A 56,437-nucleotide genomic window follows, 5' to 3' on the forward strand; every position below is an offset into this window, starting at 1 on the left:
TCGAGCGCAAAATCCGTGAGGCGTTTCTGGCGCTATGGCTTGAGGTCAATCTCAGCAAGCGTGAAATCCTCAAGACCTACCTTGATCGCGCTTATATGGGCGGCGGCGCGTTTGGCGTTGAAGCGGCGTCAAACTTTTATTTTGGCAAGTCGGTCCGCGATATCTCCCTGGCGGAGGCGGCCATGCTGGCGGGCCTGTTCAAGGCGCCGAGCCGCTACGCGCCGCACATCAACCTGCCGGCAGCGCGCGGGCGGGCCAATCAGGTGCTGACCAATCTCGTCGAGGCCGGCTACCTCACCGAGGGGCAGGTGTGGGGGGCACGCCGCAATCCGGCGACGCCAGTGGCGCGGCGCAATGACGAGAGCCCGAACTATTTCCTCGATTGGGCTTTTGATGAGGTCAAGCGGCTGGTGCCGCGCGGAGAGCGGACGCTCACGGTCAAGACGACGATCGACGTCAATCTGCAGCGCCGGGCTGATCAGGCGATTGAGGATGCGCTGCGCAAATCCGGCGATGCCTATGACGTCGATCAGGGCGCGCTGGTCAGCCTTGATATCGACGGATCGATACGAGCCATGGTTGGCGGGCGCGATTATGGCTCGTCGCAATTCAACCGGGCGGTCACCGGCCAGCGCCAGACCGGCTCCTCATTCAAGCCTTATGTCTACCTGACCGCATTCATGAATGGTTACTCGCCGAAGACGGCCATCGTCGATGCGCCGATCACGATTGGCAATTGGAGCCCCAAGAATTATTCCGGCGGCTATTCCGGCGCCATGAACCTGACAGAAGCTCTGGTGCGCTCGATCAACACCGTTCCCGTGCGACTGACGGCCGCCATTGGACGAGCGAAAATCATTGAAACGGTGCGGAAGGCCGGTATCGAATCGGAGCTGCCGAACACGCCGTCTCTGCCTCTGGGCGTCGCTGATCTGACAGTAATCGAGATGGCACAGGGCTACGCGCATTTTGCCAGCGGGGGCAAATCGGTGAAAGCGCACGGGATCGTGGAAATTCGCAACCCCAAGGGCGACATCCTTTATCGTACCGACCGCGACGGACCGCCGCAGACCCAGGTTTTTCCGCCCAAGGCGGTTGCTGATCTGGTTGGTGTCATGGTCGAGATCGTCGAGCGCGGCACCGCTACGCGTGCCCAGCTCGATGGCATTCGGGCGGCAGGAAAAACAGGCACGACGAACGCCTACCGTGACGCCTGGTTTGTGGGTTACACGGGTAATTTCACGACAGCAGTATGGTTCGGCAATGATGATTCGACACCCATGAACCGCATGACCGGCGGCACCCTGCCGGCGATGACGTGGCAGGAATTCATGAGCCACGCGCATCGTGGCGTCGAGAGGCGGGCGCTATTTGGCGTAGCCGATGAGCCGCTCACACGGCTGTCGCGCGCCACACTGGCGGGAGGGGTGGACGTCTCCGCGCCGGCAAGCGTCGCGCCATTGCGCTCGCTCGCCTTGTCGAAGCAATCGGCCGAAGTGCTGAAGCGGATCGAGCGGCAATTGCGTTCAGCGCCGCCCCTCACGGTGCCATCGGCTGATCGTCCCGATGCGCGCCTGTCGGCGCTGCCGCAGCAAAATTGAGGACATCAATTTGCGCCGGCCGTTGACCATCATGGTCTCGATGTTCTGCGGCGTCTTGCTCGGCCTGTTGTTGACGCAAGCAGCCCTTGATCGGGAACTGGGTTTCAACAAGCTGCGCTTTGGACCGTGGATCGGCAATCCCCGCCTCGGGGGCATATTTGCCGACCCCTACAGCAAGGCGATGCTGGCACGCTCCGGTGAACTGCCTTTGGGTGGTGGCGAGGGGCTGACACTCGTTGCGGAACGCGACAGCGCAGGAAACGCTCTTTCAGCTCATTGCACCTATACGATCGCCGGTGACGTGCCTCCGGCCCGCTATTGGACGCTTGCCGTGTCGTACCGCGATGGCCGGTTGATCGATAATCCGTCTCAGCGCTTCGGCTTTACGTCGAGCGAGATCGTTCGCGGCGCCGATGGCAAGATCAATCTGGTTGCCTCGTCGCTGCCGCGCGCGGGCAATTGGATCCCACTGGCAGGAGCCGAACCGTTACGGCTGACGCTGCGATTATATGACACGCCGCTTGCCAATGAATCAGGTGGTGTACAGCCCATCTGGCCGGTCATTACGCGTCTGCAATGTCCATGACCGCGCTTTACCGCTCAGGCGTCTTGATTATCATAGCGTTTCTGCTCGCAGCGCTCACTCATGTCAGCGCGATCTTGCTGGTGCCGTCTCTCACCCCGATCGATAGCTGGACGAAACTTGCCAAGCTCGGCGATGTTGGAACATTCGCGCTCGTGACGACAACCGATGGTGTTTCGGATCTGGTGCCGCGCAATGACCCGATGACGATCATCGCCATCTGCCGCTATGATCTCGACGAAAGCGGGCCGGTGCGGATCAGCGGCAGGCTCAGCCTCCCCTATTGGGGATTTTTCGCTCATGACCGGCGCGGCATGGTCTATTACGCGATCAACAATCGCGCATTCGGGGAACGACCGCTTTCGCTGCGCGTGATGACTGGCGATGATGTGGTGCGCTTTCGCGCTGATCTGCCGGAGGATGCCGAACAGGAATTGCTGGTCGCATCGCCTGATGCGCGCGGCTTTGTCCTCATTCGCGCCCTGGTGCCATTTCCCGGCTCACGGCTGCGCGTGGAGGCTGAGCTGAAACAGCTCGAATGCCGGTCAGGACAATAGTCCGCGCCTATTTGGTGATCAGCGGCGGCAGACGTTTGCGCTCGCGGCGCTCGCCAGGGGCGGAGCGCTCATCCGAGGTTGCGCCAATGGCAGGAAGGCAGGCCGTAATTTCCCATGAGAGAGCATCAATCGCCGCTTCCGCCTCAACTGCCCGCGTCGACGGTGTTTCAACGATCAGGCGACCCAGCACGTAGCGATAGGCTTGATCGCGCAGGCCAAGTGCCTGGCAGACACTGCGGATGACACCGGTATTCTCGTCGACGCGCCGCTCGGCCGCCGCGCTCAATTCAGCGTCCGCATTCAGCGATCGGGCCGCCGCGATCCGCGCCCCGTCCGCCTTGCCAACCCTGGTGGCAATCAGGCGAAAGGCCGGCATGCGCTTGGCGTCGTATTGCGCCTGCTCGATGAGCCTTGCGTAGCGGGTTTCGTGCGAAGCGACGGGAAGCGTGAACAAGGCGGAATAATAGGCCTTGGGGTAATTTGCATACCAGCCATCGGGAAGGGCCCGCCACCAGGCGAACTGGTAAATGGCATTGCCGGGCACATCGCGGTCAGGCGGGCGCGCGAGATCCCAACCGACATTGCGCAGTTCGCGCTCCTCATCGGTCATTGGCAAAGGAGAAGGGGGAACTTTTCCAGCCACAACCGAAAACGGGCCGGAGACATTGGTAATGGTCGAGGCAAAGATACCGCTATCGCGCCGTCCCAGATCGCCAACCGGCGCGGCACAGCCTGCCATGGTGAGCGCGGCGGCCAGCGCCGCACCTCGGTAGGCGCGCCTGCCGATCACGACACGTTGCGGCGGCGGCGACGGGAGGGCGTCTTGCCGCGGCCAGCGAGCCTCTTTGATGCCGGCAAAGCATGGTCATCCTGATGGCGCTCATAGCGCACACCAAGGAACAGCAAAATACGCGCCGGTCCCGCCGCAACCGTTCGCGGCTGACGTCTGATTGCTCGCCATCGTTCCAGATCAATGATCTCAGCCATCGAGATATCCCCACTCTCACCCACGAATCACTGCCACTGCGGCACAGAATTGGTCCCGCGCCTTCATTAACAATTGACCTGGGTTAAGACTTCGCTAACGGCTCATGGTCAAAGTGAGAGAAATTTTTTACCACATCAGCCGCCAGAGGTTCCCATGACCGCGTTACCGCCAGCTCCCGAACGCCGTGATGACAGCCTGATTGCGAGCGAAAGAGCGCTGTCGATTGTCTTTGGGCTGGTGGACATGTTTGTCAGGGGCGAAGGCCGCCATCGCGCCAATGAGCTGGCGCAATTCGAAGCATTAATGTTGCATTTTCTTACCAAGATCGACCCGTTTTCGCGAGCCGTCGTTGCCCAGAAGCTGGCACCCTGCGCCTCTTTGCCGACAAGCATTCTCGAACTGCTTGCCTTCGACAGGGATGAAGTGGCCGAACCCATTCTGATGTCCGCGCCCCTGCTGCCACCACAAGTTATCGAGGCGATCTTGCAAACCGGGAGCGCAGCCCTGCGGGCGTGCCTCGAGAGGCGCCATACACAAACGGAAACGAAAACCACTGCGGCGCGCGCCTTGTCCGAACCATCCGTGCCGATGGCTGAAGCGTCCTCGCCTGCGATCACACAAGAGCCGGAGGCGAAACGTCCAACCCATGGTGGTCTTGCCTCGTCGTCGCAGGCCTTTTTTGATGCCTCACCGATCGACAGGCAGGCAACGCTGCAGCATCTGAGCGAAGTAAGTGAAGGCGAAGTACCCGCGCCGATCAGCCGAGATAAGCTTGAGACGCTGCTGCGGTTGCTCACGTTGCGCGATCATGACGGGGTGGCGCAGATCCTTACCGACGTTCTGTTGCTCCCGCTCCCCCTCACCCGGCGAATGATCGATGATCCGCACGGCGAAGCGCTCGTCATTGCTGGCCGTGTGATGGGTCTTGAGGAAGCGCAATTCCTGCGCCTGGTGCTGCTGGCAAATCCGCAGGTTGGCCGGGTCGTCGATCGCGTCTATCGCCTGCGCGCCCTTTACCGGCAGGTCAGCCCACAGGCAGCCGTCAAACTGGTCACGATCTGGCGGGGTTCAAAATCCGGCCAGCCACGCTTTGTCGCTTTCGACAATCGCCGCGGGACAAGCATCCGACAAGCCCAATCGACTCCGGCAGCGACCAACGAGCTCGGCGCGTTCAATCGATTGTCAGGACGTCAGTAAATCGCCGAGAAAGTGACGTCCGTCACGATCTTCCACTCCGACGATCCAGATATCACTGTCGAAACCGATTTCTCGAGTGAGGCGCTCATCCACATCGGAGGCGGGCATTGCCGCGCCGCTCCACAGCGGTGACCACCGCCGCTCACCTGAACCCTCGTCATATGCTGATTGTGGCGCCGGCACGAAAAGGAGGCTCAGCCGATCCGCGCGGTCCACCCGGATGAAGATCGAACCTGCTTCAATGGCTCCCTTGCGGGCAACGACAGCAAACCCTCCTGCTGCCGCGACACGACGCAGATAGGCATGCACCCATAGTTCGGACGTAACGCGCATCAGCTCGTATAAAGGTTCCTGTTCAGCCCGTCACAAGCGCGATCAGCGCAGAGGGCCGCCGATTTTGGACAGTTCCCGCAACAGCGGTTGATCGATATCGCCGCTCACCTTGATTGCGCGATCACGCTGGAATTTCTCAACCGCCGTCCGGGTGTCTTGCGACATCTTGCCGTTGACGCGGCCCTGGTAATAGGCCATGTCGCCAAGGCGCTTCTGGACTGCTGTAATTGTCGGCGCATCGATACGTGTATCCAAAGTCGACTGCGTTGGCACGCGTGGCTCGCGCTGCAGCCGCTGCAACAGGGCCGGGGTCGCTTTTCCGGTGACAGGCAAGCCCGCGCGCTGCTGATAATCGCGGATCGCCGCCTCGGTCCGCACGCCGATGACACCATCGATTGCCCCGCCATACATCCCGATGCGCGCAAGCTCTGACTGAACGGCGGAATAGCGGGACCGCACGTCGCTCGTCTTTTCTGCCGCCGCCGACACGGGGTGCCGCCCTGCGGGATCAAGCCCCGCGAGCGCATTGATGACATCGTCGATATCGCCTTCCCTGACCTGTGTTGCGGGGCGCGCTTTCTGGCTTTCAACGCCAGCGAAGAGAGGGCGTGGATGGGCTTTTCCCTGCGACAGAAAATTACTGCCCGCGACGATGCCGGCCCAGCCGAATGCCAGCATGAATATGCTTGCCAGCTTGTGGCTGAGAGCAAGACGGGCACCTTCCCTTGCCAGGCGCCAACAGATGGCGGCTCCGCCAGCGATGATATCCATCGCAGCGCGCCGCCTGGGCGGAGCCGGCAGGCGTGGCGATTTTCGCGGCAGGGCGATGATCGGCTGGTCGAGGACGAACTCGAAATCACGCAACTGACTGTCTCCTCGTCGATTGCTCACCATCATCCTTGGGCGAGGTTGGCTGCAAGCGTCTGATCGTTGACCCTGAGGCATCCGCATCAATCGGCAACCGCACGGTTACGCTTGTGCCAACGCCCAGTTTCGATCGGATATTGAGCGAACCGCCGTGAAGTTCGGCTAGACCTTTGACAACCGACAATCCCAGACCGGTTCCCTCATAGCGACGATCATAGCTTGATTGCGCTTGCACAAAGGGGGTTGCCAGCGTCGGCAGATCCCGCTCATGAATGCCGACGCCTGTGTCGCGCACGGTAAGGAACGCGTTTCGCGCATCGAATGCCAGCGTGACCGAAACGTCGCCGCTTTTATCCGTGAACTTGAGCGCGTTCGACAGGAGGTTGAGCAGGATCTGCTTGCAGGCACGAGGATCAGCGACGAGCTCCCTGCCTGCAAGCGGCACGTCGCAGGTCAGTTTCACGTCGGCCTTCTCGGCCATGGGTGCCATCATGGCGACCGTTCGTTTCACCAGAGCCCCGACATCGAACGGCTCAGGGGTGATGGTGAATGACCCCGCTTCAAGCTTTGACATATCAAGAATACCGTTCACGACGTCGAGCAGATGACGCCCGGATTCATTGATCAGAACCGCATATTCGACAACGCGCTCAGGTGGCAGTTTGATGGGCATTTCCATCGACAGCATCTCGGAGAAGCCGATAATGGCATTCAGCGGCGTGCGCAGCTCATGACTGATGTTGGCGAGAAAGCGTGTCTTGGCATCACTCGCCTTCTCGGTCAGCTCGTTGGCCAGACGCAAGGCTTCCTGCTGGCGGCGATGAGCCTCGATGTCGCGCGTCACGGCAACAAGCTCGACCGCGTCATCGGCGGCATTTTCGTTGAAACGCCGACAACGCATTTCAACCCAGCGCCATTGTGGCACGGCCTCGTCCATGATCGTCTTGCGGATCCGGAACTCGACAGTGGCAGTCGTTCCGAGTTCAGCGGCATCGGCAAAAACCGTCAGATAGGCCGGGCGATCGCCGACATGGACGAGGGAGAAAAGACCGTTATCAAGCAAGTCTGATGACGCGATCCCGAAGAGGTCGCGCGCTGCCGGCGAGGCGAACAGCACGTTACCCGAGCGGGTATGGCGCGTGATAAGATCGGTCGCGTTGTCGGCCAAAAGCCGGTAGCGCGCGTCTTCCTCGCTCTGCATTTTGGCCGCCTGGCGATTGGCGCTATCCAGACCCGCCGCAACCGTTACCGCGTAGACGATACAAATGATGGCGGAGTTAGCCAGCGCGATGGTCCACAAAAGCGTCGGCGAGGAAATCACCGGAGGCACGCCCCAAACTTGCCCGACAGCGACGATCGCCAAAGCCATGATGACGTGAACGGCCGCGCTCAGCAGCGAATTGCGCCGGCCGGTCGACGCGGCATACAGCAGCACGGGAATAAACCAGCAGACGACGCTCGATGCCAGACCACCGCACATCCATACGGCAACGGCCACCAGCGTGGTGAAATTGGCAACGGAAAACGCTTCGGCCCGCTCCAGCCGCCCGCCACGGGACAATCCAACCGACAGCAGCAAGGGCGTCGCGAGCCAGGCGAAGGCAACGGCTTCACTGGAAGAGGGAGCACCTACAATTGCAAGATATAAGGGAATTGCCAGAATGCCGATCAATCCACCGCTTAAATGGGCGGTCAAAAAGGCACGATGGCGGAAATACGAGACAGCATCGCTGGCGCTTTCGTGCACCAGATGATCCAGGACAGAACCGATGGGCATCAAAGCCTTCAACACTCACACGCCTCCGCCAGCTCAAGGGCCGACTGTGATTGATCGTGGGCAATCCTCGCGGAGTTCCTTTAAGAGACACCTAAAAGTTTCGCGATGGCCACCCGACGGCGTCGAGAACTCTTGGACGTGCTCAACATTTCGTAAAAAGCCGCAGAACGGGAAGAGAAATGCCCGATCGATAAAATTTTAGAAAATTGCGACACCGCAGCGAAATCTCTGCCTGCTAATCGTTGCTCAGACGAGCCAGGAAAAAGGTTCGCATATACAACTGACATGAACGTCAAAACTGTCGAAACGGGGCAAGCACCATGGGTTTTTTAATTAAAGCGGCCTTCTGGCTATCCGTTGTTGTGGTTCTTCTGCCAGCGCCTGAAGGCAGCGAGGGCGGCACCCGTATGATCGGCACCACCGAGGCCGTCAGCCTCCTATCGGCAGCGCTGAATGATGCGCGTGGCTTTTGCCAGCGCAATCCAGAGGCATGCGTCACCGGCACGCAGGCCGCCCAAACATTCGGCCAGAAGGCACAATATGCGAGCCGCCTGCTTCATGATTTCATTTCTGATCGTGTCGATACCGGCGTGACCAGCGCTTCAACACCGACGCCGTCGGCTCATTCCAAAGGTCGCGCACCCGGCGGCAGCATCGATACGCTCTCGCCCGCCGATCTCGAGCCGACCTGGCGCTCGCCTGACATTCGCCAGGCGAGCCTCAAGCGGAGCTGAGAGAGCCAGCGAAGCGGAGACCGGCAATTTCCAGCCGGAAGGCAGTCTGCTATGGTCTGTCGTCATGAACACCAGTTTTGCAGATATCAAGGAAACGCTCGCACTCATTGATGATTGGGAAGAGCGGTACCGTTTCATTATCGACCTTGGCCGTGAACTTCCCCCGCTTCCCGAGGATCGGCGGACAGATGCCTACAAGGTGCGTGGCTGCGCCAGCCAGGTGTGGCTTGTCCCAGAATGGCGCTCGAGCAGCGAGGGCCCGCGTTTTTCCTACCAGGGTGATAGCGATGCGCATATCGTGCGCGGGCTGGTGGCGATTGTGCTTGCGCTTTATGACGGTCGCACCCGCGAGGCGGTTCTCCACGTTGATGCGAAGGCGGAATTTGATGACCTGGGATTATCCCAACACCTGACCGCGCAACGTGCCAACGGTCTGTTCTCGATGGTGGAGCGCATCAAGGCTGATGCGCAGGCTGCGCTGGCAGTTTGAGATGATGTCGCCAGGTGATCATCTGCACGCATTGTGGACGGGGCTTGGCGGCGATGGCGCAGCGCTCGCAGGAATTCAACTCAGCGGAGCGGATCCGGTCTTGCCATCGTCGTTTCGTGTCGGCATGGCGGCCCAATTGTCGATTGTCGCTGCAGCCACCGCTGCGCGCGAACTGGGGCGGCGGCGGCTCGGTATTCATCAGGAACTGAGCGTTGATGCGCTTGCCGCAGCGATCGAATGCCGCAGCGAGCGATTGCTGCGTATCAACGGCAAACAGCCCAGCGAATTATGGGACGCCATTGCCGGCATCTATCCCTGCCGACACGGGCGCCATGTCCGCCTTCATACCAACTTCGCCCATCATCGCGCCGGCATCATCCGGTTGCTGGGTTGCCGGGACACCAAGTCCGCTGTTGCCGAAGCTCTTGTCGATTGGGAGGGTGAAGCCTTCGAGAGTGCCGCCACCGCCGCAGGAATGGTTGTGTCCTATGTACGCACGTTCGAGGAATGGGATCGCCACCCACAGCGTGCAGCCATTGCCGCGCAGCCCCTGGTTCATTTGACAAAGATCGGCGAAGCGCCAGGACCACGATCAGTCAGCGGGGAGCGGCCCATCGACGATCTGCGTGTTCTCGAAATGACCCGTATCATCGCCGCCCCCGTCGCCGGCCGCGTTCTGGCAGCCCATGGCGCTGATGTCTTACGGGTGATTGCGCCCGAGCTCCCGACCATCGAAGCGCTTGATATCGACAGCGGCCGCGGCAAGCGCTCGGCCTTCCTGAATATCGCGCAGCCAGCCGACACGACAACTTTTACCACACTGTTGCAGAAGGCCGACATATTCCTGCAAAGCTATCGTCCAGGCATCTTGGAGCGCCTTGGCTACGGCGCGGACCACCTCGCAAGCCTGCGACCCGGCCTGATCATCGCGCGGTTGTCAGCCTATGGCCGCCAGGGGCCATGGGCCGGAAAGCGCGGCTTCGATAGCCTCGTCCAGGCGGCAACGGGTTTCAATCTCGCTGAAGCAAATGCCGCTGGCGAACAGGCGCCGCGGCCGCTGCCCATGCAGATCCTCGATCACGCCTCAGGATATCTGCTCGCCTTCGGCGCGCTGATGGCGCGCTTGCGCCAGCTTGATGAAGGGGGCACGTGGCAGGTTGACGTGTCATTGGCGCGCACCGGCAATTGGCTGCGTGATCTCGGGCAGATTGATGACGGCTTTGCGGCGCCAGAGCCCTCTGACGCAGTGTTGGCAACATTGTGCGATCAAGCCCCGTCTGGCTACGGCATGCTGACATTTCCCCGGCATGCCGCCAGGCTCACTCACACGCCGGCGCGATGGGTGCGACCATCGGTCCCGTTTGGTAGCAATCAGCCGCACTGGGTCAGTGCGGATGAGACGCCCGATCGCGCCAGGCTTTGATACGCCCGCCGGCTGTGGTTGCTGGAACCATGCGCATGCCATAATGGTCAGCAAGGCGCGTTAAAGCCAAACCAAGAACGATGCGTCCACTGCGCGCCGGCCAACTCCTTTCGCGCTCGACTGTTTCCATCGGTTTCAGAAAACAACAGATATCGAGAAGAATGCCGGACAGCTCCGGGCCGACAGCCGCAAGGGCGCGGTTGCTGCGCTCGCGCGCGGCGATGGTGGCATCGGTGAACGCTCCCGCGTCCGCACCCCGGCGACCGCTGGCGACGGATGCATCCCAATTTGCGGTGGTCCGTGCCATCAACTGGCCGCGCGTGACATCGGCGCGCAGTTTTTCTCCCGCCGCGAACTGCATGTCATCGATCAACGGACTGCCATCCTTGTTGCGTCGCGATCGCAACCATGACAACGGGCTTTCGGCTGCATCACGCCACAAGCGATGCGTTACACGGTTTTCATCCTCGACCGCCTCACGCCGCATCTCGCCATGCTGCGCGCGAAAGCCAAGATCGCTTTGCTCGTGGCGCGCCAGCCATGCAGCGCCGACGGTCGTCAGGACATGGAGCGGCGCGACGTCGACAGCGATCAGATCGCGCTCGAGAAGATCAACCGCCAGCTCGCGTGGCAGCGACATCATCGCCTCTCCGGCGACAGATATCAGGACGGCCTTGTCACTATCTTCCAGGACAAGGCCTTTGGCCGAACCCTTGTGCAGAAGTTTGAGAATAGCGGCCTGGCGCCGCACTGCCCGGGTGACAGGGGAAATGAGCATGATCATATCCCTCCCCGCTCGCATTTCAGGCTTTCCTCAAGACGGGCCAGAAATTGATCAAAGGCTGGATCATCACGCCCATCTTCAATGACGCGCAGCGCCAGCTTCACGCTGGACCGATCACGATCCAGCACAAGCGCTATCTGGGCAGGGCTCAGACCGAGCGCGACATGAGCAAGATACATCACGATCTGGCGGACACGCACCACGCTGGGCGAGCCGCGCCGGTATTTGCTCACCGCGTCCGCATTGACTGCAAAGATAGTTGCTATTCGCCCGATAAGGCCAGACAGCCTCAGGCTTTGTGAACGCGGCCATCCAGGCGCCATCTCGTGCTCCCGCGACGCACAATTCATCTGCTCCATTCCATCCTCCCGTACTAGGAATATAACCCTATCAAGAGTAAGGCGTGTTTACGGCACGGGAAGAGCGAAGACGTTTTCTTTTTATCTTCAAAATCTGTATCGTTTCCATGCCTTTGATTTATATATATCTTTTGTGCACAATCTTTTTATGAACGGGGAGGAAAGCGAATATAAAATCAGTGTTAGGAATTGTTTCATAATGTGGATATGACCCATCCTCCCGGCACCGCCCCCTCTTATCCCCATGCCCTGCAAGAATTTCGCCACGGTCGCATGCGTGCCCTGCGAGAGGCGGATCATTCGCTCGCGCACGCCCCGATTGGCCAGCAACGACACGACATGGTGCTGGCCGGGCTCTCCCTGGTGCAATTACGTGCGATTCGGATCAGGCTCACCCGCGCCGCGCGCGCTGAGGCAAGCCGGGGCAAGATCGACCATCGAAGCTATGATCTGGCCCGTCATGCCCGGCTTATCCAGCAGGTGCGACAGGTGATGGATGAAATATCCCTGCGCGAGAAATGACACGCCGCGTCACCGCTCTCGCACGGCGCTGGACTTCGATGGCATAAAAAAGGGGCTGCCGAAACAACCCCTTGTCAATCTTCGTCTGACCAAGAAGCGGTCAGCGCGAGCGTTTACGGCGCTGCTGGCCAAGGCCCATTTTCTTCGCCAGCTGCGAGCGCGCCTGAGCATAGTTTGGCGCCACCATCGGGTAATCGCTCGGCAGCCCCCACTTCTCGCGATATTGTTCCGGCGAGAGATTATAGTGAGTGCGCAGATGGCGCTTCAACGATTTGAATTTCTTCCCGTCTTCCAGGCAGATGATGTAATCGGCGGTGATTGATTTCTTCAACGAAACCGCCGGCTTCAGCGGCTCCGTCGACACAGGCGATTCGCCGGTCGTCGTGCGCCGAAGGGCCGCATACACATCGCCGATCAGCCCGGTAAGGTCGGATGGCGACAGCGGATTCTTGCTTACATAAGCAGAAACAATATCCGCCGCGAGTTCAATCAATGTTTCATTCGAGGTTGCTTCAGTCATAATTTCCGTTCTTTTCGTTCAAAGTTACATGGTTTGATTCGAAATTTGGCCTACTCACATTCAAGCAAAAAATTACCTGACATGTCCTGCGCAGATCACCGATCGCGAACGCACTCCAAATATCTCAGTAGTGTCAGATACACCAAGAAATCATGAGGTTCAAGTACAACCACGCTAATACAGCGTTGCATTTTTCATCCTCGAACAGGTCACGAGAGCACGTTACTTTCGAAATGGCATGAAATTGCGTATTTTTGTCCATGAACTGAACTCATACTTGGCCGTTGCGAATAATCGGTGGACAGCTGATCCGCGCGCCGGCATGGCGTATTGTGCACGAAACGGTGAAGCGGCGGGGAGGTTGTCGTCTCCGGTTCCGCCGCTTACATTCCGGTGGCTCGGTCAAAAGGGGGCATAAATGATGACGACGAAAACCTTGATCAGAAAAAGCGACAGCGAATGGCGGGCGCAACTGACGCCCTCTCAATATGAAATCACGCGCATGCATGGCACGGAGCGCCCCTTCACCGGCCCCTATTGGGACGAGAAGAAGGCCGGCACCTATGCCTGCGTCTGCTGCAACGAGGCGCTTTTTGATTCGGCGACAAAGTTCGATTCGGGCACCGGCTGGCCAAGCTATTGGCAGCCGGTTGAAACCGGAGCGATCCGGGAATTTTCGGATAATTCCTGGCTGATGCGGCGCACCGAGGTGCGTTGTGCAGCGTGCGATGCCCATCTCGGCCATGTGTTCCCGGATGGTCCGAAGCCGACCGGCCTTCGCTATTGCATTAACGGTACCGCGTTGACGTTTGCGCCGCGCGAGGGGAGTAAAACGTGAGCGCAGACGGCGGCGGGAATTTGTTGCCGCCGCGCGCCGCCAAACGGCCGGTGCGTCGAACCATTCACGGCGTCGAGCTGACAGACGACTACGCATGGCTGCGCGCCGAGAATTGGCGCGACGTGATGCGTACGCCGCGCCGTTTGTCGGCCGAGATCAGCAGCCATCTCAAGGCTGAAAATGCCTATACGAAGAACCATATCAAGCCGCTCGACGGGTTGCGGCGCCGCCTCTATGGCGAAATGCGGGGACGGATCAGGGAAGATGATTCGTCCGTGCCACTGCCTGACGGTCCCTGGCTCTATTATCAGCGCTATCGCGAAGGCGGCGAGCACAAGCTGATCTGCAGGCGGGCTCATGACGAGGGCACGGAAATCATCCTGCTCGACTGCGACGCGATCGCAGCCAAGACACCCTATTTCGATCTGACCGGAACATCACGCAGCCGCGACCATCGCTTTCTGGCGTGGGGGAGTGATGACAAGGGATCGGAATTATCCACCATCCGCATTCGCGATCTGGCAAGTGGACACGACCTCGACGACGCCATTCCGGAGACATCAGGGGATGCGGTGTGGACGGCCGATGGCAGCGCTTTCTATTACGTCAAGCTCGATGCTGAATTGCGCCCCAGGCAGGTTTTTCGCCATAGGCTCGGCACGCCTGTATCAAGCGATACGCTCATTCACGAAGAACAGGATAGCGGACTTTTTGTCACCATCAACGAGACGCAATCAGGCGCCTTCGGCACCATCGATATTCATGATCAGGTGACGAGCGAAGTCTATCTGCTCGATCTCAGCGATCATCAGGCAGACAAGCGGCTGATTGCGCCGCGGCGCCGTGATGTCGCCTACAGCGTCGAGCATCATGGCGAGCGGCTGATCATCTGCACCAATCGCGACGAGGCCATCGACTTCAAACTGGTCGAGGCCCCGCTCGCCGATCCGTCACCTGACAATTGGCGGGAACTGGTTGCCCATCGCCCCGGCTGCTACATTCTGGCGCATACGGCCTATCGTGATTTCCTGGTGCGGCTGGAGCGCGAGGACGGCTTGCCGCGGATCGTGGTGCGCCATTGGGGCAGCGGCGAGGAACACAGTCTCAGCTTTGACGAGGAAGCCTATTCTCTCCTCTATCAGCCTGGATACGAGTTTGCGACGACATCGTTGCGGTTCGTCTATTCCTCATTGACGACGCCTGCTGAAACCTTCGACTATGACATGGCAAGCCGGAAGCGGATTTTCCGCAAGCGCCAGGATGTGCCCTCGGGCCATGATCCCCGGCACTATGTGACGCGCCGCCTGCAGGCGTCAGCCCATGACGGTGAAAGAGTCCCGGTCTCACTGCTCATGCGCGCCGATACCAAACTGGACGGGTCGTCGCCCGTGCTTCTCTATGGCTACGGGTCGTATGGTCATGCGCTTGGCTCAAGCTTCCGCCCCAGCATCCTGTCGCTGGTTGATCGTGGCATGATCTATGCCATCGCCCATATCCGGGGCGGCACCGAAAAAGGCCGGCGCTGGTATCTTGATGGCAAGCTGAAAAAGAAGACGAACACCTTCAAGGATTTCATATCGGCTGGCGAAGCACTGATTGCCGAAGGCTACACCTCGAAGGGCCGGATCGTCGGCCATGGCGGTTCAGCCGGCGGCATGCTGATGGGAGCCGTCGTCAATATGCGGCCCGACCTTTTCGCCGCCATCATCGCCGAAGTGCCGTTCGTCGATGTCATCAATACGATGCTCGATCCGACCCTGCCGCTGACGCCACCCGAATGGCCTGAATGGGGTAATCCCATTGATGATCCGGAGGCCCTGCGCGCCATGCTGGCGTATTCGCCCTATGACAATGTGCGCGCTCAGCCTTATCCGGCTATTCTTGCCATGGGCGGATTGACCGATCCGCGGGTCACCTATTGGGAACCGACGAAGTGGGTGGCGCGGCTGCGGGAGCATACCACCGGCACCGCCCCCATCCTGCTTGATATCAACATGACAGCAGGACACGCCGGTGCCTCGGGAAGGCTCTCCGGTCTGAAGGAGATCGCCAAGGTGTATGCTTTCGCGCTTGCCTGCGCCGGGCTTGCCAGCAAACGGATACGTCGGCCAGCGACGACAGCAGCTGCGGCATGAAAGATCAACGCTTTACGCCGCAGCGCTCGCTGCTGGTGATGATTGATATGCAGCAACGCCTGATGCCGGCTATCGAACACGGGCAGCGGCTTGTCGATCAGGCGTGCCGGCTGATGAAGGCAGCGCAATTGCTGGACATACCGGTCATCCTGGTTGAGGAAAATCCCGCAGGACTTGGCGCCACCGAAGAGCGCATCCGGCGGGCGGCGCCACAAGCGCCCGTCATCGTCAAAATGGCGTTTGGCGCGGGCGATGAAGCGGCGGTTCTTGAGGAATTCGAGAAGAGACGGGCGGCTGGACGCGACCAGCTCGTGCTGGCTGGGGCTGAAGCGCATGTCTGCGTCCTGCAAAGTGCCCTTGGACTTGCCGCGCGCGGTTATCATGTCGGTGTTGTGAGCGATTGCATCGGCTCGCGTCGGGCCCATGACCGTGAGGTGGCCATCGCGCGCATGACCGGCGCAGGGGTGAGCGTGCTTACCAGGGAAATGATCGTTTTTGAATGGCTGGCAAGTGCGGCTCACCCCCAGTTCAAGGCGATCCTCGATACGGTTCGTTGAATCGGCGAGAGGCTGCCTGAATCACTGCTTTTCCCATCATCCCGTTGCAATATATGAATTATTCATTTGAACAAAATGCCCTGCTGAACATAATAAGGGCTAGCGAAACGCCGTCCCGATAGGCTAAGGTTTAGCCATTCGCACTCAGTGCCGCACTGCCTTAGCCGATCATGAAAGGGTCCGCTCATGTCTTTCGAACTGCCCCCGCTTCCCTACGCCTATGATGCCCTGCAGCCTTATATGTCGAAGGAAACGCTCGAGTTTCATCACGACAAGCACCACATGGCCTATGTCACCAACGGCAATAACCTCGCCAAGGGGAGCGAATTTGAGGGCAAGCCGCTCGAATGGGTGGTGCAGAATTCCTTCGGCAAGAACGCCGGCCTCTTCAACAACGCCGGTCAGCATTACAACCACGTCCATTTCTGGCAGTGGATGAAGCCCAATGGCGGTGGCGACAAGCTGCCGGGCAAGCTTGAAAAGCACATCGTTAGCGACCTCGGCTCGGTTGCCAAGATGAAGGAAGATTTCATCCAGGCCGGGACCACGCAGTTCGGTTCGGGCTGGTGCTGGCTTGCGGTCAAGGATGGCAAGATCATCGTGACCAAGACCGCAAATGGCGAAAGCCCGCTGGTGCACGGCGCCCAGCCGATCCTCGGCTGCGATGTATGGGAGCATTCGTACTATATCGACTACCGCAACCGGCGCCCTGATTACCTGAAAGCCTTTGTCGAGCACATGGTGAATTGGGATTACGTTGAGATGATGTATGGCAAGGCGATTGGCTGATTTTTGCCATTTTGCCACTTTAGGTAAATAAGTGCTGGTCGGTTCAGGAATGTGGTTCTCGACCAGCACATAACAGGGCGGGGTTGGCTGGAAAGCGGCGGGAGCGATTGGCGATGCAAAATGATCGGGTCCTCAGGGATTGTATTGTCGGGGTTGAACGAGCGCTGTCCAGCACGCAGTTGATAGCGATAGCCGCCCGAGCCGTCGCGTCTGGCACGTTGCTGATGGTGGCAGCAGCCAACCCTGTTTTTGCCCAGACGGTCCCGGCGCCGACGGTCCTGGCTCCGACGGTCCTGGCTCCGGCGGTCCCGCAGGTGGCAACGCCTGCTCCACCAACGCCGCCATCGCCGCCGAAGGCGAGGGCAAAAGCGAAAACTGAACCGAATGCGCAGGCGGGCACGTCGGCGGTGCCAGGCGCGCCTCCTGCCGCTCGCAACCAGAACGCTGCAAAGGTAAATGGCAGCGCTGCAAAGGCAGGCGGTGGTGGGCTCAACCTCGATCTGAGGGCGCAGGAACCGGAGAAGAAGCCGGCACAAAAGGGCGTGGCGGACAGCCCTGGCACCTTTGCGGCCAGCGGACCTTATGCGTCACAGGCGCTGATCAATCGCGTGACGGGCAAAATCAAGCAGGGTGAATTGCCAAAAGCGCCGATCAGCTTGGGTGGTGCTGGCTCGTCAGACCAGAATGTCGGGCCGATCTGGGCGCGTTGATGCAAGAGATCAAGCGATTGCCGCCAGCCTGGTGAAGCGATCGATCCTTAGATTTTCACGCTCCAGCAACTGAACGAAATCATCGCTGGCGAGATAATCCGCTTCTCGTTGTCGCGCAGCGGTGATCGGATCGGCAACCTCGGCTGACGCGTCGCGATCACCGGGGTGACACATGACGAGAGGGCGCGCGCCGAGATGGCGGACAAAGGACGAAAAAACGTCCGGCAGCCTGCCCGCCGCCGAAAAGTCATAGATACCAGAAAAACCTGCATTGACCGGGACCCCACGCGCTGAAGCCGCAGGCGCCATGCCTTTCGTCAGCATCGCAATCGACAGCGCTTTGGCAAGAGCAGTCCGCCGCGCCACGATGCGACCCCATTTTTCGCCAGGTACACGCACCGGCAACGGATCGCCGGGCCGAAGCGCAACGGCAAGGTCTGCTGTGATGGTGCATATCCCCGGCAGAGCATGCGCGTGTTGATGGCCGTCGATGAAATCGGGAAGGCGGCCGGTTGCCTTTAGAAAAGCATCCGCCTGACGAAACGCCTCGTCACGCACTTCCTGCAAGGGCAAACGATGGCTCAGCGCCATCAAGATCAGACGATTTATGCCTGGAAACCTGCCGGCTGGCGCCAAAGCTCTTGCCGAAGCCAAGGGCTTGCCCTCGACAAAATCAAGGTGAAGGCCGACATCCACTTGAGCAGCGAGCCCGTCGATCTCAGCACCTGCCCGCGCCCAGTCCGGAAAGGTCACGAGCGCGCTGGTGGCGCTGAGACGCCCGCGCTCTGCCAGACGGCGGATGGCGGTGCTGACGCCCGGTCGATAGCCGTAATCGTCGGCACAAAGCGCAATCAGTCCGGGTGTCGCGGGCAACGGATTTATGTTGGTCATGGCTCCTCATGCTCCTTCACGACCCGTTCAGGCAAGCTTTTCTAGAACGCGCGTCATTATGCGCTACAGGTGCTGGAACCCTCGATGACCATGGACCCCCGCTCCCTCCACGATATCAGCCAGCGACCGGAACTTTCGGTCGTGGTGCCGATGCATAACGAAGCCGCCAATCTGGCGCCGCTTCTCGCGCGGCTCATTCCAGTCCTGCGATCGATCGATCAGCGCTTCGAAATTCTCTTTGTTGACGATGGCTCGCGTGATGACAGTTTCGAGCGTGTGCGGGCGGCCGCACTCACCGAGCCGCGCCTGCGTGCCATTGCGCTGTCACGCAATTTCGGCAAGGAAATTGCCATCGCCGCCGGGCTTGCCCATGCGCGCGGCAATGCCGTGATCCTGATGGATGGCGACCTCCAGCATCCGCCCGAAACCATCCGGGACTTCGTCGCAAAATGGCGGGATGGCTATCACATGGTCTACGGCGTTCGCCGTGATCGAGAAACCGACAGCGTTATGCGCCGCTGGTTCTCGGGTGGTTTCTACCGGCTGTTTGCCGCGCTCAGCCCCACGCAATTGCCGCGCGGCGCCGGCGATTTCCGCCTCATCGACCGCAAAGCGGTTGATGCTCTCAATACCATTCACGAGCGAACGCGGTTTACCAAAGGCCTCTATTCATGGATCGGGTTCAAAGCCGTCGGTGTCGAGTTTGATGTCGAGGAACGCGCCGATGGCGGCGGCTCGAAATGGAATGCGCGCCGGCTGTTTTCCTTCGCGCTTGATGGCATTACCGCGTTCTCGACCCTGCCGCTTCGGGTATGGACCTACATCGGCACGGTGGTGTCGATGCTGGCGCTGCTGCTTGCCCTTTATTTTGTCGCCGAGACGCTGATCTGGGGCGTTGCCGTTCCCGGCTTTCCATCATTGATCGTGTCGGTGATGTTTTTTGCTGGTGTACAGCTCATCACACTTGGCGTGCTTGGCGAATATATCGGCCGCATCTTTGTCGAAGTGAAGCGACGGCCCCTCTATATCGTCGCTGAAGAAATAGGTCAGGTGAGCGCCACGTCGCCGCTGTCAGATCAAGTCGAAGCGAACTCGTAATCCGGTTCAAACAGCGATATTGTCAATGAGGCGGGTTGCCCCGATCCTGGCGGCGACCAGCACGCGTGTCGGCTGTTCAATCGTGGTGGCGGGTAGCAGGGTATCAGCCTGCCGCCATTCCAGATAATCGACCGAAAACCCGGATTTTTCCAGGATTGCCACACCTTCAGCCAGCACACGGCTGGCCTCATCACCCTGTCGCAGCCGCTCGGCGCATTGCGTCAGGGTGTGATAGATGAGCGGGGCCACCGCGCGCTCGGCTTCGCTCAAGTAGACGTTGCGCGACGACATGGCCAACCCATCAACCTCGCGAATGGTTGGTGCTGCGACCACGTTGACCGGTAATTCGAGGTCGCGAACCATCTGACGGATGACGCAGAGCTGCTGGAAATCCTTTTCACCGAAAACGGCAAGATGCGGGGTGGTTTGCAAAAAAAGCTTGGCAACCACGGTGGCAACGCCCTTGAAATGAGTTGGCCGAAAGCGATCCTCAAGGCCAGTCGTCGCTGGTCCTTCAAGCGAAATCGATGTCACGAAATCAGCCGGATAAATGTCGGCGACCGGCGGGCAATAAATCGCATCGACGGCGGTTCCAAGCTTCTCGCGATCCGCCTCAAGCGTGCGCGGATAGGCGCTGAAATCCTCACTGGGTGTGAATTGGGCCGGGTTCACGAAGATCGAAACCAGCAGGCGATCGGCGCGCGCGGCAACGAGCCGAACCAGCGACAGATGTCCCTCGTGAAGCGCGCCCATGGTCGGCACCAGGGCAACGATCTGGTGCGATTCACGCCAGGCTGCCATGCGGGTGCGCAGCGCTGCGCGATCTGACAGAAGCTCAGCGCGCCGATGATGTGCCATAATCTCTGCCCGAAATTCTCTGACGTGTGGAGTTATTCAAAGTCATTGACCCTTGCGGCAATCCCCGCCAGCCTCGGCCAACTGATAGTCGAGCGCGACCTCGGTCAGAAAACGTTCGCATTGCTGGATCGAGCGGAAGCAGGCACTGCCGGACCCGTTATAGGAGCTGCTGGCAAAACTGTTGCGCCCGCCAACCACAGCATAGCGACTGACCCAGACGCCATCGCGGCCCAATTGCTTGCGCAGCTGATCGCAATCCTCTGCCCCCGACAAGACCGCAATCGCATCAGGGGGGCGTTGCGTTTGCGCGGATGCCGGTCGTAACGCGTCAAGCGCAACGGCAGCGACCACAAGAACAAGCCAGCAAGAGAGATCACGCATGAGCAAATTCCCAATAAAGCGCGCGCGCCTTGCGGAACACCGGACCTGGTTGCAGCTGGCGATCATTGATGCGGGTGATCGGCTGGACCTTGCCGGCATTTCCGGTTGAGAAGATTTCGTCTGCGGCAAGAACCTCATCGGGTGTAACGATGCGCTCTTCAACCATCATTCCAGCCTCGCGCAGGAGCGCGATGACCCGCAATCGTGTTATGCCGGCGAGGAACGTTCCGTTCGCCGCAGGGGTGACTGCCACGCCATCCTTGACCAGCCACACATTGGCGGTGGCAAGCTCGGCGACGTTGCCGTCAGGATCAAGCATGATGCCGTTGTCGAAGCCCCTCTGCCTGGCATAGGCAAGCGCGCGACCAGGATTAGGATAAAGGCAGCCCGCCTTGGCATCGACGGGCGCCATGTCCGCTCTTGGCCGGCGGAAGGGTGTGGTGGTGACTGAAAAACCGTTGGGCGCCGGCATGGGGGCAACGTAAATCGATACGGCAAAGCCGATATCGTCGGGATCGGCAAGTACGGCCGAGGGGCCGTTGCCCTCACCCCAATACATGGGCCGGATGTAAAGCTCGGCCTGTTTGTCGAACTTCTTCAACCCGTCCCTGACAATGCCGATGATGTCCTCGCCGGAATGGGTCGGGTTGAGGCCGAGCGCTTTGGCCGAAGCATTCACCCGGTTGCAGTGGCGATCAAGGTCAGGGGTGACACCTTCGAACGCGCGGGCACCGTCGAACACGGATGAGCCAAGCCAGGTCGCGTGCGAGCGCACGCCCATGATTGGCACATTTCCCTCGCGCCACTCGCCGTTTTGGAATGTCCAGGTTTGCGACCAATTGGCCATGCCATGTTCTCCTAGTCAGGGCCTGCTATCACCGCATGAATGGCAAATTCATCTGCCTCATCCGGTCCTTGAGCCATCCTCAAAATCGCGGGTCGCGATAAACGGGCAACACACACGAGCGTCCATTGTAATTGGCCGGCCCGCCCGCTCGCTCATCGGTCCAATCCTGCGCCGGCCGATCACGAACGATGCGCTCGAAGGGGCTGGTATTGTAATCGCACAGAGGCAATCGCGTGTCGACCTTGCCGGTGGCCTTCTCGCGCCGCCCGTCAACGTACAAGACGGCGGCGCGCGGCGGCAGCGGGCGCAGTTGCGGTGGAGGCGAGGATGCGATCTGGCAGGCGCCCAGCAGCACACCAACGAAATTGCAAGACATCAACCACTCTCCGTCCCGGCACTCAGCCGGCAAGCGCTGCCATGACACGCGCCCAGGAGCGGGCGCCGCGCTGGAAAGAAGCCAGCTCATATTTCTCATTGGGCGAATGAATACGGTCGTCGTCAAGCCCAAAGCCGATGAGGAGCGAATCCATGCCAAGCACCTCCTTGAAGGCACCAACGACGGGAATTGAGCCGCCACCACCGATGATGAAGGCCTCATTGCCCCATTCAGTCGACAGCGCCGCCCGCGCATTCTGGAATGCTGCGCCGCCACTGGGCAGCACAATGCCCGGGCTTGCTCCGTGATCACGAAACTCGACCTGGCAATCAGCCGGGAGATTGTCGCGCACAAATGTACGGAAACTGTCGCGGATTTTCTGCGGATTCTGCCGGCCGACAAGGCGAAACGACACCTTGGCCGACGCCTTGGCCGGCAGAACGGTCTTGAAACCATCGCCAGTGTAACCCCCGACGATGCCGTTCATTTCGCAGGTAGGCCGCGCCCACAGCATTTCGAGAACAGTGCGGCCCTTTTCTCCCGCCGGTGTCTTCAGCCCGACATCGCCGAGAAATTCCGCGACGTCGAAGGGCAGCTTGTCCCACGACGCCTTGAGATCGGCAGAAATTTCGTCCACCCCGTCATAGAACCCCGGGAGCGTCACCTTGCCTGCATCATCGTGAAGTTTCGCCAGAACCTTGGCAAGCGCCCGGATCGGATTTTGCGCCGGCCCGCCAAAGCCGCCGGAATGAAGATCGCGGTCAGCGCAGGTGATAATTACCTCTTCGCCAACCAGGCCACGCAATGAACCTGTGATCGCCGGTGTGCCAGCGTCCCACATGCCGGTGTCGCAGACCAGAACGAGATCCGCCTTCAGTTCATCCTTGGCAGCCTGAAGAAAGGCATTGAGGCTGGGTGAACCTGATTCTTCCTCGCCCTCGAGAAAAATCGTCACATCGAGCGGCAGATCGCCATGGGTCTCGATAAAGCCGCGGGCTGCCTCGATAAAGGTCATCACCTGGCCTTTGTCGTCGGCCGCGCCACGCCCCATGATCTGCTGGCCATTAGCGCCGTTCTTGAGATGCGGCTCGAAAGGCGGGGTCGCCCACAAGGACAATGGATCGACGGGCTGGACATCATAATGGCCGTAAAACAGGACCCGCCTGGCCCCTGGTTTACGGCGGTGCGCGACCACCATGGGATGGCCGGGCGTCGCACGCAGGGACGCTTCAAAGCCAAGGCTCTTCAGCTCGCTCACCAGCCATTCGGCCGCCTTCCTGCAATCAGCGGCAAAGGCTGGATCGGTCGAAATAGAGGGAATACGCAAAAGCTCGAAAAGCCGGTCCAGCGCGGCATGACGATTGGCGTCGATCTTGGCGAGAACCGGGTCGATGGCGTTCATGAAAACCTGCTTGCTTGCAACATTACCGGGCGGACCATAGCGGTGCCAAACCTTCCCGCCAAGGCGTTCGATATCGCCCCTGCCCTGCGTCTTGTGGCAATTGACTGCTTCAGGGATCTTGATTTCACAAGCTTTCCATGAGCAAAAGCGCGCATTACCGGAAAAAGGTTGATCCATGCCCGCCGCATTGCTGACCAAGATCATGTTCTCGGCGACCCTTGGTTTAGCCGGATTTCTGCTGTTTCAGGTGCAACCGGTGCTTGCGAAGTTCATCCTGCCCTGGTTTGGCGGCAGCGCGACGACCTGGACGGTATGCATGCTGTTCTTCCAGCTCGCTTTGCTGGCAGGCTATGGCTACGCCTACGCGCTCACCGCACCGATCAGGCCGCGCACCCAGGCGCTCCTGCATATCGGCCTGCTCGGGCTTGCCCTGCTTGCTCTGCCGATTACCCCGTCGGACGCCTACAAACCCGATAACGCCGACAATCCGCTCGGGCGCATCATGGCGCTGCTGACGGTGTGCGTCGGGCTGCCCTATATGGTCCTGTCCACCACCTCGCCCCTGCTGCAACGCTGGCTTGCCCAGATCGACCGCTCGCTATTGGCCTCGCGCTTTTTTGCCGTCTCCAATCTAGGCTCGTTTCTTGGCCTGCTGAGCTATCCTTTCATCTTCGAGCCGTTGCTCTCCAGCCCCGAACAGACGATCGGGTGGTCGCGCCTTTTCGTTGTGTTTGCGCTCCTCATGGCGGGTTGCGCGGCGATTGTCCTGATGCGAGCCAACCCGCCCGCCACGATGAGCGAGATGGCCGACGCCAGCGCAGCGCCCGCCGCCAGCGATCGATTTTGGTTATGGCTCGTCTACTCTGGGCTCGGCTCGGTGCTGCTGATTGCGACCACCAACCAGATGACGCAGTGGACGGCCGTCATCCCCTTCCTGTGGATTTTGCCACTGTCGCTTTATCTTGCGACCTTCATCATCGCCTTCGGCTACCAGCACCTCTATCACCGGCTGGGGTTCTTTATCGGCTTTGTGCTGCTTGCAGTCGCCAGTGTCGGGCTGGTGCCCAGCGATCCAGGCGAGGGCCTGCTGCTGCGCCTTGCGTTCAATGCCGCGACGATGACGGCAGGATGCATGATCTGCCATGCCGAAATGGTCCGCCTGCAGCCGCCCGCCACACGCCTGCCGCGCTTTTACATGGCGATTTCGCTCGGTGGCGCCCTTGGCGGCATCGCGGTGGCGCTGATTGCCCCGCTGATTTTCTCCGATTACTGGGAATATCCGCTGGCCCTGATAGCTACCACCGTGATGGGTGCTGCCCTGTCATGGCGCAGCCTCGAGCCAGGCGCACGCGGGCAACGCCTGGCGCTGATCGCCAGCTGTGCGTCAGCGATTGCTGGTGCAGGCTATGCCCTGTCGCAGACGGCGCATAGTGAGCGAGACGTCGTCGATCGCATCCGCAATTTCTACGGGGTCGTGAAAATTATTCGCGAACATCAGGACGAGCCGGAACGCTTCTCGCTCACCATGGTGCAGGCGGGCGTGCCGCAGGGTTCGCAATACCAGATCCCGGCCAGACGCAATGAACCTTATTGCGCCTTCCTGCCAGGCTCCGGCGTCGGCCACGCCCTTGCAGCGTTGCGGGCCCGGCCTGCGGCAAGCAAAATGCCACTTCGCATCGGCTCGGTCGGCCTTGGTGTCGGCGTTCTGGCAGCACTTGGTCAACCCGGTGATGACATGCGTGTCTATGAGCTCAACCCGGCTGTGACCGACCTCACCAACCGGCATTTCTCCTTCGTGCGCGACAGCAAGGCCAAGGTGCAGGTTTTCCATGGCGACGGGCGCATCCTGCTGGAGCGCGAGCTTGCCGCCGGCACGCCCGGCAAGTTCGATCTTCTCGTCGTCGATGCCTTTCGCGGCGCCTCGCCGCCGCTCCATCTGATGACAAAAGAAGCCTTCGACATCTATCTCAGGCACCTGGCGCCCGGCGGTATTCTTGCCATCAATTTCGAGATCGACGTCTTCGGGCTGGCGCCGCTCCATCGCGGGCTGTCGAAGGAATTCAGTCTCAATGTCGGCTGGTTTGAAACGCCGTCCGCCAGCGATGATTGCGATGACACGGTGAGCTGGGCGCTTTACACGCGCGATGCGGCGCTTTTTGCTGCGCCCGACATCAAATCCGGCCTGTCGCAGTGGCGTGACGATGGCAAAAGCACGCTTTTGTGGACGGACGCCAACGCCAACCTGCTCAGCATCGTCAACTGGGACAATCTGATCGGGCGGGTGGCGGAGTAATCCACCGCATTGACTTTCAGGCACAGGAAGCAGACCTTGACACCTATCCGAGGGGGGCCCTGCCGAGAGGGCTGAGATACCGACAGGCAGATTGCCGGCGCGGTGACCCTTGAACCTGATCCGGGTCATGCCGGCGGAGGGACGGATCTTGCGCAACCAGCGCTCCCTCCCCCTGCCCGTGCCCGTCACACATGTGGAGGATACGTCATGACCATTCACCAGAAGCCTGAAGCTGCCGCGCCGCAAACCGTCACCACCGGGCCCGTCACCGGCTCGGCCAAGCGCTACGGGCAGTTCCCCGGTCTTCACGGCATCGGCGTTCCCTACCGCGAGATCGCGCTTGACCCATCAGCCAGCGAGCCGCCGGTCCGGGTCTACGATGCCTCGGGCCCTTATACAGACGTTAAAGCCACAATCGATCTGGCCAACGGCCTGCCGCAAATCCGCGAAGAATGGATCGCCAGACGCCATTTCGCCGCCGCAACACCCCGCGCGGTGAAGCCCGAGGACAATGGCTTCGTGCCGCTCGATAAGCTCGTGCCCGCCTGCCCCGCCAATCGTCTGGTGCGTGTTGGTCAGGACGGGCAGATGGTGACGCAATATGAATTTGCCCGCGCCGGCATCATCACGCCGGAAATGATTTACGTGGCGCATCGCGAGAATCTGGCCCGTGAGAAAGCGCTCGACAACGCTGAGGCCATCATCGCCGATGGCGAGAGCTTCGGTGCTGCCATTCCGCCCTTCATCACGCCGGAATTCGTGCGTGAGGAAATCGCCCGTGGCCGTGCCATCATCCCCGCCAATATCAATCACACGGAACTGGAGCCGATGGCGATCGGCCGCAATTTCCTTGTCAAGGTCAATGCCAATATCGGCAATTCGGCGGTCACATCCTCGGTTGCCGAAGAGGTGGAAAAGATGGTGTGGTCGATCCGCTGGGGAGCGGACACGGTGATGGACCTCTCAACGGGTCGCAACATCCACAACATCCGCGACTGGATCTTGCGCAATGCGCCGATCCCGATTGGCACGGTGCCGATCTATCAGGCGCTGGAAAAAGTTGGCGGCGATCCGCTGAAGCTTGACTGGGAGGTGTTCAAGGATACTCTCATCGAACAGGCCGAACAGGGCGTCGATTATTTCACCATCCATGCCGGCGTGCGCCTGGCCTATGTGCCGCTCACCGCCCATCGTGTCACCGGCATTGTCAGCCGTGGCGGTTCCATCATGGCGCGCTGGTGCCTTGCCGGCCATCGCGAGAGTTTCCTCTACGAGCATTTCGGCGATATCTGCGACATCATGCGCAAATATGACGTGTCATTCTCGTTGGGCGATGGCTTGCGCCCCGGCTCGATTGCCGATGCCAATGACCGGGCGCAATTCGCCGAGCTGGAGACACTGGGCGAACTTACCAAAGTGGCGTGGGACAAGGGCTGCCAGGTGATGATCGAGGGCCCCGGCCATGTGCCGATGCACAAGATCAAGGTCAATATGTACAAGCAGTTGAAGGAATGCGGCGAAGCGCCCTTCTATACGCTGGGGCCGCTGACGACCGACATCGCGCCAGGCTATGACCACATCACGTCGGGCATAGGGGCCGCCATGATCGGCTGGTTCGGCACGGCGATGCTGTGCTACGTGACGCCGAAAGAACATCTCGGCCTGCCCAATCGCGATGATGTGAAGACCGGCGTCATCACCTACCGCATCGCCGCGCATGCAGCCGACCTTGCCAAGGGCCACCCGGCCGCCCAGCTCAGGGACGATGCGATGAGCCGGGCGCGCTTCGAATTTCGCTGGGAGGACCAGTTCAATATCGGCCTTGATCCCGATACGGCGCGCGCCTACCACGACGAAACGCTGCCCAAGGACGCGCATAAGACGGCGCATTTCTGCTCCATGTGCGGGCCGAAATTCTGCTCGATGAAAATCACCCAGGACATCCGAAAAGAGGCAGCCGAGCTTCTCGACAATGAGAAGACCGCACTCGCCGGCATGGCCGAGATGAGCGAGAAATTCATGGCAGGCGGGGGGAAGTTGTATGTGGATAAGAGAGAAAATTGACGGCGAAAGAAGTGATTTTCACTTGCGTGCTTATCCAGAATAATTTTTGTTTCCCTCTCGATGCCTGTGGAATACAGATTTAATCCTCTTGAGTAGTACAGATGGTAGCGACGTCCAGCCCTTCCGATACTCCGCCTGTCTCTCCTGCGCCTCCACCCAATGATGATTATTTTAGTGTCATAGGGTCACGTCCCGCTTACAAAATTCGCGATATATGTCTTGCACGGCATATTATCTTTCGTGATGTTATTGGTAATAAGCGCCCAATCGGAAAAATAAATACAGATCGTTCAGACGCACTCACAGATTTTATTAAATGTTTTGTCGGCGAGGCCAATAAACTACCGATTAATGGAGCCTTTTATTTTTCAGCTCCTATTTGTATCGATATTTCGAATAATACCGCGCCTACCGACACTCACGATGATAACACATATATTAAGAATATTCCCTCTTCTTTTAAATCATCAAATCAAACTCACACGATTTATTTTGGCGCTGTAATTATACAAAATCTGAAATGGGATTTTCGTCTTCGTCTTGACTGTCATCAAGAGTATACAACATTGACTTTTTTACTTGATAATTGTATGGAAGCAATTGACAAAATCAACAATAACGAATTACATTACGACGATTTATATAACAATATATGGAATATTATGGATGGCAACTTATTACAATCTTCCAGAAGTGATCCACCTGGCTGCGGGTGGAAGCATGAATTGCTGGAAAAGCTTTCCGGCAACAAAGAGGAAGCGGGCGCAAATCGGACAACCGCTCTATCAAAGCGAATTATTGAATTTAAAGGATATTCACGGCATATATATGACAATAAAACATATGTATTTAAACCTTCCATTCCACCATTTCCAGAAGTTGATTATTATATAAAAAATAGAAAAAATGACGGCGTAATTAGTAACTTATTGATTTCACACATAAAAAAACATCATGAATTATATTATGATATTATTGGAGGCCCAGCGAAAGACGTCGTTTCACCTTGGGAAGATAGAAATACCATACTTTGCGGAATGTTAGGTGGGGCGGCCATCTATGGATCGAATCTGGGCCGAAAATCCAGAGACCCGGCGGGCATCGCCGCCGATGTTCATTATTTTGTTGTCTATGATGGCCCTTCGGCCGAGCAGCTGGGCCGACTTATGCGCTTGCTCCATGTCCTGGGCGAGCTGAGGCATGCCGCCCTGTTTGATAGCAATGATTTACGCTTGGCAGGTATCGAGTTGCGCCAGATGGGGCAACTTTGGGGCGATGGAATTCGCTATGCCGATCATGAAAGCAAAGACGATTCACGAAAAACTTTTGAAGAACTCAATTTTTGCTCTACTTTTTGTGAGTCACCCTTTTATGAGACATATGGAGACGAATTTTATATTCATTACCGTGACGAGTTTAATCAATGGCGCTTTCGGGGTTTGACCGAATTGTGCCACGGAGATCTGTCTTTCAGGCTGGGACGCAGCGCATTTTATGCCGATACGTTCAGGAAGCGCGTGTATGACTTGCGTTGCGTTCGCATCGACGGCTTACAATCCTACGACGACTTCATGCGACGTAATGTCGAATATTATTTTGATCGAAGCGAATCTATCGCGCGGCGGTTTCATTCCGCGCAAGGCGCGATGCGTTATATCAACGAACGCCGTATCGCAAAAGGCGACGAACATCGACAAGAAACAGGAAAACTTCTTGGAGTTGTCGGTATAATTTTTGGGATTTTTACAGCAGGCACGTCAATTCGTGATTACTTATTTCCTATGGACTCTGTTTTAACATTATATACATCTTTTTTAAATTTATGCGATAATAATAAATATAATAACTGCACTAATATCCATAATAATTTAAATTACGATATTATTTTTTCCTTAATAATATGTATTTTATTTTTGATATTATTTATTTTGTCGTCATTTACGCTACTTTTATTATCTAAATCTATACATGACCGCTTTATTTCTACTCACATCAAAAATATTGCTCGTAAGTCAGTTAAATTCCCACCTCGCTCGACCATCGACAAAGAGAGGACCGCAAATGATAAACCGGCACAATACACCCTCTGGGAATCATTTTTGAATTGGTGGATAGGCTTTGATGGATCTAAAATCCACAAGTGCTCGACAAATCAACCAGGTAAGACCGACTGATCAATAGGTTGTTGCTCTTCGCTCTTCACCAAACCGTGAACAGCACTTGGCCCTTACCTCGGCTTCAATGCGCCACCGGCGTAAACAAGCGGCCGGGCAACCAGGGGAGCAAACATGTTGACGCGTTGGATCATGGCAGGTGCCGCCACAATGGCTTTGGGCGGAGCGGCGGGGGCTCAGGAATTATTGACCGAGAAAAACCTGTCGCTGGCGATCGCCAATGAGATTGCACAGGCGACCATGGCAAGCTGCACGGCGAGCGGCTTCAGGGTAACGGTGACTGTGCTCGACCGGGCGGGCGAAGTGAAGATGATGATCCGCGGCGATGGCACGAACCCGCACACGGTGGAGAACAGCCGGCGCAAGGCCTATACCTCACGCACGCTTGGTGTGCCCTCAGCCCAGTTCGCCGAGGAGTATTTCAAGCCGACCAATACCCGTGTCGCGCAGGGCACATTGCCGGGCTTCATCGCACTCGCCGGTGCGCTGCCGATCAAGGTTGGCAATGAAACGATCGGGGCAGTGGGCGTTTCGGGTGCGCCTGGCGGCGACAAGGACGAGGTTTGTGCCAAGGCCGGCATCGACAAGGTCGCCGACAAGCTCAAATAGGCTGTGATCGCGCCGGATGTGGGGCGGATCGCTCCGTCTCACGTCCAGTGGCGCAGCCACATTTCCATCACCAGCGCGTTGAACAGAATGTGCCGGTTCTTGCATTTTCCCGGCACCGCGGTGCCCAGCGTCACGACGTCGGCGAGCGCCTTGGGATCGAGCCATTCATGCAGGCGTATCCCTGGGCCGGTCAGGTGATCGGTGACGATGGATAACAGGCGCTGGGGATCGCGCAGCCACTCATAGATGGGAACAGGAAAGCCCATTTTGGGGCGCTCGACGATATCGTCCGGCAATTCGCCGCGCCGGGCGAGAATGCGCAAGATGTGCTTTGTCTCGTAGACGCCGGACGCATTGCGTCCGACGCGCAGATGATCGGGCAGCCGGGCAGCAGCCTCAACCAGGCGAAAATCAAGAAACGGCGTGCGCAGTTCGACCGAGGTCGACATCGACATCTTGTCCGCCTTCATCAGCAGGTCTTCGACCAGCCAATCCTGGCAATAGAGATAAAGTGCCTGCGACAGCGGCGTCGCGTCGCCGTAACGGGCAAGTGCCTGTCGGTCGCCAGCGTGAGAATCGGCGTAATCGCTGCGGCGAAACAGCAACGCTTTCTGCTCGTCGCTGAGATAGGCCGTCATCGTCGGCGGCAGTCTGGCACGGCGAAGATCGAGGAGCGCGGGATCAACCCCGGTGTCGCCCGCCCGCGCCAGCGCTGCTGCGCCATCCCATTGCTTGGCCGCCTGATCGAAGGAATAGCCGCCCAGCGTCTCGTCCGCGCCTTCACCCGACAGAACGACCTTTACATGTTCGCGAACCAGCTTGCACACATAGTGCATCGGCACGCAGACCGCGTCCGCGAGCGGCTCATCAGCGTAATGAACCAGGTCGGGCAGGAAATCCCGTACCTGCTGATGAGTGATGGCGATTTCGTTGTGATCAGAACCGATACGGCGAGCGACCTGACGCGCATAGGGTCGCTCGTCGATGTCGCAGGCGTCTTCGAAGGCAATCGAGAATGTCTTGAGCCTCGGGCCCCCCGTGGCGCGCGCCGCCAGCAGGCTTGAATCAAGACCGCCACTCAGCAGGACGCCGACCGGCACGTCCGCCAGCATGCGCAACCGCGTTGCATCGCTCAGCAAAACATCAAACTCGGCGATATGATCGGCGTCATGCCAGGCTTGCGGTGCGGGGGTGGGAATATCCCACCAGCGCTCGATCAGCGGGGCGGTGGCGCCAGTGCGCAAAGTGAGGTGATGCGCGGGAGGCAGCTTGTAAATCCCCTGCCAGATGGTTTGCGGCTGGGGAATGTAGCGGAAGGTGAAATAGTCCCAGATCGCCTGCGCATTGATGGCGGGGCGCAGCGGCAAAGCAGACAAAATGGCCTTGATCTCGGAGGCAAAGATCAACCGCTCGCCGTCCCACGCATAATAGAGGGGCTTTACCCCCATGCGGTCGCGCAACAGATAAAGGCTGCGCTGGCGGCGATCCCAGATGGCAATCGCAAACATGCCGTTCAGCAGATTGAGGCTTTCCAGCCCGTCGCGCGCAAACAGGTGCAGCACCACTTCGGTGTCGCTGCGTGTGCGGAAGGAATGGCCTTGCGCAATGAGCCGGTTGCGCAAGTCGTGATGGTTATAGATCTCGCCATTGAAGACGATGGTCAGATTGCCATCGGGCGTCGTCATCGGCTGATGTCCGCCCGCAATGTCGATGATCGACAAGCGCCGCATGCCAAGGGCGACACCCTCGTCGATAAAGGACCCCTCATCATCAGGGCCGCGATGATGGATCGTTGAGCACATGCGCAAAAGCCGCGCTTTGGCGGCGTCGCCCGCTCCCATCCGCGGATCACTCCAGCCCGCAATACCGCACATGAAACGGGCCTTCCTGCGGTTTAAGACGAAGCGCGGCAGTCGGACAGCAAAAACGAGGTATCACGGCACCCCAGAAGCGTCGTCATTGCCGTCAAAGGTAACATTGCATTTCCGGTTCTTCCCATCCGCTCAGCTTTCCCCGCCGTCTCAAAACCAGCGCTTGCGCTTGAAGAACCAGATAGGCAGCGCCGCCGAGATCGCCATCATGCACAGCGCCATCGGATAACCAAGCGGCCAATCAAGTTCGGGAATGCCCTTGAAGTTCATGCCGTAGATCGAGGCGATCAAGGTCGGCGGCATGAGGACAACGGAGACCACCGAGAAGAGCTTGATGATGGCATTTTGTTCGATATTGATGAGCCCAAGGGACGCGTTCAGCAAAAAGCTCACCTGTCCGGAAATGTAATTCGTATGATCGAGCAGTGAACCGATGTCCTTGTCGATCGCCGCCATGCGGTTCTTCATATCACGGCCATAGGGAAGGTGGAACAGGTCGACCGTTTCGTTGAAATAATGAGCAATGCGGGCAAGCGATACGAGGCTCTCGCGCGATTTGGCGGCAAAATCTCCTCTTTTACCGATGCGCCGCAAAATTTCCTGAAAATTGCGCCCGGCGGCCCGCCCAGGATCGGCATCGAAAATTTCCGTCGATAATTTGTCCATATCGACATTGACGCTTTCCAGGATATCGGCGAGCCGGTCGATGATTGCTTCGATAAGGCCAGCAAAAATCAGCGGGCCGGCGCTGTCATGGTTATTGTGACGCATCAGCTTTTGAGAAAACGTGTCGAAAGCGCGCGGCTTGGTATAACGCACGGTGATGAGACGCTCACCGGCCAGCACGAAAGTGATCGGCGAAATGATCGGATTGCCGGTATCCGCATGGCTGATGATAGCAGCCGTCATGAAGACGGCGCCGTCTTCTGTATAAAGCCGGCTCGACACCTCGATTTCCTGCATCTCCTCACGGGTTGGAACATTGATACCGAGGCAATGCTCGACCTGCCGTTCATCCAGCTCTGTTGGCTCGACGAGATCCATCCACACGACATTGGCTGGAAGAGCATCAAGCTGGTGATCGCCGGCCATGACGATGTTGTGCTGCTCGTGGAGATAGGCGCGCAGCATGTTTCAGCGTTTCAGCATCGAGCCGAGGACACCACGGATAATCGCAGAGCCGACCTGCCGGCCAACCGAAGAGGCGACCGAGCGCGCCACGCTTTTGACAACCGCCTCGCCGACCGACTGACGTTGCGACGCCCTGCCCCCTCGCGGGCCGACGGGAGGAGGCGCGGACTGGCCAAAAATGCCACCGAGAACGCCGCCGATCTGATCCATGATGCCGCCGCCTGCGGCTGAGGCTTCCTGAGGAGCCGGCATTGCCTGCGTCGGTGCGTTATGTCCTTGCGGGCCCGCGCTGGCAGCAGCTTTGCCGCTTAGTCGCTCGAAAGCTGATTCGCGATCGATCACGTCCTCGTACTTCCCGGCAAAAGGCGAAGCAGCCATCACCGCCCTGCGCTCGGCATCCGTCACCGGGCCAATACGCGCGGATGGCGGACGCATCAGGGTGCGCTCGACCATGGTCGGCGTACCGTTACCCTCCAGCACCGACACCAGCGCTTCACCCTTGCCAAGCTCCATGATGACTTTTGCCGTATTAAGCTTGGGATTGGGACGGAAGGTTTCAGCCGCAGCCTTCACCGCCTTCTGCTCACGCGGCGTGAAGGCGCGCAACGCATGCTGGGCGCGGTTGCCGAGCTGGGCGGACACCTTGTCCGGGACGTCGATTGGATTTTGCGAAACAAAGTAGATGCCAACGCCCTTAGACCGGATGAGGCGGACCACCTGTTCCACTTTCTGGAGAAGCGCGTCTGGTGCTTCGTCAAACAGCAGATGAGCCTCATCGAAGAAGAAAACGAGCTTGGGCTTTTCAGGATCACCCACCTCGGGAAGCTGCTCGAAGAGTTCCGCCATCAGCCATAACAGAAACGTCGCATAGAGGCGGGGCGAGGACATCAGCTTGTCGGCGGCAAGAATATTGATCGTGCCGCGCCCGTCGCGGGTGACACGCATCAGATCTTTCAGATCGAGCGCCGGCTCTCCGAAAAACTTGTCGCCGCCTTGCTGCTGCAACACCAGTAATTGCCGCTGGATCGTGCCGACTGTCTGGGGAGAGACATTGCCATAGGCTGCCTTCAGTTCAGCCTGCAATTCCTTGTCAGCCCCAAGCAATTGCAGAACCGCCTGCAGATCCTTCATATCAAGCAGCAGAAGCCCGTGCTCGTCAGCGTATTTGAAAATGATGTTGAGGACGCCTTCCTGCACATCGTTAAGGCTCATCAGCCGCGACAGCAGCAATGGGCCCATCTCGCTGACGGTGGCGCGGATCGGGTGGCCCATCTCGCCAAAAAGATCCCAGAAGACGACCGGGTACTTATCTGGCGCGAAATCGTCAAAGCCGATGTCCTGGCAGCGCTTGGTGATGAAATCCTTCGCCTCACCCATCGCAGCGACGCCGGAGAGATCGCCCTTGATGTCAGCGGCAAAGACCGGCACGCCGGCGTCCGAAAAGCCTTCCGCCAGCACCTGCAGCGTCACCGTCTTGCCGGTGCCGGTGGCGCCCGTCACCAGACCGTGGCGATTGGCGAGCTTGAGAGTGAGATACTGATCGACCCCGCCCCCACCGATATAGATCATTCCATCCTGAAGCTTGTTTGCCATGTCTTGATCCTGCCATCCTCAGCCGTCAACGGTTCGGGCGGCTTATAGAGTGCCTGCGGGGTGGCGGCAATCGCCGCGCGAAGGGCTCAAGATTACCCGCATTCCCACGGGCTTGCCAGAGATGGCGCCGTTATGAGAAGGATGGCGGTGAACACAAAACGGCGCGATGCCGGGAGGAACATATGGACGAAATCATCGCCAAAGTCGCGGCGGCAGCCGGCATTGATGCGAGTGTAGCGGAAAAGGCAATCGGCGCCATTCTGGGCTTTCTCAAGAAGGAAGGCCCAAGCGAGCATGTGGCAACCATGATGGAAAAGCTCCCGGGCGCTGACGACCTCATCGCCAAGGCGCCAAGCGGCGGCATGTTTGGCGCCATGGGCGGGATCATGGGCCTTGGCAGCCAATTGATGTCGTCCGGCCTCTCCATGGGCCAGGTCCAGACTGTCGGGCGGACCCTGTTTGCATCTGCCCGCGAGCAGGTAGGCGAAGAGACAATGGGCCAGATTGTCGCCTCGATCCCTGGCCTGTCGCAATTCGTCTGAGGCATGATGGGGGCGGGACCGGCGATGACAGGTAATCCTTTCAGTGCCGCGCCGCGCTTTCCCGCCATTGACGATGAACAGTGGCGGGAGGCCGCCATCGCCAGCCTCAAGGGCGGGCGGTTTGAGGAGCGTCTCGTCTCGCATACCTATGACGGCATCGACATCGCGCCGCTTTATACCGCGCGCACAGCCGCGTCCGCTGTCAGCGCTGCCGGACCGGCGGGTGCGGCGCCCTTCATTCGCGGCTGGGAAGCCACGCCGCGCCCCTGGCGGCTGGCGCAGCGGGTCGATCTCAACGATCCGACAGCGGCCAATGCGCAAGCGCTGGATGATCTTGAAGGCGGGGCCAATGCCCTCATTATCGCAACCGACATCAACGGCGTTGCCGTCAGCAATGCCGCCGACATCGAGACATTGCTTGCTGGTGTCCGGCTCGATTTGATCAGCGTGACGCTTGAGGCTGATCACCCCCAGACGGTTGATCTCTTCGTCGACCTGATGCAGCGGCGCGGACACGCGCTGTCCTCGTTGGATTTTTGTCCAGGCTTCTGCCCTCTTGCGGCGATGGCGCGCGGGCAGGACATCGGCGATGAGGCTGCTTTCGCCGCGAGGCTCGCCGCTCTGCATCAGAACTATCAGGCGATGGGCCACCTGGGCCCGCTCTTTCTCCTTGACGGGCGCGTGGTAGCCGACGCGCTGGGAAGTGAAGGGCAGGAAATCGCCAGCATCCTGGCGCAGGCTGTCGACATGTTCCGAGCCGGCGAAAAAGCCGGGCTCGATCAACAAGAAGTCGCAGCAAGGCTGGCTGCAAAGATAACGGTAGATGCTGATCAGTTCCTGTCGATTGCCAAGTTGCGGGCGCTCAGGCTGGTATGGACGCACCTTATGGACGCCATAGGGCTTGGCGCCGCGCCTCTCGACATTCGCGCTGAAACCTCATGGCGCATGCTCAGCGGGCGCGATCCGTGGGTGAATGTGCTGCGCGGAACGATTGCCTGTTTTGCCGGCGCGGTCGGCGGGGCGAGTGAAATCACGCTCCATCCCTTCACCTCAGCCCTCGGTCGCCCTGATGGGCTGGCGCGGCGCATCGCCCGCAACACGCAAGCGATCCTCGCAGAAGAAAGCAGTCTTGACCGCGTGGCCGATCCGGCAGGCGGTTCCTATTACGTCGAAAGCCTGACCCAGGCGCTGGCCGGCAAGGCGTGGACGATTTTCCAGGACATCGAGAAGGCCGGCGGGTTTGCGACGTCCCTGCGCTCAGGCTGGCTGCAGCAGCAGGTGGGGCAAGTGCGCAAGAAGCGACTGCAGGCGCTTGCGACGCGGCGCGACAAGATCACCGGCGTGTCCGAATTTCCTGACATTCACGAGGCTCCGGTTCCGGTAGCTGCACCTTGGCCGCAGGGTGTGGCGGCCGGCGGCGGAATCACGCCACTCCCGCGCCTGCGGCTGGCGCAGGCTTTCGAAGATTTGCGTCAGAACGCTGAAGGGATGCAGCCGCGACCTGTCATGTTCCTCGCCACGCTGGGAACGCCTGCGGAGACGATCACCCGGGCAGGCTTTGCCAAGAATTTCTTTGAAGCCGGTGGTATCGGGTCTCCCGGCAATGACGGATTTGCCGATATCGCCGCGCTCACAACAGCCTTTGCCAAAAGCGGCGCGGCGCTTGCGTGCCTGTGCTCAAGCGATGAGGTCTACGGCAAGCAGGGGGCAGCAGCCGCCCAGGCACTGAAAGCAGCCGGAGCGCGCCTGGTGCTGCTTGCGGGCAATCCACGCGAGAAGCGCGAGGAACTGACCGCAGCCGGCATTGACAGCTTCATTTATGCTGGCATGGATATTGTTGCGGCGCTGACTGACCTGCAACGACAAATTGGTCTATAATGGCGCGGTGAGGGTGTCATGAGCCGCATTCCCGATTTCACCACTATCCCTTTCGCAGTGCCGCCGGCAGGCAGTCCGCAAGCAGGCGATGCGCCTGCCTTCGAGACCCCGGAAGGGATAGCCGTCAAGCCAATCTATGATGCCGATGACCTTGCCGGGCTCACCACGCTTGGCGGCATGCCGGGATTTGCACCCTATCTGCGCGGCCCCTACCCCACCATGTATGTCGCGTCGCCCTGGACGATCCGCCAATATGCCGGCTTCTCGACGGCTGAGGATTCAAACGCCTTCTACCGGCGCAATCTGGCCGCCGGGCAGAAAGGGCTGTCGGTTGCCTTCGATCTTGCCACCCATCGCGGCTATGACAGCGATCATCCGCGCGTGCCGGGCGACGTTGGCATGGCGGGCGTGGCGATTGATTCCATCTACGATATGCGCACGCTTTTTGCCGGCATTCCGCTTGGCGATATTTCCGTGTCGATGACGATGAACGGGGCCGTGCTGCCGGTGCTCGCGCTCTATGTAATCGCAGCCGAAGAACAGGGCGTCCCGCAGGCCAAGCTCTCAGGCACGATCCAAAACGATATTCTCAAGGAGTTCATGGTCCGCAATACCTATATCTATCCGCCCGGACCATCGATGCGCATCATCTCCGACATCTTCGCGCATACTTCGCGCGAAATGCCGAAATTCAACTCGATTTCGATTTCCGGCTATCACATGCAGGAAGCCGGCGCGACGGCTGACCTCGAACTCGCCTATACGCTCGCTGACGGGCTTGAATATGCGCGTGCCGGTATGGCCGCCGGTCTCGACATCAATGCCTTCGCGCCGCGTCTGTCGTTTTTCTGGGCGATCGGCATGAATTTTTTCATGGAAGTGGCGAAGCTGCGCGCTGCGCGCCTGTTGTGGGCGCGCCTCATGCAGCCGCTTGGCGCCAATGAGCGCGGACAGGCCTTGCGCGCCCATTCGCAGACCTCCGGCTGGTCGCTCACCGCGCAGGATGTCTATAACAACATTGTCCGCACGCAGATCGAGGCGATGGCGGCGACGCAAGGCCATACGCAATCGCTGCACACCAATGCGCTTGACGAGGCGCTGGCGCTGCCGACTGATTTCTCCGCCCGCATCGCTCGCAACACGCAGATCTTCCTGCAGCAGGAAAGCGGTACGACGCGGCCAGCTGACCCGTGGGGTGGCAGCTTCTATGTCGAACGCCTGACGCACGATCTGGCGGAGCGGGCATGGAGCCATATGGAGGAGGTGGAGCGCCTGGGCGGTATGGCGAAGGCGATTGCCGCCGGCGTACCCAAGCTCAAAATCGAGGAAGCGGCGGCAAAGACCCAGGCGCGCATCGATTCAGGGCGCCAGACGGTCGTTGGCGTCAACAAATACCGCCCCGAGCGCGACGAGACGATCGAGGTACGCAGCGTCGATAATCAGACCGTGCGCATGCTGCAGATCGACAAGCTGAAACGGCTCAGGGCGGAGCGCGATGAAACGAATGTCGCCCGCACGCTCAGTGCGCTTGAAAACGGCGCGCGGGCAAACGGTAATCTTCTGGCGCTATCGATTGAGGCAGCGCGCGCCAAGGCAACAGTTGGCGAAATGTCAGACGCGCTTGAGCGTGTCTTTGGGCGCCACCGCGCCGAGATCAAATCGATCCAGGGCGTTTACGCGCGGGAGGTCGGCATGGGCAATCACAAGATTGATGCAGCGCGCGGCGCAGTCGAAGCCTTCGCCAAAGCCGATGGACGGCGCCCGCGTATTCTCATCGCCAAGATGGGGCAGGACGGCCATGATCGCGGACAGAAGGTGATTGCCACTGCCTTTGCTGATCTCGGCTTTGACGTCGATATCGGACCACTTTTCCAGACACCGCAGGAAGTGGCACGTCAGGCGGTTGAAAACGACGTGCATGTGGTGGGCGTGTCGTCTCTTGCCGCCGGCCATCTGACGCTGGTGCCGGCCCTGCGCGAAGCGCTTGGCGCTGAAGGGCGCCCCGACATCATGATCGCGGTGGGCGGTGTCATCCCGCCGCAGGATTACCAGACGTTGCTTGAGGCCGGCGCTGCCGCCATCTTCCCGCCGGGCACTGTGATTGCCGAGGCAGCGCATGATCTCCTCGCCAAGCTCTCAGCCCATCTTGGCTATGGCGACCGGGCGGCGGCGGAATGAGTCTTCTGACGTTCCAGGCGCTTCTCAGCATCGCCGGGTTGGAATTATCTCGAGTACGCCTCTACCGCCATCAGGAGCCGACAGCCAACCCGTATAAGCTATGGCGCGACCACCCTGTTGATTTCGAAATCTATCAAAGTCATCAGAGCCGGCACCGACGGATCGAGACAAACAATTATCTTGCGAGCTTCGTGGTAACGCCGTCAGTCGAAACTCTTTTCGTTGGTCTGTATCTGTCCCGTGGATGGCGCCCCGTACGACCAAGTGATCGCTACTCCGCGCCAACCGGTTGGGTCGGTGAATACTCTGAAAAGAACGTCTTTCACGAGTTTGAACAGCAACAGTTACTGGCGGAATTCTCAGGGCGTCTCGTGATCGATTGGGGACCTGGCACTCGCGCCGTGCTTCAGCATGCGTCCAGAAAAATAAAGCCTATCATCGAAATCCGCCGCCGATTTAAAGAACCTGAATTTCCCGGATTTGATGGTTTACGGCTGAAATTCGTGGACCTGGAAAATCTATACCCTGCCTGGATAGCACATCTCACATCAACGCGTGGCGTTTATCTCCTGATTTGCAACAAAACGGGAGCTCAGTATGTTGGTTCGGCGAGCGGCGACAACGGATTTTGGGGGCGCTGGCAACAATATGCGAAGGATGGTCATGGGGGCAATGTTCTCATGAGGCAGGCAGGACATATGGACTTTTCAATATCTGTTCTTGAAACCGCCCGCTCCGTTGATGGTCAAGATGATATTTGGAGGCGGGAGACACATTGGAAAGATAAACTTGGAACCCGCGCGAAGAGCGACGCTGCGGAATTTCAACTGAATAGCAATTAGTGTTGGTTTGTGACATCGCCGTCATTTTTCATAAGGACAGATGATGGTTGATATTTCTCTGCTTACATCGAGTTTGATCGCTGGCGACCGCGCTGTCTTGGCGCGCGCGATAACGCTCATCGAATCGCGCCGCGCCGATCATCAGGCCGAAGCGCAGGCGCTGCTGAAGGCGGTGCTGCCGTTGACCGGCAAGGCGGTGCGGCTTGGCATCACCGGCGTGCCGGGCGCCGGCAAATCGACGCTCATCGATGCGCTTGGTGTCATGCTGACGGGGCGCGGCCACAGAGTGGCGGTGTTGGCGGTCGACCCCAGTTCGACGGTGAGCGGCGGCTCGATCCTGGGCGACAAGACGCGCATGGCGCGACTGGCGGTTGACGCCAACGCCTTCATCCGCCCCTCCCCTTCAGCCGGCACGCTGGGCGGGGTGGCAGCAAAAACCCGCGAGGCGATGTTGCTCACCGAGGCGGCTGGCTATGATGTCATCATCGTCGAGACCGTGGGGGTCGGGCAATCGGAAGTGGCAGTTGCCGGCATGGTCGATTTTTTTCTGGTGCTGATGGCGCCCGGCACCGGGGATGACCTGCAGGGGATCAAGAAGGGCATTCTGGAACTTGCAGACATGGTGGTGGTCAACAAGGCGGATGGTGAAAACCTGCCGCGCGCCCGCCAGGCGGCAAGCGATTATCTGGCAGCGCTTGCGGTGATGATGCCGGCGGAACCTGACTGGCCGATCCCGCTCAAGCTGGTCTCGGGCCTCACCGGCGGCGGGCTTGGCGAGCTGTGGGACGTTGTGGGGCGCCATCGCACATTGTTCGCAGCCGATGGACGGCTCACGCAACGCCGCGCCCGCCAGAATGTGGCGTGGATGTGGAATTTGTTCGAGACGCGCCTCCTTGCGGAAGCGAAATCCCGGCCAGTCCTCAGTGCAAGGATGGCTGAACTTGAGGATGCGGTGCGCGCAGGCCGGACAACGGTGGGGCTGGCGGTCGACGAAATGTTCGCGCTGCTGCAACAGGCGTAACGGCACAGGACTTGCGTTGCCATGGTCAAGGAGACCCTTGCCCATGCTCAAACGTCGTCATTTTCTTGGTTTTGCGCTGGGCGGTGGCGCTACTGCCGCCTTATCGCGTCCCGCTTTCGCACAATCGCCCTCTTCCGGGACAGCGACAGCCAATGCTTATGGCCTGGTCGCAAACGCCAGGCATGACCAGAGCGAGGCGCTGCAACACGCCATCAACGACAGCGCCAGACGCGGACAGGCGCTGCACTTGCCGGCAGGGCGCTTTCTTGTCAGCGGGCTTGTTCTCCCGCCGGGCGCGACGCTCATCGGTACGCCCGGCCTGACGCGGCTGGTGCAGTCGGGGTCCCGGCCGATCCTCAGAGCCGAAGGGACAAAGCGTCTGCGCGTCAGCGATCTCGTTCTCGATGGTGCGGGCCGGACGATTGGCGGCACGCGCGGCGCGCTTCTCACCGCCAAGGGCTGCGAGGCGATCAATCTACGCGGTGTTGAATTCACCCATACGCCGGGGTGTGGCCTCGTTCTTGAAGGATGCGGCGGCGCGGTTGAGGGCTCGACCTTCACGCAGGTCGGCGATGCCGGCCTGTTCGCGCTCGATTCGCGCGGCCTGAGGATCGATGGCAATGCCTTCTCTGATATCGGCAACAACGCCGTTCAGGTGTGGCGCTCGCAAAAGGGCGAGGATGGCACACAGATCACCCATAACCGGATTTCACATGTCGGTGCGCGCGATGGCGGCAACGGGCAGAACGGTAATGGCGTCAACATTTTCCGCGCCGGCGCGGTGGTGGTGAGCGCCAACACCATCAGGGACTGCGCCTTTTCCGGCATCCGCAGCAATGGCGGGTCGAACGTCATCGTTACCGCCAACAGCATCACGCGCTCGGGCGAGGTGGCGATCTTCATTGAATTTGCCTTCGAGGGTGCAAGCATCGCCAACAACATAATCGACGCAGCTGCAGCCGGAATCTCGGTCAGCAATTTCGATTCAGGCGGCAGGCTGGCCTCCGTCGTTGGCAATGTCGTGCGCGGGATCACCACCAAAAGCCTGAGCAATCCCGATACGCGGCCCTATGGTATCGCGGTTGAAGCCGACACAACGGTCATCGGCAATACGGTCGAAAACGTGCCCGGCGTCGGTATTCGCGTTGGCTGGGGGCCTTATCTGCGCAATGTGACGGCAAGCGCCAATGTGGTGCGCGAGAGCGACATCGGCATCGGCGTGTCGCTCGTCAAGGGCGCGGGCAAGGCGATCGTTGCTGACAACATCATCGCCGGCTCAAAGACCGCCCTTGCCGGCATGGAGTGGCAGACGAACGTGACGGGTGATCTGACGCGCGCAGCCGATGGCCAGCAGGCCAACCTCACCTTCGCCCGCAATCGCGCCGGCTGAAACGGAAAGCCAGGCGATGCGGCATCAACCCGCCTTAGGGTGCGGGACCGCCGACAACGCCTGCTCAAATGCCCGCCCAGGACGAATTCCACCGGTTTCGATACCGCGCCAGTTCCGCTGTCTGGGTCGGCGGAAGCGTTCGAATTCGCCAGCCTCGTCGTCGGACATGGTCACAAAGCTCGCAATCAGCGCCGCCGCCGCTGTCTCGGAAGCGCGGGTCGCCCCATCATCGATCTTGAGCGCAAAGCCAAGTCCGCGATCTGGGAAGGCGCCACAGAAGACGCCTTCCGCGCCCGTCTTGACGAATACCCGTTCGCCGAAGAGACGCATGACGTCGGTGCAGAAACGCCCGGTGCCCGCCACCATCTGCGGCGCCACAGCGCAGGCCTTGCGAATGCGCTCGCAGGCGCGGCCACGTTCGGGCGACAGCCCATGTCCGGTGCCAAAGCGGGCGAAGGCTATCGCCACCTGATCAAGCGGCATGGCGTAGGTCGGGATCGAGCAGCCATCGGTGCCGCAGATTTCAGCACCAAGTGATACGCCCACCATCTCTTCCAGTGCCCGCCGCACTTCCACCTGCACGGGATGATCAGCCTTGACATATCCCGCCGGCGCATAACCACGGTGAACTGCCAGCGCCAGAAAGCCGCAATGCTTGCCGGAGCAATTATTGTGCAGCGCTGACGGTTCGAGATTGCTTCGCGCCATGGTACGCGAGGCGATCTCGCCCATCGGCCAATGCGCCCCGCATTCGAGCGCTGCGGCACTCAAGCCAAGCCGCGCCAGAATCGCTGCCGCGCGCTCGGCATGTGCTGCTTCGCCCGAATGCGAGGCACACGCCATCGCCAAATCTTCATTGGAATAGGCAAAATGATCAGCGGCACCCGATTCAACGAGGGCTAGCGCCTGAATTGCCTTGACCGCCGATCGGGGATACACCGCGCGCTTCGTATCGCCCCATGAAAAGACCGTCTGGCCACGGTCGTTCATCACCGCTACAGACCCGGTATGGCGGCTCTCGATCAACGAGCCGCGACTGACTTCGATCAGTACTTCGTCCATACTTGCGGCCCTATGTCTGGCGTGGTGATTGATGCGTAATTATGTCAAGCTATCGCTGTTACCTTTCCTCATTACGGCAATTCAACACCTCGTCCAATGTTCATTCGAGCGCGACCGACATGATGGAATCATCTGCAGGCTCGTTCCCTGTTCCAGCCGGCTTTGCGAGCTTCGATGCGTTGGCCAATACGTTTGCCAGCATCGCATCCCAGGCTGGCTGTGTGATCCTTGCCGTCTATGCGAGCGATTTCACCATGCGGCAGAAATCGGATGCCTCGCCGGTATGCGAGGCGGATGAGGCGGCTGAACTGATCATCCTGCGGCTGCTGCAAGAGTTGCTACCCGAGGTTCCGATCATTGCCGAGGAAGCGGTAGCCCAGGGCCGTGTGCCTGACATCAGCAACGGCGTCTTCCTGCTTGTCGACCCGCTCGACGGCACAGTCGAATTTGCCGGGCGCAACGGCGAATTCACCGTCAATATTGCACTCATCGTGCAAGGCGTGCCGGTCTGCGGTATCGTCTATTCACCGCTCGACGGCGCGCTTTATCTTGGCGGCGAGCATGCGCGCAAGGCACAACTGGCCGCTGGCGCCCCGTTTGACCCCGCCAGTTCCACCGCCATCCACGTCCGCCAGCCCGGAACGCCGCTTGACGTTGTGATGAGCCGCTCGCACCGCTGCACCAGGACCGAAGCCTGGGCTGATGCCCAGGGCGAGAACCGGGTGGTGACACGCGGATCAGCGCTAAAATTCGGCCTGCTGGCGGATGGCAGTGCCGATCTCTATCCTCGTTTCACGCCGACCATGGAATGGGACACTGCTGCCGGTCATGCCGTCCTGCGGGCGGCGGGCGGAAGCCTGCTGACCCCCGATGACAAGCCTTTTGTCTACGGCAAGATCAGCGAGGGGTTCCGCAACGGGCCGTTCATTGCGCGCGGCGGCACCTCGACCTGAGCTCAATACCGGGTGACGAAGCGCTCCACGGCGGACGCCACCGCTTCGCTTGAGGCAAGCGCCAACGCATCCTCGGCCATGAGCTGGATTTCGGCGGACGAATAGGCTTTCAGCGCCTCCATGACATCGCCAAAAGCGGCCGGGCGCATCGACAGCGAGCGCACGCCAAGGCCAAACAGCAGCAGTGCTGACTGGGGATCGCCGGCAAGCTCGCCACAGACGGAGAGCGGGCGTTGCGAGACGGCGGCCGCTTCCACCAGCAACTGGATCAAACGCAGGAGCGCCGGGCTCGGCATGAGATCGCGCCGGTGATGGCGGGCATGCCCGTCAGTGAACTGCGCCAGATCATTGGTGCCCAACGAGAAGAAATCGGCATGAGCGGCAAAGGCTTTGGCCATCAGCGCGGTCGCCGGCACTTCGACCATGATGCCCAGCGCGACAGGCCATAAATGGGGGATGTGATCGGCCTCCAGACGCTCATGGACGCGCACCAGCGCCGCCCGTGCCGCAATGACATCGGTGACTTCGCTTACTTTGGGCAGCAGCAGACGTAAATCAGCGCCGATAGCCGACTGGAGAAGGGCTGCGATCTGACGTTCAAAGATTGCGGGGTGCTCGCCCGCGGCAATCGCCTTGGCGAGAAAGGGCAGCGGCTTGTCGGGCGCCGCGTCAAAAGTACGGGCAATCACGGTACGACCGGCGAAGATGTCGAATATCGGACGCAACGCTGCGATCTGCTCTGCTTCGCTCGGGACGTCGCTGCGCTCGAGGAAGGCCATTTCCGTTCGCAACAGGCCAATGCCCAGCGCGCCAGCGGCAAAGGCAGCCTGCGCATCCTTGAGGCTGGCGACGTTGGCGAAGAGTTCGGCCAGTACGCCATCGCTGCTCTCGGCATAGCCATTGGTGGGCGGCGTCGGTTGCGCCTCGCTCTCGGGCATACGTCGCGATTGCAGACGATGAAGGGTTGTGGGATCGGGGTCGAAGACAAGTTCGCCGGTGGCGCCATCAAAGATCGCGGATGATGGCAGTTGCGACGGGATGACGCCTTCAGCCCCGCACACTGCGGGAATACCTGCGGATTTCAACAGGACGGCCGTATGCGAAGTGGTGGCCCCGCGACGGTCGATGACGCCGGCAATTCGCGAGGGATCAAGTTTCTGCGCCAGTGAGGGTGGCATATCGCTGGCGATCAGAATGGCCGGTTCGCCGTCGGGAATATCAATGCTGGCGCCGGCAAGAAGCTGGATCAGCACCATATCGACGGCTTCTCCCAGATCAGCCGCGTGCGCTCGTAACCCGACTTCCTCGAAGCGAGAATAGACGGCGATGGCGGCAGCGCCCATGCGCGCGAAGGCGTCTGCTGCGTTGCGCCCTTCCGAGCGAATAAGCAACATCGCCTGATCCACCAATGCCGGGTCCTGGAGGAAGACATCCTGAAGCGCCAGGCTGTCGGCGATATCATGGTGGGAGGCGCGGGTTGCGAGGTCCTGTCGGGCACTCGACACCGCCTCCAGCAGACGCTCCACTTCAACCTCGGCGTCCTGCGCCTTGTCGAGCGGAACCGGCGGCAGGACCCGTGACAGAACGATCACCGGACCATAAGCGATACCAGCCGACATGGCGTGCGCACGCGCGTTCGACGGGCGCGGCAAGGCAGACGGAGGCGACGGGCTCCCCGTATTGATATTGTCGATGAGGTTGACCAGCGAAGCGACAGCCCGCTCGGCATCGGGGCCGCGCGCGTCGATGCGCAGGCGATGCCCGCTTCGCGCCTGCAATTCACCAAGCGCAATCAGGCTGCGGGCCGAAGCGGGACCGCGACCGGCCGTCGTGTCAAAGATCAATATTTCTGCATCGAAGGCAGCCGATACCAGGGCGATCTGCGCTGCTGGTCCGGGATGGAGCCCCAGGGGATCAGCAATAATTGTCTCGTTTGTAAACGTCGCGACGGCGGTGTCTTTCACCCTCACGGCAGCGGGTGACGCTTCGCCAAGGGCATTGACCGCGGCGGCGGCGATATCTGCAGCGGATTTTCCGGCCTTGGCTGCCAGGGCCGCCGCAAGGCCGCCTTCAAGGAACGGGCCATCGACAAGAAAAATCGCGGCGCGGAGCTCGGGCGACAAACCGACGAGACACTCGCGCAAGGCCGTCATGGTCTCGGCAACGTCGGAAATGACAACAAGTTCGCTTCCTGCCTGACGCCCGCTCACGACGGCATCGAACGGCGATACATCAAGCGCGCGCGGATCGGCGCCGTTACCAGGCGCTGCCAGCAGACCAAGCCCGAGTGGTGACAACGCCACCTCGGCGCCGGCATGCGAGCGAATGAAGCCGCATGCCGCTTCCGCCACCGCCGATGACTGCGCGACCAGAAGTATCGCTACCGGCAGGACATCAGGCGAAGGGCTCACATATATCTCTCCGGTCGGGCGCGCGGGCGTCATATTTCCACTGATATTTTGACCATGAACGCGCATCGATAGCGAGTCGAATTCGCTGTCAGCCTCAATCGGATGGGTGATGGAAAGGTCGTCATGAAACCGCAGATGTGAAATGACTAAGCCCTCATCGTTTTACCTTTGGCGAATACGCTGGCGACCATTTACGAATGATGATGTGGCAGGAAGTTATGGCTCTTCATGGGCGGTTTTACGGGCCAATCTCGTTTTTTTTGCGTTTAATGGTTTGGGATTGACGTCTGTAATGTCTAAAATAAGACCTTCCTGCGGGCGCAGGGTGCAAAGCCCGGCGCACGTACCGGTTGGCCGCTGAGGGTCGGTTGACAACACAATGCGCGGCGCTCCTCGCATTGCCACGTTGATCGTCTGCACCCTGTCGGACAGGTTGAGGACGACCTCCAGGCGCGCGCCCTCGTGCTGACGGCCAAATACGAGCACGCCCTCGGGCGCAGGGTGGTCGCTATAATCGCCGCTGTGAAGTGCTGCCGAGCGCCGGCGCAGCGCGATCAACTGACGATAGAAGGTCAGCAGGGAGGTGTGGTCGCTCTCCATCACCGCCACGTTGCGGCGCTGCCAGTCGCTGTGGAGAGGAAGCCAGGGTCGGCCTGTGGTAAAACCTGCAGCTGGTGCCGGCGACCACGCCATGGGTGTGCGGCAAGGGTCGCGCCCCATTGCCGGCTCGGATTTTCCCCACGGGTCGCTTATCCGGTCGGCTGGTATGGTTGATTGCGGCATGCCGATCTCATCGCCATAATACAGCGTCGGTGTCCCGCGCAGCGTCAGCAGCAGAAGGGCGGCGAGCCGTGCTCCCGCCTCGCCCAGCCGGCCCATCAGGCGCGGGCGGTCATGATTACCCAGCACCCAGTTCGGCCAGGCGCCCGGCGGCAGAACCGCTTCATAGCGGTTGATCAACTCACGCAAGGCCGGCGCCGTCCATGGCGTTTCAAGCAGATGAAAATTGAACGGCATGTGGGCGCCATCCAGGGCCTGCCCGTAATAGGCAGCCAGACGCGCCAGCGGCAGATAGGTTTCGCCGATAAGGACGCGGCCGGGGACTTCATCAACCACCTGCCGCAGCCCCGCCACGACATCATGCACGTCGGGGCGATCAGCGGAATAGACTTCGAGCAAGCGCTCGATACCCGGTCGCCCCGGACGATAATGCGGGTTTGGCGGATTATCGCGGAACTGCTCGTCCTTCATCAGATGCCACATGACATCGACGCGGAAGCCATCGGCGCCACGGTTGAGCCAGAAGCGCATCACATCATGGATGGCGGCGCGTACCGCCGGATTGCGCCAGTTGAGATCGGGCTGGGACGACAGGTAGGCGTGATAATAATATTGTCCGCTTGCCGTGTCGCGGGTCCAGGCGCTGCCACCGAAATGCGACAGCCAGTTATTGGGTGGCCCGCCCTCGCGCCCATCACGCCAGATATACCAGTCGCGCCGGGGATGGTGGCGGGAGGAACGGCTCTCGACGAACCATGGGTGCGTGATGGCGGTGTGGTTGGGAACGAGATCGACAATGATCCTGAGCCCCAGCGCATGGGCCTCGGCAACCAGCCGATCAAAGTCGGCAAGCGTGCCAAAGAGCGGATCAACCGCGCAGTAATCGCTGATATCATAACCGAAATCAGCCATGGGAGAGGGATAAAAGGGCGATAGCCAGATGGCATCGATCCCAAGCCCTGCAAGGTAGGGCAAGCGGGTGGCTACGCCAGCAAGATCGCCAACACCATCGCCATTGCTATCCTGAAAGGAGCGCGGATAGACCTGATAGATGACACCACTCTGCCACCAATCCGGCGCCGCCATGAGCCCGCTCCGCGCTGTCAGCGATGTCTGGCCGGCAGCGCAGGCGCGATGACGCGCTGAATCATGCGGCCCTGACTTTCGCAGCGTCGTTGGTCAGTTTTTCAATCAGCGATGTGGACAGGGTGTCCTCATCGTGATTGGCGCCGACCAGATATTGATTGACCCACATCACCGTCGCCTTGATTTTTACCTTGTCAGGGAAGTGAACGACAATCTGCTGGCCCTTCTCGATCCCGGGGAATTTGCGGAAGCACACACCGCTGGCCGAGACGTTATCAAGGCCGACTTCCATGTTGCCGAAGGAGCCTTCGACAACGACCGACTTCGTGGATGCATAGCGATCATAGCGCCGCCGGTTGGTGATCTCGCTCAGCAATTGCTTGACTTCGATGCCGAGACGGTGAGACGAGCCGGTCAGCGTATCGGCGATTTGTGAAATATCCTGTGCAAGCAACCCTGTCTGGCGGGTGATTTCCGGCACCTGCGCCACACCCTCGATCACCGATGACGTCTGTGTCGTGACGGTCTGGATGCTGCGACTGATTTCAGATGTCGCGGAATTCTGCTCGTCGACCGCGCTGGCGATGGCGTTTGAAATTTCGCTTATGTCGGAAATCGTCGCAGTGATCTCGGAGACAACGTCGAGAACGCTTTTGGCAGAGCTGCGGATTTCCTCGACCTGCCGGTCGATTTCGCCCGTGGCGTTCGACGTCTGGTTCGCGAGGTTTTTTACTTCAGCAGCAACAACCGCAAAGCCTTTACCGGCCTCACCGGCCCGGGCTGCCTCGATGGTGGCGTTGAGCGCCAGAAGATTGGTCTGCGCAGCAATGGTCGAGATAAGTGTGGCGATATCGCCGATCCGGGCGCTTGCCTGCGACAGACGGTCGGTCAACCCCTTGGCGCTTTCGGCGCGGCGCATAGCACCAGCCGTCATGTGAGCAGAGGTTGACGCGCGTTCGGCAATCGAGCCGATCGACGCTGACAACTCGGCAACGGCCGCCGCAACCGTGCTCACCTCTCTTGCGGTTGCGTTCAGTTCTCCCACCGAAGCGGACACCTGCTCGCTTGTGTTGACCGCATGGCTCTGCATGGCTCTGGTCGAGGTCGTCATGCGCAATGTAGACTGGTCGAGTTCCTCAACAATCCCGCCGACGCTGGACTGGATCTTGTTGGCAACCGTCGTCATGAATTCCCGCTCCTTGGCGATGAGTTCACGCTTGCGGTCATCAGAGGAAGCTTCCTCGATTTTTTTCAATGTCTGGTCACGATAATAGACAACCGATTTAGCCAGGTCGCCGACCTCATCCTTGCCCTTGGCTTCACTGATTTCGGTACCGAGCGCCTCATCGGCAAGGGCGCGGATGCTGCGGGTCAGACTACGCAGGCTGCGCAGGATGCTGCCGCGCAGCGAGATTGCCAGCCCGATGGCGAGCAGCGTCGACAGCATGGTGATGCCAAGCGCGTTATAGAGCTTCTGGGTAAAGCCGGACACGCGCAGATCGAGCAGCCGATCAAGATCATTGGCACAAATTGCCCAGAGATCGGCTGACCCCTTGAGAACCGCGTCATGGGATTTTTTCAGCTTCGCAAGATCGATGGAGGCATAATCATCGCTCGCATAGGCTTCAGCGATGGCCTGGACGTCCTGCTGAAACAGAGTGCTCGCTGCCACGAGCGCGCCCACCGGCTTTTCGATCGCCTTCCTGACGCTGCCATCGGTGCTTCCGGCATAGCCAGACTCAGCAGAGGCCGACACGCCTTCGATCGCCGCCTTGAAGCGGCCAGCGGCAATCAGAAACTCCGCTTTGGTCTTGAAGGGGACGCTCTTCTCCGCTGCATTGGAGCGCGCCGCGCCGAGCAAGGCGCCGGCAGCGTCAAGCACTTCCTGAATCTTCACGACCGTCAGATCCATCACATAGAAACTGTCGAGGTCGGGATCGAGAATGAGGTTTGAGCCGTCGCCGACCTTGCCAAAAAGCGTGCGCAGGGCGGCAATGGCCGCTTCGCTGTCGCCATCCCGCTTGACAGATTTGCCAGGCCAGCCGGCTTTGGTGAGAGCGGCAAGAGCGGCCTTGGAAAAATCACTCGTCTTCATCGCCGCATCATGGGTTTCCGCAGCGCTGCGCAGATTGCTTAAGGCCTTGGTGTCGCCGGCGATATTTTCTTCCGCTACCGCCGTCACAAGCCCGTTCAGCAATGGCCAGACGCTGCGCAGGTACACCACACCATTTTGTTCAGCCGCAGAGAAGGTGATGTCCTTGTTGCTCTGCTGCACAAAGAGAAACACCTGCAGAGATATCGGCACCAGAAACAGACTGACAAGGATAAGCAATTTGTGACGGATAGGTAATTTGGCAAGCATGGCAAATCTCACATCTAAGACATGCAAAACTTCTGCTTGAATGGTTAAGTTCCAATAAACGACGAGGGAAATAGCAAGACCCGCGCGACCTTCATATCGCGCGGGCAGCAAGGTTTGTGAGCAGTGACAGCAGGCTCAGTTGGCGATCACCGCCACATCACGCACATTGCCGGGCAGGCCCTGGATCGTACCCTGTTCGGTCGCCTTTCCGCTTGTGATATCAAGGGTATAGAGACGGCCATTGGCAACAAGATAGCCGGTATTGCCGCCATTCCCGTCCGCTGCGATGTCAAAAGCGACATCATTTGCCTTGACCCCCGTCGCACCAATCGATGTCAACACTCCATCATTTGGTGGTACCTGTTTCAGATAGGTGCCAAGAGCGGCATCGATATCATAGAGGGCTGTTTCCTTCGTTCCCTTGAACGAGTTTGAATAGGCACCGGCGGTGACTTTGGGTGTCTTGCCCTTGTTGACGTCAGTCTCGGCATAATTAAGCGGCTTGTCGGTGATGACCTTGCCATCATCGACATTGGCCCGCAGATTAGTGCCATCTGCGCCGATCACCCGCAGGCGATCAGCGACGGGATTGAAGTCGACGACGGTCGGGCCGGCGGCCACCATGGTCTCAAGCTTGACCTTCATGGTCGCTTTGCCGGTTGAGGTGTCGACAGTGTAAAGCGTTCCGTCGACGGCAAGTGCGTAGAGGACACCATCGGCGGGGCGGACATCAATACCGGCAAGCTTGCCGGCTATTCCTGTTACAGTCACCGTTCGGGTGATTTTCTTCGCCTTGCTGTCAATGACGCTGAGTGTGGCGTCGCCCGACAGCGCTGCCAGCATGTCCGCCCGCGCGGCAGTGATGGCAATGGTCGAGAGCGCTGCAATAGCGATGGGGTAAAGAATATGTCTTGTCATCATGGTTCAATTTCCCTGTTCAAAGCGATGGGGCCTGCCGCCCTCACGCGAAGTGAATAGAAATGACTGACATCCATGGATGCGCTGGATAAAATATATTTCGCGCCTGCATCCAAAGTGCAGCTTTGCGCGTAGTCGACTCTGTTTGCCTGCAACAAGGGGCGAGCCAACGAGGCGCCAGGACGATGTCATGACCGAGGCCGATGCCATTTCGTTGCTGATTGAAGCCTGCGCAGGGGGCGATGACCAGGCGCTGGCACAGCTGCATCAGCGTGAGGGCGGCCGGATGATCGGCGTCGCGTTGCGCATTCTCAAGCGCCGCACGCTGGCTGAAGAAGCGATGCAGGACAGTTTCGTGCTGGTGTGGCGTCATGCCAGCCGCTTCGACCGCTCGCTCGGCAATGGCCGCACCTGGCTTTACGCTATTCTGCGTCATCGCTCGCTCGAAATCCTGCGCAAAGAAAGCCGCTTCGATCTCACCGACGATATGGCCGTTTTCGAAGGCGCGAGTGACGCCGACGACGCGGAGACATTGATGGAAAAGCTGGATGGCGCGAGCCGCCTCAGATCATGTCTCGCCCGGCTTGAGCCAAAGCGACGAGCGGCAATCCTCCTGTCGTTTGCCCACGGGCTCAGCCATGGCGAACTGGCCGAGCGCCTGCGCCTGCCGCTGGGGACGCTTAAGTCATGGATCAGACGAGGCATGCAGAACCTCAAGGAGTGCCTGCAATGACCGGACTTTCGGCAGATGACGAAGATCTCGCCATCGATTACGCGCTTGGTCTTTGCGACGGCGGCGATGAAACATCGGCAAACACTCTTATGGCGCTCAACCGCGCCTTCGCGCTCAGCGTCAACGACTGGCGCGAGAAACTGACCGATATCGATCTCAGCGCTGCGCCCCAGCCTCTGCCTGCCGACAGCTGGGCCATGATCGCCCGGCGCCTCGAACCGCGCACCCTGCCCCGTCAAGCGACCGGGCGCACGACCCAACGCCTGCGCACATTATGGGGCGAGCTGGCCTTCTGGCGGCCAGCCGCCCTTGCCCTGAGTTTCATCGTAATGGTCGCAACGCTCGCCCTCCTGTTTGTTGCCAAACCCGGCCCCTCGCTCATCGCCGTTCTTGAAACGCCCGAGGGACGCCCGGGGGCAATTGTGACGATCAGCGGGAAAAACAACCTCGTGCTGGTGCCGTTGCAGACCATTACGCCTGATGAGAACCGGACGCTCGAAGTATGGACGCTGCAATCGCGCGATCGCGGCCCGGTGTCGATTGGACGAATGGCAAGCGCGCAGCGCCTCATGCTCGATCCATCGCGGATTGGACCAGCGGCAGAGGGTCATCTGTTCGAAATCACGCTTGAACCGGCAGGCGGGTCGCCTACCGGGCGTCCGACCGGACCTGTGTTGATGAAAGGTCTGGCACGAATGGCGCTGTGAAACAGGGTGTTTGCCGGATTGAACCGGCGTGTTCCAACAAATATCGGCCTGCGATCTTGATCTTTTTCCCGTCGACCTCTTTATAACGGCATGCGGGCAAGTTGATGGCACAGGCCAGACCCGGACCCAGTGGTAGGTGGTATGTTCGAACTTGCGATCACAACGCTTCTGTCTCCTGTCGTCCTCTTCTTCGCGCTTGGGCTCGCCGCGTCACTCGCCCGCTCCGACCTGGTCGTGCCGGAGGAGGCGGCGAAACTTCTCGCGCTCTACCTCCTGCTGGCGATCGGCTATCGCGGCGGCGCTGAACTCGCCCATTATGGCTTGAGCCGTTATCTCGCTTTTGCTCTTCTGGCAGGGTTCATCTTGTCGGCCCTGCTGCCATTCCTGGCTTTCGCCTTGCTGCGCAAGCTGACCGCTTTCAGCCGTATCGATGCGGCAGCGATTGCGGCGCATTACGGCTCGATTTCGGTTGTCACCTTTCTGGCGATGACAAGCCTCCTGCAGCAATTCCAGATCGCCTATGACGGTTTCATGGTGGCAGTGGCAGCGGTGATGGAGGCGCCCGCCATCTTCGTTGGCCTCATCCTTGCCCGACAGGGCGCGAGCACGGGGCCTAAAATCAACAGCAACCTGCTGAGGGAAATCGCGCTTAATGGCTCGATCGTTGTGCTGATCGGCGCGTTCGCCATTGGTGCGCTCACAGGGGCTAAAGGCATGGCAAACCTGAAGCCTTTTCTGATCGATGTCTTTCCCGGCTTCCTGTGCCTGTTTTTGCTGGATATGGGGCTTGTTGCGGGTCGAGGTCTCAGGCAAGGCTGGCGCCTGCTGACGCTCCCGGCTTATGCGTTCGCCGTCATCATGCCGCTGCTCTCGGCAACCATCGCGCTTGTAGCAGCATGGACCATCGGCTTGTCGGTTGGCTCAACCGCCATCTTCATGACGCTTGCCGCCTCCGCTTCCTATATCGCCGTGCCGGCGGCGTTGAAAGTAGCGTTGCCCGAGGCCAATCCGGCACTCAGCCTGACGCTATCCTTGTGCCTCACCTTTCCCTTCAACCTGCTCCTTGGTATCCCGCTCTACTTGGCGACGGCGCAGGCCGTGATCAGATGAGACTGAGCCGAGACATGAGCATCCAGGGTCACGGCGCCATGTCAAACAGCAGGAATTCAGCGTCGGCGTGCGCTTGCAGGCTGATATCGCTCATCGCTGTGAGCGAAGCGCCATCACCGGCCTCCAGCTGCACACCATCGACGGCGATACTCCCCCGCGCCACCTGCACCCAGCCGATCCGGTTTGCCGCAAATCGATGCGACAGGCTGGCGCCGGCCGGCAGGAGCGAAGCGTAGAGGTCCACATCCTGATGGATGACAAGGGAGGCCGCGCGACCCTGCCGTGAGGCGACAAGGCGGAGCCGGCCGCGCCGCTCCTCTTCGAGGAAGCTTTTCTGCGCGTAGCCCGGTTGCAGGCCGTTTGTCTCCGGCAGCACCCAGATCTGGAGGAAGTGCACGGGCTCACTGGACGAGGCGTTATATTCGCTGTGCCTGATCCCCGTGCCCGCGCTCATAAGCTGCACATCACCCGGGCGGATGAGGGCGCCGGTACCCAGACTGTCCTTGTGCGCAAGGCCGCCTTCGAGAACATAGGATATGATCTCCATGTCGCGGTGCGGATGTGTCTGGAAGCCGCCACCCGGCGCCACCTGGTCCTCGTTGATGACACGCAAGGGGCCAAAACCCATGTGATCGACATCATGATAATTGCCAAACGAGAAAGTATGGCGGCTGTCGAGCCAGCCGAAATCGACGCGCCCGCGCTCTTTTGCCTTGCGGATTTTCATCGCCATCGCGCTGCTCCATTGAAGAGGCGGCTGGCACGCCTCGCCATGTCCTAGGTTGGCTGGGCACATCAATCACGCAATGGGATGCGTATGCCCGCCGCAAGGGCTGGCTGGGGCGCCTGGATTCGAACCAGGGGATGGCGGAATCAAAATCCGCTGCCTTACCACTTGGCTACGCCCCAAAGTGCGGGGGGGTGTAGCCCAGCCAAGGGCGCGATTACAAGGCCTCAGTGACGATCTTCTTTTTAGCGACCGGTCAGTCTTGCCATTGCATGGCGTCAAGGCCTCGGTTATAGAGCGCCTCCGTTCGCGGCGCCGTGACGCCGTAATCGCCTGGCGGAGTGTAGCGCAGCCTGGTAGCGCATCTGCTTCGGGAGCAGAGGGT

At 59.7% G+C, this 56,437-nt stretch carries 51 protein-coding genes, 2 tRNA genes and 1 riboswitch (2 of these 54 only partly in view); of the genes, 29 read left to right on the forward strand and 24 right to left on the reverse strand.

The features are described from left to right. The 3 genes in view from ACINK1_RS00295 to ACINK1_RS00305 are tightly spaced (at most 10 nt apart) and all read left to right on the forward strand, a layout consistent with a single transcriptional unit that may run on beyond the window. Positions 1-1,601: the 3' portion of a transglycosylase domain-containing protein gene (locus tag ACINK1_RS00295; RefSeq protein WP_395759938.1), read on the forward strand. Its footprint begins 343 nt before the window's first position; the window shows 1,601 of its 1,944 coding nt (coding positions 344-1,944); its start codon lies off the left edge, out of view; it ends in the stop codon at positions 1,599-1,601. Positions 1,602-1,611: 10 nt separating this feature from the next. Then, on the forward strand, positions 1,612-2,187 hold the full coding sequence (locus ACINK1_RS00300; RefSeq protein WP_376803067.1) for a DUF1214 domain-containing protein: 576 nt from the start codon (positions 1,612-1,614) through the stop codon (positions 2,185-2,187). Further along, a complete protein-coding gene (locus tag ACINK1_RS00305) occupies positions 2,184-2,741 on the forward strand; it encodes a hypothetical protein (RefSeq protein ID WP_376799947.1) in 558 nt (185 codons plus the stop codon). The genes ACINK1_RS00300 and ACINK1_RS00305 overlap by 4 nt, the downstream gene beginning before the upstream one ends. Positions 2,742-2,748: 7 nt before the next feature. Here ACINK1_RS00305 and ACINK1_RS00310 read toward each other — a convergent pair whose 3' ends face one another. Together ACINK1_RS00310 and ACINK1_RS00315 are read right to left on the reverse strand one after the other, a co-directional pair. Next, entirely contained in the window at positions 2,749-3,531 is a 783-nt protein-coding gene (locus tag ACINK1_RS00310; RefSeq protein WP_376799946.1) for a hypothetical protein, read from the reverse strand. After that, a complete protein-coding gene (locus tag ACINK1_RS00315; protein ID WP_376799945.1) occupies positions 3,528-3,728 on the reverse strand; it encodes a hypothetical protein in 201 nt (66 codons plus the stop codon). Before ACINK1_RS00315 ends, ACINK1_RS00310 begins: the two co-directional genes overlap by 4 nt. Before the next feature lie 154 nt (positions 3,729-3,882). Between ACINK1_RS00315 and ACINK1_RS00320 the strand changes: the two genes are divergently transcribed. Continuing rightward, on the forward strand, positions 3,883-4,926 hold the full coding sequence (locus ACINK1_RS00320; protein ID WP_376799944.1) for a hypothetical protein: 1,044 nt from the start codon (positions 3,883-3,885) through the stop codon (positions 4,924-4,926). Here the strand turns inward: ACINK1_RS00320 and ACINK1_RS00325 are convergent. From ACINK1_RS00325 to ACINK1_RS00335, 3 genes are read right to left on the reverse strand one after another with little or no spacing between them, the layout of a single operon-like run. After that, on the reverse strand, positions 4,912-5,259 hold the full coding sequence (locus tag ACINK1_RS00325) for a DUF1491 family protein (RefSeq protein ID WP_376799943.1): 348 nt from the start codon (positions 5,257-5,259) through the stop codon (positions 4,912-4,914). The two genes, ACINK1_RS00320 and ACINK1_RS00325, sit on opposite strands and share 15 nt — an antisense overlap. Positions 5,260-5,301: 42 nt before the next feature. Then, a complete protein-coding gene (locus ACINK1_RS00330) occupies positions 5,302-6,123 on the reverse strand; it encodes a peptidoglycan-binding protein (protein WP_376799942.1) in 822 nt (273 codons plus the stop codon). Continuing rightward, on the reverse strand, positions 6,116-7,918 hold the full coding sequence (locus tag ACINK1_RS00335; protein WP_395759926.1) for a sensor histidine kinase: 1,803 nt from the start codon (positions 7,916-7,918) through the stop codon (positions 6,116-6,118). Before ACINK1_RS00335 ends, ACINK1_RS00330 begins: the two co-directional genes overlap by 8 nt. A 305-nt stretch (positions 7,919-8,223) precedes the next feature. Here ACINK1_RS00335 and ACINK1_RS00340 point away from each other — a divergent pair, with 305 nt between their 5' ends. From ACINK1_RS00340 to ACINK1_RS00350, 3 genes are all read left to right on the forward strand, one after another. Beyond that, the gene (locus ACINK1_RS00340; protein ID WP_376799939.1) at positions 8,224-8,637 is read left to right on the forward strand and encodes a DUF5330 domain-containing protein; all 414 of its coding nucleotides are present in this window, start codon (positions 8,224-8,226) and stop codon (positions 8,635-8,637) included. Between the two features lie 64 nt (positions 8,638-8,701). Further along, the gene (locus tag ACINK1_RS00345; protein ID WP_376799938.1) at positions 8,702-9,127 is read left to right on the forward strand and encodes a SufE family protein; all 426 of its coding nucleotides are present in this window, start codon (positions 8,702-8,704) and stop codon (positions 9,125-9,127) included. Then, positions 9,102-10,550, forward strand: coding sequence for a CoA transferase (locus ACINK1_RS00350; protein ID WP_376803319.1), 1,449 nt, complete (start codon positions 9,102-9,104; stop codon positions 10,548-10,550). The genes ACINK1_RS00345 and ACINK1_RS00350 overlap by 26 nt, the downstream gene beginning before the upstream one ends. Here the strand turns inward: ACINK1_RS00350 and ACINK1_RS00355 are convergent. Continuing rightward, positions 10,513-11,328, reverse strand: coding sequence for a DUF6456 domain-containing protein (locus tag ACINK1_RS00355; RefSeq protein WP_376799936.1), 816 nt, complete (start codon positions 11,326-11,328; stop codon positions 10,513-10,515). The two genes, ACINK1_RS00350 and ACINK1_RS00355, sit on opposite strands and share 38 nt — an antisense overlap. A 2-nt stretch (positions 11,329-11,330) precedes the next feature. Beyond that, a complete protein-coding gene (locus ACINK1_RS00360; RefSeq protein ID WP_376799935.1) occupies positions 11,331-11,567 on the reverse strand; it encodes a hypothetical protein in 237 nt (78 codons plus the stop codon). Positions 11,568-11,966: 399 nt separating this feature from the next. Here ACINK1_RS00360 and ACINK1_RS00365 point away from each other — a divergent pair, with 399 nt between their 5' ends. Continuing rightward, positions 11,967-12,215 (forward strand): hypothetical protein, encoded by a 249-nt coding sequence (locus ACINK1_RS00365; protein WP_376799934.1) that lies wholly within the window; start codon positions 11,967-11,969, stop codon positions 12,213-12,215. A gap of 100 nt (positions 12,216-12,315) precedes the next feature. Here ACINK1_RS00365 and ACINK1_RS00370 read toward each other — a convergent pair whose 3' ends face one another. After that, positions 12,316-12,735 (reverse strand): MucR family transcriptional regulator, encoded by a 420-nt coding sequence (locus tag ACINK1_RS00370; protein WP_376799933.1) that lies wholly within the window; start codon positions 12,733-12,735, stop codon positions 12,316-12,318. A 418-nt stretch (positions 12,736-13,153) separates the two neighbouring features. On the opposite strand from ACINK1_RS00370, the gene msrB reads away from it, so the two are divergent. The 5 genes from msrB (at position 13,154) to ACINK1_RS00395 (ending at position 17,764) form a co-directional block, all read left to right on the forward strand. Next, positions 13,154-13,573, forward strand: coding sequence for a peptide-methionine (R)-S-oxide reductase MsrB (gene msrB / locus ACINK1_RS00375; protein ID WP_376799932.1), 420 nt, complete (start codon positions 13,154-13,156; stop codon positions 13,571-13,573). Next, complete coding sequence (locus ACINK1_RS00380; protein ID WP_376799931.1) at positions 13,570-15,708, forward strand: S9 family peptidase; 2,139 nt, start codon at positions 13,570-13,572, stop codon at positions 15,706-15,708. Before msrB ends, ACINK1_RS00380 begins: the two co-directional genes overlap by 4 nt. After that, positions 15,705-16,265, forward strand: coding sequence for an isochorismatase family protein (locus tag ACINK1_RS00385; protein ID WP_376799930.1), 561 nt, complete (start codon positions 15,705-15,707; stop codon positions 16,263-16,265). Before ACINK1_RS00380 ends, ACINK1_RS00385 begins: the two co-directional genes overlap by 4 nt. A gap of 186 nt (positions 16,266-16,451) precedes the next feature. Further along, the gene (locus tag ACINK1_RS00390; RefSeq protein ID WP_376799929.1) at positions 16,452-17,054 is read left to right on the forward strand and encodes a superoxide dismutase; all 603 of its coding nucleotides are present in this window, start codon (positions 16,452-16,454) and stop codon (positions 17,052-17,054) included. 113 nt (positions 17,055-17,167) lie between these two features. Further along, entirely contained in the window at positions 17,168-17,764 is a 597-nt protein-coding gene (locus ACINK1_RS00395; RefSeq protein ID WP_376799928.1) for a hypothetical protein, read from the forward strand. A 9-nt stretch (positions 17,765-17,773) separates the two neighbouring features. Here ACINK1_RS00395 and ACINK1_RS00400 read toward each other — a convergent pair whose 3' ends face one another. After that, on the reverse strand, positions 17,774-18,655 hold the full coding sequence (locus ACINK1_RS00400) for a ChbG/HpnK family deacetylase (RefSeq protein WP_376799927.1): 882 nt from the start codon (positions 18,653-18,655) through the stop codon (positions 17,774-17,776). Between the two features lie 84 nt (positions 18,656-18,739). On the opposite strand from ACINK1_RS00400, the gene ACINK1_RS00405 reads away from it, so the two are divergent. Further along, positions 18,740-19,753, forward strand: a complete 1,014-nt coding sequence (locus ACINK1_RS00405) for a glycosyltransferase family 2 protein (protein ID WP_376799926.1) — start codon at positions 18,740-18,742, stop codon at positions 19,751-19,753. A 6-nt stretch (positions 19,754-19,759) separates the two neighbouring features. Here ACINK1_RS00405 and panC read toward each other — a convergent pair whose 3' ends face one another. From panC to ACINK1_RS00430, 5 genes are all read right to left on the reverse strand, one after another. Further along, the gene (panC, locus tag ACINK1_RS00410; protein ID WP_376799925.1) at positions 19,760-20,611 is read right to left on the reverse strand and encodes a pantoate--beta-alanine ligase; all 852 of its coding nucleotides are present in this window, start codon (positions 20,609-20,611) and stop codon (positions 19,760-19,762) included. A 42-nt stretch (positions 20,612-20,653) separates the two neighbouring features. Then, the gene (locus tag ACINK1_RS00415) at positions 20,654-20,992 is read right to left on the reverse strand and encodes a hypothetical protein (protein WP_376799924.1); all 339 of its coding nucleotides are present in this window, start codon (positions 20,990-20,992) and stop codon (positions 20,654-20,656) included. Further along, entirely contained in the window at positions 20,985-21,839 is an 855-nt protein-coding gene (locus tag ACINK1_RS00420; RefSeq protein ID WP_376799923.1) for a branched-chain amino acid aminotransferase, read from the reverse strand. Before ACINK1_RS00420 ends, ACINK1_RS00415 begins: the two co-directional genes overlap by 8 nt. 79 nt (positions 21,840-21,918) lie before the next feature. Beyond that, a complete protein-coding gene (locus ACINK1_RS00425; protein WP_376799922.1) occupies positions 21,919-22,215 on the reverse strand; it encodes a hypothetical protein in 297 nt (98 codons plus the stop codon). Between the two features lie 22 nt (positions 22,216-22,237). After that, positions 22,238-23,617, reverse strand: a complete 1,380-nt coding sequence (locus ACINK1_RS00430; protein ID WP_395759939.1) for a dipeptidase — start codon at positions 23,615-23,617, stop codon at positions 22,238-22,240. Between the two features lie 175 nt (positions 23,618-23,792). Between ACINK1_RS00430 and ACINK1_RS00435 the strand changes: the two genes are divergently transcribed. From ACINK1_RS00435 to ACINK1_RS00450, 4 genes are all read left to right on the forward strand, one after another. Continuing rightward, entirely contained in the window at positions 23,793-25,910 is a 2,118-nt protein-coding gene (locus tag ACINK1_RS00435; protein ID WP_376799921.1) for a fused MFS/spermidine synthase, read from the forward strand. A 40-nt stretch (positions 25,911-25,950) separates the two neighbouring features. Further along, positions 25,951-26,069: riboswitch (TPP riboswitch) on the forward strand. A gap of 48 nt (positions 26,070-26,117) precedes the next feature. Further along, positions 26,118-27,974 (forward strand): phosphomethylpyrimidine synthase ThiC, encoded by a 1,857-nt coding sequence (thiC, locus tag ACINK1_RS00440; RefSeq protein WP_376799920.1) that lies wholly within the window; start codon positions 26,118-26,120, stop codon positions 27,972-27,974. 101 nt (positions 27,975-28,075) lie between these two features. Beyond that, positions 28,076-30,148 carry a hypothetical protein gene (locus tag ACINK1_RS00445; protein WP_376799919.1) on the forward strand — a complete coding sequence of 691 codons (2,073 nt, stop codon included), beginning with the start codon at positions 28,076-28,078 and terminating at the stop codon, positions 30,146-30,148. 114 nt (positions 30,149-30,262) lie between these two features. Then, positions 30,263-30,757, forward strand: a complete 495-nt coding sequence (locus tag ACINK1_RS00450) for a heme-binding protein (RefSeq protein WP_376799918.1) — start codon at positions 30,263-30,265, stop codon at positions 30,755-30,757. A 38-nt stretch (positions 30,758-30,795) separates the two neighbouring features. Here ACINK1_RS00450 and asnB read toward each other — a convergent pair whose 3' ends face one another. From asnB to ACINK1_RS00465, 3 genes are all read right to left on the reverse strand, one after another. Then, positions 30,796-32,631, reverse strand: coding sequence for an asparagine synthase (glutamine-hydrolyzing) (gene asnB / locus ACINK1_RS00455; RefSeq protein ID WP_395759927.1), 1,836 nt, complete (start codon positions 32,629-32,631; stop codon positions 30,796-30,798). Between the two features lie 147 nt (positions 32,632-32,778). Then, a complete protein-coding gene (locus ACINK1_RS00460) occupies positions 32,779-33,759 on the reverse strand; it encodes a magnesium transporter CorA family protein (protein ID WP_376799916.1) in 981 nt (326 codons plus the stop codon). 3 nt (positions 33,760-33,762) lie between these two features. Next, positions 33,763-35,352 (reverse strand): helicase HerA-like domain-containing protein, encoded by a 1,590-nt coding sequence (locus ACINK1_RS00465; RefSeq protein WP_376799915.1) that lies wholly within the window; start codon positions 35,350-35,352, stop codon positions 33,763-33,765. A 182-nt stretch (positions 35,353-35,534) separates the two neighbouring features. On the opposite strand from ACINK1_RS00465, the gene ACINK1_RS00470 reads away from it, so the two are divergent. Genes ACINK1_RS00470 through ACINK1_RS00495 form a run of 6 tightly spaced genes read left to right on the forward strand, consistent with a single transcriptional unit; the run spans position 35,535 to position 43,203 of the window. After that, positions 35,535-35,894: a DUF2267 domain-containing protein gene (locus ACINK1_RS00470; protein ID WP_376799914.1), complete on the forward strand. Its 360-nt coding sequence runs from the start codon at positions 35,535-35,537 to the stop codon at positions 35,892-35,894. Positions 35,895-35,918: 24 nt separating this feature from the next. Continuing rightward, the gene (locus ACINK1_RS00475; RefSeq protein ID WP_376799913.1) at positions 35,919-37,772 is read left to right on the forward strand and encodes a methylmalonyl-CoA mutase subunit beta; all 1,854 of its coding nucleotides are present in this window, start codon (positions 35,919-35,921) and stop codon (positions 37,770-37,772) included. A gap of 18 nt (positions 37,773-37,790) precedes the next feature. Continuing rightward, the gene (scpA, locus tag ACINK1_RS00480; RefSeq protein ID WP_376799912.1) at positions 37,791-39,950 is read left to right on the forward strand and encodes a methylmalonyl-CoA mutase; all 2,160 of its coding nucleotides are present in this window, start codon (positions 37,791-37,793) and stop codon (positions 39,948-39,950) included. Beyond that, a complete protein-coding gene (locus ACINK1_RS00485; RefSeq protein WP_376799911.1) occupies positions 39,947-40,792 on the forward strand; it encodes a GIY-YIG nuclease family protein in 846 nt (281 codons plus the stop codon). Before scpA ends, ACINK1_RS00485 begins: the two co-directional genes overlap by 4 nt. A gap of 43 nt (positions 40,793-40,835) precedes the next feature. Then, positions 40,836-41,813 (forward strand): methylmalonyl Co-A mutase-associated GTPase MeaB, encoded by a 978-nt coding sequence (meaB, locus tag ACINK1_RS00490; protein WP_376799910.1) that lies wholly within the window; start codon positions 40,836-40,838, stop codon positions 41,811-41,813. 43 nt (positions 41,814-41,856) lie between these two features. Then, positions 41,857-43,203, forward strand: coding sequence for a TIGR03808 family TAT-translocated repetitive protein (locus tag ACINK1_RS00495; RefSeq protein WP_376799909.1), 1,347 nt, complete (start codon positions 41,857-41,859; stop codon positions 43,201-43,203). A 24-nt stretch (positions 43,204-43,227) separates the two neighbouring features. Here ACINK1_RS00495 and ACINK1_RS00500 read toward each other — a convergent pair whose 3' ends face one another. Then, the gene (locus ACINK1_RS00500) at positions 43,228-44,265 is read right to left on the reverse strand and encodes an asparaginase (protein WP_376799908.1); all 1,038 of its coding nucleotides are present in this window, start codon (positions 44,263-44,265) and stop codon (positions 43,228-43,230) included. 119 nt (positions 44,266-44,384) lie between these two features. Between ACINK1_RS00500 and cysQ the strand changes: the two genes are divergently transcribed. After that, positions 44,385-45,218, forward strand: a complete 834-nt coding sequence (cysQ, locus tag ACINK1_RS00505) for a 3'(2'),5'-bisphosphate nucleotidase CysQ (protein WP_376799907.1) — start codon at positions 44,385-44,387, stop codon at positions 45,216-45,218. 2 nt (positions 45,219-45,220) lie between these two features. On the opposite strand, the gene ACINK1_RS00510 is transcribed toward cysQ, so the two are convergent. From ACINK1_RS00510 to ACINK1_RS00525, 4 genes are all read right to left on the reverse strand, one after another. Next, positions 45,221-47,629 (reverse strand): putative PEP-binding protein, encoded by a 2,409-nt coding sequence (locus ACINK1_RS00510; RefSeq protein WP_376799906.1) that lies wholly within the window; start codon positions 47,627-47,629, stop codon positions 45,221-45,223. A gap of 216 nt (positions 47,630-47,845) precedes the next feature. Then, a complete protein-coding gene (locus ACINK1_RS00515) occupies positions 47,846-49,495 on the reverse strand; it encodes an alpha-amylase family glycosyl hydrolase (protein WP_376799905.1) in 1,650 nt (549 codons plus the stop codon). 61 nt (positions 49,496-49,556) lie between these two features. Next, positions 49,557-51,869: a methyl-accepting chemotaxis protein gene (locus ACINK1_RS00520; protein WP_376803318.1), complete on the reverse strand. Its 2,313-nt coding sequence runs from the start codon at positions 51,867-51,869 to the stop codon at positions 49,557-49,559. Between the two features lie 123 nt (positions 51,870-51,992). Then, positions 51,993-52,778 (reverse strand): DUF4394 domain-containing protein, encoded by a 786-nt coding sequence (locus ACINK1_RS00525; RefSeq protein WP_376799903.1) that lies wholly within the window; start codon positions 52,776-52,778, stop codon positions 51,993-51,995. Positions 52,779-52,965: 187 nt separating this feature from the next. Here ACINK1_RS00525 and ACINK1_RS00530 point away from each other — a divergent pair, with 187 nt between their 5' ends. From ACINK1_RS00530 to ACINK1_RS00540, 3 genes are all read left to right on the forward strand, one after another. Next, positions 52,966-53,508, forward strand: coding sequence for a sigma-70 family RNA polymerase sigma factor (locus tag ACINK1_RS00530; RefSeq protein ID WP_376799902.1), 543 nt, complete (start codon positions 52,966-52,968; stop codon positions 53,506-53,508). Then, positions 53,505-54,215, forward strand: coding sequence for an anti-sigma factor domain-containing protein (locus ACINK1_RS00535; RefSeq protein ID WP_376799901.1), 711 nt, complete (start codon positions 53,505-53,507; stop codon positions 54,213-54,215). Before ACINK1_RS00530 ends, ACINK1_RS00535 begins: the two co-directional genes overlap by 4 nt. Before the next feature lie 141 nt (positions 54,216-54,356). Then, entirely contained in the window at positions 54,357-55,325 is a 969-nt protein-coding gene (locus tag ACINK1_RS00540; protein WP_376799900.1) for a sodium-dependent bicarbonate transport family permease, read from the forward strand. 28 nt (positions 55,326-55,353) lie between these two features. On the opposite strand, the gene ACINK1_RS00545 is transcribed toward ACINK1_RS00540, so the two are convergent. Both ACINK1_RS00545 and ACINK1_RS00550 read right to left on the reverse strand, forming a co-directional pair. Next, positions 55,354-56,058: a pirin family protein gene (locus tag ACINK1_RS00545; protein ID WP_376799899.1), complete on the reverse strand. Its 705-nt coding sequence runs from the start codon at positions 56,056-56,058 to the stop codon at positions 55,354-55,356. Positions 56,059-56,159: 101 nt separating this feature from the next. Next, positions 56,160-56,234: transfer RNA gene (locus ACINK1_RS00550), tRNA-Gln, on the reverse strand. Positions 56,235-56,389: 155 nt separating this feature from the next. Here ACINK1_RS00550 and ACINK1_RS00555 point away from each other — a divergent pair. Then, positions 56,390-56,437: transfer RNA gene (locus tag ACINK1_RS00555), tRNA-Pro, on the forward strand (it continues 29 nt past the right edge of the window).

The sequence above is a fragment of the Raskinella chloraquaticus (SeqCode) genome (genome assembly GCF_021731865.1).
GTDB classification, from domain to species: domain Bacteria; phylum Pseudomonadota; class Alphaproteobacteria; order Rhizobiales; family UBA4765; genus Raskinella; species Raskinella chloraquaticus.

What these genes read in the sequence shown, in the direction of transcription:
- ACINK1_RS00305 (WP_376799947.1), top strand. Translation starts at nt 2,184, where the DNA reads ATGACCGCGCTTTACCGCTCAGGCGTCTTGATTATCATAGCGTTTCTG.
- ACINK1_RS00315 (WP_376799945.1), bottom strand. Translation starts at nt 3,728, where the DNA reads ATGGCTGAGATCATTGATCTGGAACGATGGCGAGCAATCAGACGTCAG.
- ACINK1_RS00320 (WP_376799944.1), top strand. Translation starts at nt 3,883, where the DNA reads ATGACCGCGTTACCGCCAGCTCCCGAACGCCGTGATGACAGCCTGATT.
- ACINK1_RS00325 (WP_376799943.1), bottom strand. Translation starts at nt 5,259, where the DNA reads ATGCGCGTTACGTCCGAACTATGGGTGCATGCCTATCTGCGTCGTGTC.
- ACINK1_RS00340 (WP_376799939.1), top strand. Translation starts at nt 8,224, where the DNA reads ATGGGTTTTTTAATTAAAGCGGCCTTCTGGCTATCCGTTGTTGTGGTT.
- ACINK1_RS00345 (WP_376799938.1), top strand. Translation starts at nt 8,702, where the DNA reads ATGAACACCAGTTTTGCAGATATCAAGGAAACGCTCGCACTCATTGAT.
- ACINK1_RS00350 (WP_376803319.1), top strand. Translation starts at nt 9,102, where the DNA reads ATGCGCAGGCTGCGCTGGCAGTTTGAGATGATGTCGCCAGGTGATCAT.
- ACINK1_RS00355 (WP_376799936.1), bottom strand. Translation starts at nt 11,328, where the DNA reads ATGCTCATTTCCCCTGTCACCCGGGCAGTGCGGCGCCAGGCCGCTATT.
- ACINK1_RS00365 (WP_376799934.1), top strand. Translation starts at nt 11,967, where the DNA reads ATGCGTGCCCTGCGAGAGGCGGATCATTCGCTCGCGCACGCCCCGATT.
- ACINK1_RS00370 (WP_376799933.1), bottom strand. Translation starts at nt 12,735, where the DNA reads ATGACTGAAGCAACCTCGAATGAAACATTGATTGAACTCGCGGCGGAT.
- msrB (WP_376799932.1), top strand. Translation starts at nt 13,154, where the DNA reads ATGATGACGACGAAAACCTTGATCAGAAAAAGCGACAGCGAATGGCGG.
- ACINK1_RS00385 (WP_376799930.1), top strand. Translation starts at nt 15,705, where the DNA reads ATGAAAGATCAACGCTTTACGCCGCAGCGCTCGCTGCTGGTGATGATT.
- ACINK1_RS00390 (WP_376799929.1), top strand. Translation starts at nt 16,452, where the DNA reads ATGTCTTTCGAACTGCCCCCGCTTCCCTACGCCTATGATGCCCTGCAG.
- ACINK1_RS00395 (WP_376799928.1), top strand. Translation starts at nt 17,168, where the DNA reads ATGCAAAATGATCGGGTCCTCAGGGATTGTATTGTCGGGGTTGAACGA.
- ACINK1_RS00400 (WP_376799927.1), bottom strand. Translation starts at nt 18,655, where the DNA reads ATGACCAACATAAATCCGTTGCCCGCGACACCCGGACTGATTGCGCTT.
- ACINK1_RS00405 (WP_376799926.1), top strand. Translation starts at nt 18,740, where the DNA reads ATGACCATGGACCCCCGCTCCCTCCACGATATCAGCCAGCGACCGGAA.
- panC (WP_376799925.1), bottom strand. Translation starts at nt 20,611, where the DNA reads ATGGCACATCATCGGCGCGCTGAGCTTCTGTCAGATCGCGCAGCGCTG.
- ACINK1_RS00415 (WP_376799924.1), bottom strand. Translation starts at nt 20,992, where the DNA reads ATGCGTGATCTCTCTTGCTGGCTTGTTCTTGTGGTCGCTGCCGTTGCG.
- ACINK1_RS00420 (WP_376799923.1), bottom strand. Translation starts at nt 21,839, where the DNA reads ATGGCCAATTGGTCGCAAACCTGGACATTCCAAAACGGCGAGTGGCGC.
- ACINK1_RS00425 (WP_376799922.1), bottom strand. Translation starts at nt 22,215, where the DNA reads ATGTCTTGCAATTTCGTTGGTGTGCTGCTGGGCGCCTGCCAGATCGCA.
- ACINK1_RS00430 (WP_395759939.1), bottom strand. Translation starts at nt 23,617, where the DNA reads ATGAACGCCATCGACCCGGTTCTCGCCAAGATCGACGCCAATCGTCAT.
- ACINK1_RS00435 (WP_376799921.1), top strand. Translation starts at nt 23,793, where the DNA reads ATGCCCGCCGCATTGCTGACCAAGATCATGTTCTCGGCGACCCTTGGT.
- thiC (WP_376799920.1), top strand. Translation starts at nt 26,118, where the DNA reads ATGACCATTCACCAGAAGCCTGAAGCTGCCGCGCCGCAAACCGTCACC.
- ACINK1_RS00445 (WP_376799919.1), top strand. Translation starts at nt 28,076, where the DNA reads ATGGTAGCGACGTCCAGCCCTTCCGATACTCCGCCTGTCTCTCCTGCG.
- ACINK1_RS00450 (WP_376799918.1), top strand. Translation starts at nt 30,263, where the DNA reads ATGTTGACGCGTTGGATCATGGCAGGTGCCGCCACAATGGCTTTGGGC.
- asnB (WP_395759927.1), bottom strand. Translation starts at nt 32,631, where the DNA reads ATGTGCGGTATTGCGGGCTGGAGTGATCCGCGGATGGGAGCGGGCGAC.
- ACINK1_RS00460 (WP_376799916.1), bottom strand. Translation starts at nt 33,759, where the DNA reads ATGCTGCGCGCCTATCTCCACGAGCAGCACAACATCGTCATGGCCGGC.
- ACINK1_RS00465 (WP_376799915.1), bottom strand. Translation starts at nt 35,352, where the DNA reads ATGGCAAACAAGCTTCAGGATGGAATGATCTATATCGGTGGGGGCGGG.
- ACINK1_RS00470 (WP_376799914.1), top strand. Translation starts at nt 35,535, where the DNA reads ATGGACGAAATCATCGCCAAAGTCGCGGCGGCAGCCGGCATTGATGCG.
- ACINK1_RS00475 (WP_376799913.1), top strand. Translation starts at nt 35,919, where the DNA reads ATGACAGGTAATCCTTTCAGTGCCGCGCCGCGCTTTCCCGCCATTGAC.
- scpA (WP_376799912.1), top strand. Translation starts at nt 37,791, where the DNA reads ATGAGCCGCATTCCCGATTTCACCACTATCCCTTTCGCAGTGCCGCCG.
- ACINK1_RS00485 (WP_376799911.1), top strand. Translation starts at nt 39,947, where the DNA reads ATGAGTCTTCTGACGTTCCAGGCGCTTCTCAGCATCGCCGGGTTGGAA.
- meaB (WP_376799910.1), top strand. Translation starts at nt 40,836, where the DNA reads ATGGTTGATATTTCTCTGCTTACATCGAGTTTGATCGCTGGCGACCGC.
- ACINK1_RS00495 (WP_376799909.1), top strand. Translation starts at nt 41,857, where the DNA reads ATGCTCAAACGTCGTCATTTTCTTGGTTTTGCGCTGGGCGGTGGCGCT.
- ACINK1_RS00500 (WP_376799908.1), bottom strand. Translation starts at nt 44,265, where the DNA reads ATGGACGAAGTACTGATCGAAGTCAGTCGCGGCTCGTTGATCGAGAGC.
- cysQ (WP_376799907.1), top strand. Translation starts at nt 44,385, where the DNA reads ATGATGGAATCATCTGCAGGCTCGTTCCCTGTTCCAGCCGGCTTTGCG.
- ACINK1_RS00515 (WP_376799905.1), bottom strand. Translation starts at nt 49,495, where the DNA reads ATGGCGGCGCCGGATTGGTGGCAGAGTGGTGTCATCTATCAGGTCTAT.
- ACINK1_RS00525 (WP_376799903.1), bottom strand. Translation starts at nt 52,778, where the DNA reads ATGATGACAAGACATATTCTTTACCCCATCGCTATTGCAGCGCTCTCG.
- ACINK1_RS00530 (WP_376799902.1), top strand. Translation starts at nt 52,966, where the DNA reads ATGACCGAGGCCGATGCCATTTCGTTGCTGATTGAAGCCTGCGCAGGG.
- ACINK1_RS00535 (WP_376799901.1), top strand. Translation starts at nt 53,505, where the DNA reads ATGACCGGACTTTCGGCAGATGACGAAGATCTCGCCATCGATTACGCG.
- ACINK1_RS00540 (WP_376799900.1), top strand. Translation starts at nt 54,357, where the DNA reads ATGTTCGAACTTGCGATCACAACGCTTCTGTCTCCTGTCGTCCTCTTC.
- ACINK1_RS00545 (WP_376799899.1), bottom strand. Translation starts at nt 56,058, where the DNA reads ATGGCGATGAAAATCCGCAAGGCAAAAGAGCGCGGGCGCGTCGATTTC.